56 protein-coding genes and 4 pseudogenes (1 of these 60 cut by a window edge) are annotated in these 55501 nt (G+C 69.1%); 27 read left to right on the plus strand and 33 right to left on the minus strand.

Going from position 1 to position 55501, the window contains the following annotated elements:
* Positions 1-876 precede the first annotated feature (876 nt).
* Complete coding sequence (locus ACZ5VD_RS40350) at positions 877-1482, minus strand: transposase family protein (RefSeq protein ID WP_468685424.1); 606 nt, start codon at positions 1480-1482, stop codon at positions 877-879.
* Positions 1483-1914: 432 nt separating this feature from the next.
* Between ACZ5VD_RS40350 and ACZ5VD_RS40355 the strand changes: the two genes are divergently transcribed.
* The gene (locus ACZ5VD_RS40355; RefSeq protein ID WP_468554881.1) at positions 1915-2382 is read left to right on the plus strand and encodes a GNAT family N-acetyltransferase; all 468 of its coding nucleotides are present in this window, start codon (positions 1915-1917) and stop codon (positions 2380-2382) included.
* Here ACZ5VD_RS40355 and ACZ5VD_RS40360 read toward each other — a convergent pair.
* From ACZ5VD_RS40360 to ACZ5VD_RS40375, 4 genes and pseudogenes are all read right to left on the minus strand, one after another.
* Positions 2383-3504: pseudogene (locus ACZ5VD_RS40360) on the minus strand (IS630 family transposase).
* Positions 3505-3587: 83 nt separating this feature from the next.
* Complete coding sequence (locus tag ACZ5VD_RS40365) at positions 3588-4046, minus strand: hypothetical protein (RefSeq protein WP_468554878.1); 459 nt, start codon at positions 4044-4046, stop codon at positions 3588-3590.
* 239 nt (positions 4047-4285) lie between these two features.
* Complete coding sequence (locus tag ACZ5VD_RS40370; RefSeq protein ID WP_468685512.1) at positions 4286-5035, minus strand: class I SAM-dependent methyltransferase; 750 nt, start codon at positions 5033-5035, stop codon at positions 4286-4288.
* Positions 5036-5089: 54 nt separating this feature from the next.
* The gene (locus tag ACZ5VD_RS40375; protein WP_468685426.1) at positions 5090-5338 is read right to left on the minus strand and encodes a transposase; all 249 of its coding nucleotides are present in this window, start codon (positions 5336-5338) and stop codon (positions 5090-5092) included.
* Positions 5339-6193: 855 nt separating this feature from the next.
* Between ACZ5VD_RS40375 and ACZ5VD_RS40380 the strand changes: the two genes are divergently transcribed.
* Positions 6194-6982: an NAD-dependent epimerase/dehydratase family protein gene (locus tag ACZ5VD_RS40380; protein WP_468685427.1), complete on the plus strand. Its 789-nt coding sequence runs from the start codon at positions 6194-6196 to the stop codon at positions 6980-6982.
* A gap of 41 nt (positions 6983-7023) precedes the next feature.
* Here ACZ5VD_RS40380 and ACZ5VD_RS40385 read toward each other — a convergent pair whose 3' ends face one another.
* Both ACZ5VD_RS40385 and ACZ5VD_RS40390 read right to left on the minus strand, forming a co-directional pair.
* Positions 7024-8526 carry a hypothetical protein gene (locus tag ACZ5VD_RS40385; protein ID WP_468685429.1) on the minus strand — a complete coding sequence of 501 codons (1503 nt, stop codon included), beginning with the start codon at positions 8524-8526 and terminating at the stop codon, positions 7024-7026.
* Positions 8523-9764 carry a hypothetical protein gene (locus ACZ5VD_RS40390; protein ID WP_468685430.1) on the minus strand — a complete coding sequence of 414 codons (1242 nt, stop codon included), beginning with the start codon at positions 9762-9764 and terminating at the stop codon, positions 8523-8525. Before ACZ5VD_RS40390 ends, ACZ5VD_RS40385 begins: the two co-directional genes overlap by 4 nt.
* 580 nt (positions 9765-10344) lie before the next feature.
* Here ACZ5VD_RS40390 and ACZ5VD_RS40395 point away from each other — a divergent pair.
* On the plus strand, positions 10345-10530 hold the full coding sequence (locus ACZ5VD_RS40395) for a glycine zipper family protein (RefSeq protein WP_468685431.1): 186 nt from the start codon (positions 10345-10347) through the stop codon (positions 10528-10530).
* A 137-nt stretch (positions 10531-10667) separates the two neighbouring features.
* Complete coding sequence (locus ACZ5VD_RS40400) at positions 10668-11279, plus strand: hypothetical protein (protein WP_468685433.1); 612 nt, start codon at positions 10668-10670, stop codon at positions 11277-11279.
* 175 nt (positions 11280-11454) lie between these two features.
* Here the strand turns inward: ACZ5VD_RS40400 and ACZ5VD_RS40405 are convergent, their stop codons facing one another.
* From ACZ5VD_RS40405 to ACZ5VD_RS40420, 4 genes and pseudogenes are all read right to left on the minus strand, one after another.
* Positions 11455-11580, minus strand: coding sequence for a hypothetical protein (locus tag ACZ5VD_RS40405; RefSeq protein WP_468685435.1), 126 nt, complete (start codon positions 11578-11580; stop codon positions 11455-11457).
* Between the two features lie 213 nt (positions 11581-11793).
* The gene (locus tag ACZ5VD_RS40410; protein WP_468685437.1) at positions 11794-12441 is read right to left on the minus strand and encodes a LysE family translocator; all 648 of its coding nucleotides are present in this window, start codon (positions 12439-12441) and stop codon (positions 11794-11796) included.
* 62 nt (positions 12442-12503) lie between these two features.
* Positions 12504-13293, minus strand: a pseudogene (locus ACZ5VD_RS40415) (IS5 family transposase).
* A gap of 138 nt (positions 13294-13431) precedes the next feature.
* Positions 13432-14667 (minus strand): IS701 family transposase, encoded by a 1236-nt coding sequence (locus ACZ5VD_RS40420; RefSeq protein ID WP_468685514.1) that lies wholly within the window; start codon positions 14665-14667, stop codon positions 13432-13434.
* Between the two features lie 128 nt (positions 14668-14795).
* On the opposite strand from ACZ5VD_RS40420, the gene ACZ5VD_RS40425 reads away from it, so the two are divergent.
* The 5 genes from ACZ5VD_RS40425 to ACZ5VD_RS40445 all read left to right on the plus strand — a co-directional run bounded on the left by ACZ5VD_RS40425 (position 14796) and on the right by ACZ5VD_RS40445 (position 20189).
* The gene (locus ACZ5VD_RS40425; RefSeq protein ID WP_468685438.1) at positions 14796-15197 is read left to right on the plus strand and encodes a hypothetical protein; all 402 of its coding nucleotides are present in this window, start codon (positions 14796-14798) and stop codon (positions 15195-15197) included.
* A gap of 1608 nt (positions 15198-16805) precedes the next feature.
* Complete coding sequence (locus ACZ5VD_RS40430; RefSeq protein WP_468685440.1) at positions 16806-17534, plus strand: SDR family oxidoreductase; 729 nt, start codon at positions 16806-16808, stop codon at positions 17532-17534.
* Positions 17531-18088, plus strand: a complete 558-nt coding sequence (locus ACZ5VD_RS40435) for an integrase (RefSeq protein ID WP_468685442.1) — start codon at positions 17531-17533, stop codon at positions 18086-18088. Before ACZ5VD_RS40430 ends, ACZ5VD_RS40435 begins: the two co-directional genes overlap by 4 nt.
* A 926-nt stretch (positions 18089-19014) precedes the next feature.
* Complete coding sequence (locus tag ACZ5VD_RS40440; protein ID WP_468685443.1) at positions 19015-19953, plus strand: hypothetical protein; 939 nt, start codon at positions 19015-19017, stop codon at positions 19951-19953.
* Complete coding sequence (locus tag ACZ5VD_RS40445; RefSeq protein WP_468685446.1) at positions 19950-20189, plus strand: hypothetical protein; 240 nt, start codon at positions 19950-19952, stop codon at positions 20187-20189. The genes ACZ5VD_RS40440 and ACZ5VD_RS40445 overlap by 4 nt, the downstream gene beginning before the upstream one ends.
* A 178-nt stretch (positions 20190-20367) precedes the next feature.
* Here ACZ5VD_RS40445 and ACZ5VD_RS40450 read toward each other — a convergent pair whose 3' ends face one another.
* Positions 20368-20550, minus strand: coding sequence for a hypothetical protein (locus tag ACZ5VD_RS40450; protein WP_468685448.1), 183 nt, complete (start codon positions 20548-20550; stop codon positions 20368-20370).
* Positions 20551-21028: 478 nt separating this feature from the next.
* On the opposite strand from ACZ5VD_RS40450, the gene ACZ5VD_RS40455 reads away from it, so the two are divergent.
* The gene (locus tag ACZ5VD_RS40455; protein WP_468685449.1) at positions 21029-22009 is read left to right on the plus strand and encodes a hypothetical protein; all 981 of its coding nucleotides are present in this window, start codon (positions 21029-21031) and stop codon (positions 22007-22009) included.
* A 208-nt stretch (positions 22010-22217) separates the two neighbouring features.
* Here the strand turns inward: ACZ5VD_RS40455 and ACZ5VD_RS40460 are convergent, their stop codons facing one another.
* The 9 genes and pseudogenes from ACZ5VD_RS40460 to ACZ5VD_RS40500 form a co-directional block, all read right to left on the minus strand.
* Positions 22218-22571, minus strand: coding sequence for a hypothetical protein (locus ACZ5VD_RS40460; RefSeq protein ID WP_468685451.1), 354 nt, complete (start codon positions 22569-22571; stop codon positions 22218-22220).
* Positions 22558-22914, minus strand: a pseudogene (locus ACZ5VD_RS40465) (CoA transferase subunit A); the annotation flags it as partial. The gene ACZ5VD_RS40460 and the pseudogene ACZ5VD_RS40465, both read right to left, overlap by 14 nt.
* Before the next feature lie 51 nt (positions 22915-22965).
* Positions 22966-23703, minus strand: coding sequence for an SDR family NAD(P)-dependent oxidoreductase (locus tag ACZ5VD_RS40470; protein WP_468554865.1), 738 nt, complete (start codon positions 23701-23703; stop codon positions 22966-22968).
* On the minus strand, positions 23700-24668 hold the full coding sequence (locus ACZ5VD_RS40475; RefSeq protein WP_468554864.1) for a fumarylacetoacetate hydrolase family protein: 969 nt from the start codon (positions 24666-24668) through the stop codon (positions 23700-23702). Before ACZ5VD_RS40475 ends, ACZ5VD_RS40470 begins: the two co-directional genes overlap by 4 nt.
* An 87-nt stretch (positions 24669-24755) precedes the next feature.
* Positions 24756-25706, minus strand: a complete 951-nt coding sequence (locus ACZ5VD_RS40480; protein ID WP_468685452.1) for a VOC family protein — start codon at positions 25704-25706, stop codon at positions 24756-24758.
* Positions 25707-25717: 11 nt separating this feature from the next.
* The gene (locus tag ACZ5VD_RS40485) at positions 25718-26752 is read right to left on the minus strand and encodes an amidohydrolase family protein (protein ID WP_468685454.1); all 1035 of its coding nucleotides are present in this window, start codon (positions 26750-26752) and stop codon (positions 25718-25720) included.
* Positions 26749-27897, minus strand: coding sequence for an FAD-dependent oxidoreductase (locus ACZ5VD_RS40490; RefSeq protein WP_468554861.1), 1149 nt, complete (start codon positions 27895-27897; stop codon positions 26749-26751). The genes ACZ5VD_RS40485 and ACZ5VD_RS40490 overlap by 4 nt, the downstream gene beginning before the upstream one ends.
* Positions 27898-28001: 104 nt before the next feature.
* On the minus strand, positions 28002-28979 hold the full coding sequence (locus tag ACZ5VD_RS40495; RefSeq protein ID WP_468685455.1) for a cyclase family protein: 978 nt from the start codon (positions 28977-28979) through the stop codon (positions 28002-28004).
* A complete protein-coding gene (locus ACZ5VD_RS40500; RefSeq protein ID WP_468554880.1) occupies positions 28976-29980 on the minus strand; it encodes a fumarylacetoacetate hydrolase family protein in 1005 nt (334 codons plus the stop codon). The genes ACZ5VD_RS40495 and ACZ5VD_RS40500 overlap by 4 nt, the downstream gene beginning before the upstream one ends.
* Positions 29981-30109: 129 nt before the next feature.
* Here ACZ5VD_RS40500 and ACZ5VD_RS40505 point away from each other — a divergent pair, with 129 nt between their 5' ends.
* A complete protein-coding gene (locus ACZ5VD_RS40505; protein ID WP_468685457.1) occupies positions 30110-31054 on the plus strand; it encodes a LysR family transcriptional regulator in 945 nt (314 codons plus the stop codon).
* Positions 31055-31172: 118 nt separating this feature from the next.
* Positions 31173-32462 carry an MFS transporter gene (locus tag ACZ5VD_RS40510; protein ID WP_468554859.1) on the plus strand — a complete coding sequence of 430 codons (1290 nt, stop codon included), beginning with the start codon at positions 31173-31175 and terminating at the stop codon, positions 32460-32462.
* 322 nt (positions 32463-32784) lie between these two features.
* On the opposite strand, the gene ACZ5VD_RS40515 is transcribed toward ACZ5VD_RS40510, so the two are convergent.
* Positions 32785-33045 carry a hypothetical protein gene (locus ACZ5VD_RS40515; RefSeq protein ID WP_468685458.1) on the minus strand — a complete coding sequence of 87 codons (261 nt, stop codon included), beginning with the start codon at positions 33043-33045 and terminating at the stop codon, positions 32785-32787.
* A 266-nt stretch (positions 33046-33311) separates the two neighbouring features.
* On the minus strand, positions 33312-33758 hold the full coding sequence (locus ACZ5VD_RS40520) for a hypothetical protein (RefSeq protein WP_468685459.1): 447 nt from the start codon (positions 33756-33758) through the stop codon (positions 33312-33314).
* A 180-nt stretch (positions 33759-33938) separates the two neighbouring features.
* Between ACZ5VD_RS40520 and ACZ5VD_RS40525 the strand changes: the two genes are divergently transcribed.
* From ACZ5VD_RS40525 to ACZ5VD_RS40535, 3 genes are all read left to right on the plus strand, one after another.
* Positions 33939-34502, plus strand: coding sequence for a cysteine hydrolase family protein (locus ACZ5VD_RS40525; RefSeq protein WP_468685461.1), 564 nt, complete (start codon positions 33939-33941; stop codon positions 34500-34502).
* A 353-nt stretch (positions 34503-34855) separates the two neighbouring features.
* On the plus strand, positions 34856-35647 hold the full coding sequence (locus ACZ5VD_RS40530) for a hypothetical protein (protein ID WP_468685462.1): 792 nt from the start codon (positions 34856-34858) through the stop codon (positions 35645-35647).
* A gap of 133 nt (positions 35648-35780) precedes the next feature.
* Complete coding sequence (locus tag ACZ5VD_RS40535) at positions 35781-36428, plus strand: hypothetical protein (protein WP_468685464.1); 648 nt, start codon at positions 35781-35783, stop codon at positions 36426-36428.
* Between the two features lie 101 nt (positions 36429-36529).
* Here the strand turns inward: ACZ5VD_RS40535 and ACZ5VD_RS40540 are convergent, their stop codons facing one another.
* Positions 36530-37702, minus strand: a complete 1173-nt coding sequence (locus ACZ5VD_RS40540) for an RNA-guided endonuclease InsQ/TnpB family protein (RefSeq protein ID WP_468554854.1) — start codon at positions 37700-37702, stop codon at positions 36530-36532.
* A gap of 282 nt (positions 37703-37984) precedes the next feature.
* Here ACZ5VD_RS40540 and ACZ5VD_RS40545 point away from each other — a divergent pair, with 282 nt between their 5' ends.
* Entirely contained in the window at positions 37985-39253 is a 1269-nt protein-coding gene (locus ACZ5VD_RS40545) for an MFS transporter (RefSeq protein ID WP_468685466.1), read from the plus strand.
* 5 nt (positions 39254-39258) lie between these two features.
* Here the strand turns inward: ACZ5VD_RS40545 and ACZ5VD_RS40550 are convergent, their stop codons facing one another.
* The 4 genes from ACZ5VD_RS40550 to ACZ5VD_RS40565 form a co-directional block, all read right to left on the minus strand.
* Positions 39259-39840, minus strand: coding sequence for a 2OG-Fe(II) oxygenase family protein (locus ACZ5VD_RS40550; RefSeq protein WP_468685467.1), 582 nt, complete (start codon positions 39838-39840; stop codon positions 39259-39261).
* Positions 39837-40442, minus strand: coding sequence for a TIGR02466 family protein (locus tag ACZ5VD_RS40555; RefSeq protein ID WP_468685469.1), 606 nt, complete (start codon positions 40440-40442; stop codon positions 39837-39839). The genes ACZ5VD_RS40550 and ACZ5VD_RS40555 overlap by 4 nt, the downstream gene beginning before the upstream one ends.
* Complete coding sequence (locus tag ACZ5VD_RS40560) at positions 40439-41194, minus strand: class I SAM-dependent DNA methyltransferase (RefSeq protein ID WP_468554850.1); 756 nt, start codon at positions 41192-41194, stop codon at positions 40439-40441. Before ACZ5VD_RS40560 ends, ACZ5VD_RS40555 begins: the two co-directional genes overlap by 4 nt.
* A 90-nt stretch (positions 41195-41284) precedes the next feature.
* Positions 41285-41614, minus strand: coding sequence for a hypothetical protein (locus tag ACZ5VD_RS40565; protein WP_468554849.1), 330 nt, complete (start codon positions 41612-41614; stop codon positions 41285-41287).
* A gap of 221 nt (positions 41615-41835) precedes the next feature.
* Here ACZ5VD_RS40565 and ACZ5VD_RS40570 point away from each other — a divergent pair, with 221 nt between their 5' ends.
* From ACZ5VD_RS40570 to ACZ5VD_RS40595, 6 genes are read left to right on the plus strand one after another with little or no spacing between them, the layout of a single operon-like run.
* Positions 41836-42618, plus strand: coding sequence for a hypothetical protein (locus tag ACZ5VD_RS40570; RefSeq protein WP_468554848.1), 783 nt, complete (start codon positions 41836-41838; stop codon positions 42616-42618).
* Positions 42591-43820, plus strand: a complete 1230-nt coding sequence (locus tag ACZ5VD_RS40575; RefSeq protein WP_468554847.1) for a YcaO-like family protein — start codon at positions 42591-42593, stop codon at positions 43818-43820. Before ACZ5VD_RS40570 ends, ACZ5VD_RS40575 begins: the two co-directional genes overlap by 28 nt.
* Positions 43817-44569, plus strand: coding sequence for a TfuA-like protein (locus tag ACZ5VD_RS40580; RefSeq protein ID WP_468554846.1), 753 nt, complete (start codon positions 43817-43819; stop codon positions 44567-44569). The genes ACZ5VD_RS40575 and ACZ5VD_RS40580 overlap by 4 nt, the downstream gene beginning before the upstream one ends.
* Positions 44476-45249: an aKG-HExxH-type peptide beta-hydroxylase gene (locus tag ACZ5VD_RS40585; RefSeq protein WP_468685470.1), complete on the plus strand. Its 774-nt coding sequence runs from the start codon at positions 44476-44478 to the stop codon at positions 45247-45249. The genes ACZ5VD_RS40580 and ACZ5VD_RS40585 overlap by 94 nt, the downstream gene beginning before the upstream one ends.
* A complete protein-coding gene (locus ACZ5VD_RS40590) occupies positions 45246-45869 on the plus strand; it encodes a 2OG-Fe(II) oxygenase family protein (protein ID WP_468554844.1) in 624 nt (207 codons plus the stop codon). Before ACZ5VD_RS40585 ends, ACZ5VD_RS40590 begins: the two co-directional genes overlap by 4 nt.
* 26 nt (positions 45870-45895) lie before the next feature.
* Positions 45896-46342 carry a hypothetical protein gene (locus ACZ5VD_RS40595; protein ID WP_468554843.1) on the plus strand — a complete coding sequence of 149 codons (447 nt, stop codon included), beginning with the start codon at positions 45896-45898 and terminating at the stop codon, positions 46340-46342.
* Positions 46343-46368: 26 nt separating this feature from the next.
* Here ACZ5VD_RS40595 and ACZ5VD_RS40600 read toward each other — a convergent pair whose 3' ends face one another.
* From ACZ5VD_RS40600 to ACZ5VD_RS40610, 3 genes are all read right to left on the minus strand, one after another.
* Entirely contained in the window at positions 46369-47181 is an 813-nt protein-coding gene (locus ACZ5VD_RS40600) for a Scr1 family TA system antitoxin-like transcriptional regulator (protein WP_468685471.1), read from the minus strand.
* A 198-nt stretch (positions 47182-47379) separates the two neighbouring features.
* On the minus strand, positions 47380-48570 hold the full coding sequence (locus ACZ5VD_RS40605; protein ID WP_468554841.1) for a M20 family metallopeptidase: 1191 nt from the start codon (positions 48568-48570) through the stop codon (positions 47380-47382).
* 16 nt (positions 48571-48586) lie between these two features.
* The gene (locus ACZ5VD_RS40610) at positions 48587-49360 is read right to left on the minus strand and encodes a helix-turn-helix domain-containing protein (protein WP_468554840.1); all 774 of its coding nucleotides are present in this window, start codon (positions 49358-49360) and stop codon (positions 48587-48589) included.
* Positions 49361-49840: 480 nt separating this feature from the next.
* Here ACZ5VD_RS40610 and ACZ5VD_RS40615 point away from each other — a divergent pair, with 480 nt between their 5' ends.
* Positions 49841-50221, plus strand: coding sequence for a hypothetical protein (locus ACZ5VD_RS40615; RefSeq protein WP_468685473.1), 381 nt, complete (start codon positions 49841-49843; stop codon positions 50219-50221).
* Between the two features lie 142 nt (positions 50222-50363).
* On the opposite strand, the gene ACZ5VD_RS40620 is transcribed toward ACZ5VD_RS40615, so the two are convergent.
* Together ACZ5VD_RS40620 and ACZ5VD_RS40625 are read right to left on the minus strand one after the other, a co-directional pair.
* Positions 50364-50936: a transcriptional regulator gene (locus tag ACZ5VD_RS40620; protein ID WP_468555339.1), complete on the minus strand. Its 573-nt coding sequence runs from the start codon at positions 50934-50936 to the stop codon at positions 50364-50366.
* A 98-nt stretch (positions 50937-51034) separates the two neighbouring features.
* Positions 51035-51139 (minus strand): annotated as a pseudogene (locus ACZ5VD_RS40625) (acyltransferase); the annotation flags it as partial.
* Between the two features lie 438 nt (positions 51140-51577).
* Here ACZ5VD_RS40625 and ACZ5VD_RS40630 point away from each other — a divergent pair.
* The 4 genes from ACZ5VD_RS40630 to ACZ5VD_RS40645 form a co-directional block, all read left to right on the plus strand.
* On the plus strand, positions 51578-51760 hold the full coding sequence (locus ACZ5VD_RS40630) for a hypothetical protein (protein ID WP_189845655.1): 183 nt from the start codon (positions 51578-51580) through the stop codon (positions 51758-51760).
* A gap of 54 nt (positions 51761-51814) precedes the next feature.
* Entirely contained in the window at positions 51815-52933 is a 1119-nt protein-coding gene (locus ACZ5VD_RS40635; RefSeq protein WP_468685474.1) for a hypothetical protein, read from the plus strand.
* A 100-nt stretch (positions 52934-53033) separates the two neighbouring features.
* Positions 53034-53435 (plus strand): hypothetical protein, encoded by a 402-nt coding sequence (locus tag ACZ5VD_RS40640; protein ID WP_225890818.1) that lies wholly within the window; start codon positions 53034-53036, stop codon positions 53433-53435.
* A 1040-nt stretch (positions 53436-54475) separates the two neighbouring features.
* Positions 54476-55501, plus strand: partial view of an ISAs1 family transposase gene (locus ACZ5VD_RS40645; protein WP_468685475.1) — the 5' portion only. Its footprint extends 276 nt past the window's final position; 1026 of the gene's 1302 nt are visible here — the first part of the coding sequence; its start codon is at positions 54476-54478; its stop codon lies off the right edge, out of view.

Genomic DNA, 55501 nt, shown 5'->3' on the forward strand with positions numbered 1-55501 from the left:
TGAACACAGAACTCGAACGGTTCCGGCAGCGATAGTGCTCACCTGCTGGCGGCTACGGAACCGAGCATTCCCCGATTCCGTAGCTCCCATTAGGCCGCGGGCGAAGCCCGTCAGCCCGGGCAGGTCATCGCGGACGACGGCCACGATCCAGGCGGGGAGCCGGCCGCCGAGGATCTCTCCGAAGTCACGGATGTGCTGGTGGGTGGCTTCCAATTCTGGGCATCGGGCCAGGATCATCCTGAGGCGTTGGTGTTCCTCTTCGCCGAGCGTGCCGGGGCGTCGGGTGAGCCAGCCGGTGACCCGGCGGCGCTTGGCACTGCGTCCGGCGGAAGGCCGCGAGGTAGTCGCGGACGGAGGCGTATCCGTCGAGGTAGCCTCGTTCGGCGATCTCGCGGTGCAGGGCCAAGGCGTTCGTGCACCCCTGTGACCAGCGGTGTTGCAGGTAGGGCTTGAAGGGGTCGAGTTTGCTCGGCCGCCGGGGCATCCCGGTGACCATGTCTTGCCAGCGGGCGTCGTGCGCGTACCGCATCACCGTTCTGCGGCCCCAGCCGCGGTGCCGGGCGATAGCCCGGAGACTGTGCCCCTGGGCGGTCAGTCCGTGGACCTGCGCGTGAGCCGCCCGCATGCGCTCTGCCCGCAGCCCGGTGGGGTCCGTCGCGGCCGCCGGTTCGGTGTGGTCCGCCGGGGCCGGTTGCGGGGCAGGTTCTGGCAAGCAGGCGCGGCGTGCTGCGACGGTCTTCCCGACCGCCCGGCCCAGGCCCTGCCAGAGGGGGAAGCGGTCGGCGACCTGGACCGCGTCCGGGGCGCCGAGCCGCGAGCCCTCCGCGTAGGCCCCGGCCCGGTCCCGGCAGATCACCTCCACCCCCGGATGCGTAGTCAGCCAGCCAGAGGGCCTGCCTCGCGGCCCGGCAGCACGTCGATGACCTGGTGAGTCTGGCCACTGGTGATCACCGTCACGTACGTGGCACCGCGCCGGGTGGCGAAGTCATCGACACCAAGAACCCGCGGGACCCCTCTTTCGGGATCAGGCAGGTTCAGTACGCGCCGCAGGAACGTCATACGGCCCCCCATGACGCCCAGCGAGGTCGCGAGCCGGGCCCCGGCCCGGCCGGCGAGAGCCAGCCCTATCATCTCCAGCCACGAGCCCAGACGCCGATTCCACCGAGCGCACGGGACGGTCGGCAGTGCGAACCGCTCGGCGAATGTCCGCCGCCCACAACCCGTGTTATCGCAGATGAACCGGCATACCAGCAACGTGATCACCACAGGCCGGCCGCCCAGCGGGAGGTCGTACACCCGCCGGCGACAACAGTCGTGGACACGGCCACTCCACCGCCCGCAGTCCGGGCACTCCGCATTCCTCGCCCGGCCCCACCCCATGACGCACACCAACCCCAGGAACGACCGGGCCGCTCTGATGACGATTTCGCCGTCGAGGCCGGCGAACACGAGCCAGGCCCAGCAGGATTCTTCGAAGTCCATGCCCGACCGTCCGCGCGCACACCTCCATCCATCACGATCCGAGCCCGCACCTGATGGAGCGTCACTGACTAGCACTCCAGTGGTAGTTCATGCTCTTCGTGAGTGGGGGGTGCCTGGCGGGCGACGGTGACTGCGGCGGACGCGGGCATGGCGGCGTCGTCGCCGGGTGGTTCAGCTCGAAGGCACGCAGGTCGTCGCGGACTTGATCGGCATCCGCCTGGTGCTCTGACCGGGAAGGTTCACCGGGGCGCAGGTAGGGACGAGTGGATGGGGCGCGATCTGGTCGGGGCATGCATCAGCCACTGTGGAAACAGTTGGACACGTCCTGGACTCTCTACGACGATTCGAGCTGTGACAGACAAAGTCGAGCGCCGGACCCCGGCACCCACGAGCCCGAAGTCCGTGCGATTTGTTGAGTTGTCGAGCACGACCATGAGGGCCTTGCTGAAGGACGACCTGGCTCGCGCGAGTGCCGAAGCAGGTGTCGCTCTCACCGAGTACTTCGTCACCGACACGGCAAAGTGGGTGTGGCAGTATCGGGTCAATCAGCTGACCTCGGACCCGGGTTACACGGGGTGGCTCACTGAGATTGTGGTGGCCGAGCCGGAAGGTGCCGTCGTGGGGTATGCCGGGTTCCATGGGCCGCCGGATGAGGCGGGGATGGTGGAGCTCGGTTACTCGGTGGTCCCCGTCTACCGTCGTCAGGGCTACGCCAGGGCGATGCTGACCGCGTTGGTGCATCGGGCCGTTGCCGAAGCCCGAGTCGGGACCGTGCGGGTGACGATCAGTCCTGACAACGCCGCATCCCTGGCCACGATTTCGGGGTTTGGCTTTGTGAAGGTCGGAGAGCAATGGGACGAGGAAGACGGCCTCGAAGTCATATTTGAAGTTCCTGTCTGATCAAGCTGCTGCTGGAAGAGGTCGGCCTCCCCAGCGGATGCCTCTCTCGCTTCGGATGCGGGCGCGTTCCTTGCGCTGGGCGGCGAGCACGTCGGGGTGGCGGGCGTTGGCGTTGCGCCAGCGCAGGTAGGCGTGCAGGGCGCGGGTCTGCACGGTGTGGTTGTGGTGGTTCGAGTTGGCGATGGTGAACTGCCTCAGCGGTCCAAAGTGTGCCTCGATCGGGTTTGCCCACGAGGCGTAGGCCGGGGTGAAGCACAACTCGACCTTGTGCTTCTTCGCTCAGCGCCGGATGTCGGCGCGCTTGTGGGCGGACAGGTTGTCCATGATCGCGTAGATCGGGGCGCCGTCGGGCCGTGCGGCGCGGATCGATTTCAGCGCGGCGAGAGTGTTCGCGGCGCCCTTCTTGCGGCGGTTGACGCCCCACAAGCGGTCGTCGCCGACCGAGTAGCAGCCGTGGAAGTACCGGACTCCGTGGGTGCGATGGTAGGTGGCGGGCAACCGGTCGGGACGCCGTTGCTCGGCCCAGCCAGAGCCCGCAATGGGGCGGATGCCGAGCGGGCCGAACTCGTCGAAGGCAAAGACGCGGTCCGGGAAGCGGTCCAGGACGTGCTCGATGCGGTCGAGTTTGGTGTCGCGCTCGGGGTCTGGTGATTCCTTCCAGGTCTTGGTGCGCTGGAAGGTGATGCCGCGGCGGGCGAGCAGGCAGCGTAATGCTTCGCGGCCGATGCGGATGATCCGGCCGTGGATTTTACGCAGGTAGGCGGCGAGTTTGCGGATCGACCAGCGGGTGAAGGGCTGGCCGAGCTCGGCGGGTCGGGTGGTGGCCGTTTGGATGACGAAGTCCTCGTCGTCAGGGCTGAGTTGGCGGGGACGGCCTCCCGCCCATTGAGGGTCCAGGCAGGCCAGGCCGATCTCGTTGAACCGGTGGATCACGTCCCGGACGGTGTCCTCGTCGGCCTGCACCAGTTGCGCGATCACCGGCACGCGGTTCCCGCCGGCCGAGGCCAGCAGCATCATCGCGCGCCGGTATCGCACCGAACTCGTGCTGCCACGACGCACGATCTGCTGCAGCCGCTGACCTTCCTGGTCGGTCAGTCTGCGCACACGGACAGGCTCAGCCACCGCGTCTCCAGCGGTCGGATCGGACGTCACCGCACATCCAACCGCCACGACCACCAACCCGGCGAACCTACGCGGTCACAGCACTAGCGATCGACGGAGGTCTCCCTGCTCGGGCGCCACCGCAACCAGAGGTCTCCCCCGTCCGGCCGGTAGCGGTCTCCATCGTCCAACCGCACCTCGCCCATAAGCCGCCGAGCACCGTCCGGTGCCCGACGGCACGGCGCGAGCAGCACGTTCAGTTCGTCGTAGCGGGCATCGACCCCTCCGTTCGCCGGGTGTTCCTCCCTCCCGGCGTCAGAGACCTCGTACCTGACGTAGATTGCCCACTGCTCGCGCTCCATCGCCACTGCCGCCTCGCTCGCGGGCCAGACGACGTACTCGTTGGCCGTGTTGGCCGGGTGATAGTCCCAACCCTCAAAGTAGTGCGGGACACCATTGATGACCGCGAGTCCGTGACGCGGCCCGTCGTACCACTCCAGGACCGAGTACGCCCGCTCGAAGCCGTCCGCGATCAGTTGCTGCTCATCCCAGGGTTCAGCCACATGGGCAGGCTACCGGCCGACGACCTCCGCATCCATGATCACGATCTACGGCTGGAGTACCAGTGGGCGGGCGCATCATCGTGACCATTTACCCCGGCGCACGGCGCCCGACTCGAACACGGTCATAACTTCTCCGCGACCGCTCCCCAAGGTCTGTGCCAGACCCCAACCGGGGTCTGGCACAGACCTTGGGGAGCGGTCGCGGAGGGGGACCCCGGACCTTCCCGGAGGCGAGGCGGTCAGGTGGTGTGGAGCCTGAAGTGCAGCAGGCCGGTGGCATCAGCTGGGGCGGGCTTGCCCTCCGGATCGGTGACCGCGGTCACGGCCAGGCCGGCGGTCGTGGCCAGCTTCTCGAAGTGCTCCCGGGTGTACCAATGCATAATCCACGGGCGCTCTTCGATGGTGCTGTCCAAGCCGTGGTGCCGTTCGTAGCGTAGAAGCGTCGTCTGTGTCCGGGCTGCCTCGTCGCGTTGCTCGGCGACGACGGATACCCGCAGCTCGGCGCCGTCGGGTGCGGTGGCCGTGCGCACCCGGCCGATCTGTTCGGCGGGGGTCGGTGCGGGGGTGAACAGGGGCACCAGGGCGGTGCCGCCCTCTGCCAGGTGAGCGCGGATGCCGCGTAGGGCGGCCAGCGCGGTGGCGTCGTCGGGAAGCAGGGTGAAGGTCGGCCCGGCGAGGAAGATCGCCTCGTAGCGGCGGGGTAGGTTCAAAGCCTCCATGCGCTGGTGGAACACGGTGGCACGGATGCCTTGTTGGTCTGCCCTGCGTCGGAGCCGCTCGAGCATGTCGGCGGAGGAGTCGACGCCGTCGACGTCCAGGCCGCGTCGGAGCAGTTCGAGCAGGGGATCACCGTCTCCGCACCCCAGCTCCAGTGCCGGCACGCCGGCTTGCTCAATGAAGGCTGCGTAGGGTTCGGGGTCCTGGGAGAAGGACTTCAGCGGTCCGTAGAGGTCTGCAACGATGCCGGTGTAGAAGTCAGCTGGGTCCACGCACGTCACCCTACGCAGCCCCTTTTGTACGTTCACCCGAATATCGCGGGTGGGTCACTGCAACAGGATCATCTTGCGGAGCAGTTCGAATCCCGCCCGTCCGTAGAGCTGCCTCTTGATCTTCTTGATGCGGTTCACGGCACCTTCGGTGCCGCCGGAGCTCCAGAGCAGGGTGAGGCCGGCCGTCACCGCGTCGAGGTCCCGGAGCAGGCGGAGTACGAAGCCGGTGAGGCCCGGCAGCTGATTGCCCTCAACAGCGTCGATCCAGACAGGGAGCGCGGGACCGAGGCGATGGGCCATCATCTCGCCGAAGCCGCGGACGCGCCCTGCGGCGGCGTCCAGCTCGGGGGCAGCGGGCCAGGATGCCCTTCAGCACGGCGCCATCTTCCTCCCTCAGGGCTGTGGGATGGCGGGTGAGCCAGCCGGTCACCCGCCGCACCGTCGGCGGTGGAGGCGGCGCCTGTGGCGGGGTGGCTCGCAGGGTGGCGATGCAGGCGCGGACCATCTGACAGGTGACGGGGACGTTTCCGGCGAGGAGTTCGCGGTGCAGGAGGGTGACGTTCGAGCAGCCCGCGGCGAACCGCTCTTCCAGGTAGGGCTTGCAGGGGGCCAGCCTGCTGGATGCCGGGCGGTTCTCGCGGAGAGTGTCCTGCCAGTGCGCGGCGCGCGCGTAGCGCAACACGGTGCTGAGGCCCCAGCCCAGGTGGCGGGCGATCGCCCGGCGAGAGTGGCCCCGGGCGAGCAACTCGTGGACCAGGGCGTGCGCGGCCTTCTTGCGCTGAGCCCGCCTGCCGACCGGCTCCCGGTCAGCAGGCCTCGAGCCGTCCGGCGGACTGCCGGCACTCGTCGTCTTGAGCGGTACCGGTGCCCGCAAGCACTCCCGGTGAGCGGCGACGCAGGTCTCCACAGCCCGGCCCAGGCCCTGCCACAGGTGGAACCGGCCGGCGGCCTGGAGGGCAACGGGGGCGCTGGTTTCGTTCGTGAGGACGGACACCACTTGTCGACGGGTTTGAGCACCACGTGTCGATCACAGGGCAGCGAAATATCAATGAGAACTGACACCACTCCGGGACGGCGCACTGGGACGAGGAATGGATGGGGTGGCTGGCAGATTCGGGGCATTGTCGAGCCTGTGGGGGCGTAGTGGGTCTGGGAACGGTGGCGGTCACCGGAGCAGCGGGCAACATCGGGTCCGTGGTCCGGGCGGCTCTGAGAGGCGATGCGGATCGGCTGGTCCTGTTGGACCGTGTTCCGCTCCGGGCGGAGACGGCAACGGAAGAGGTGCGCATCGTCGACCTGCGGGATGCGGCAGCTGTGGAGTCGGCGCTGGCCGGTGTGGATTCGGTGCTTCACCTGGGCGGAGTGCCGGATGAGGCGCCTCTTGCCGATCTCCTGCAGGCGAATGTGTTGGGCACCCACCATGTGCTGGAAGCAGCGCGGCGTGTGGGAAGCGGGCGGGTGGTGCTGGCCAGCAGTAATCGCATCACGGGCTTCTATCCCACGGCTCATTGCACACGTCCGCTGGAGCCTGCGCGGCCTGACGGCCTGTACGGCGTGAGCAAGGTAGCCGTTGAGGCCCTGGGTCAGCTGTATGCGGATAAGTTCGGCCTCTCGGTCATATGCCTGCGCATCGGCAGCTTCGAGGAAACGCCCACAGAACCTCGGCACCTGGCGACCTGGCTCAGCCCGCGTGACACCGTGGGGTATATCCGGGCAGCACTCACCGCCCCGCAGTCCACTCGCTTCGCCACGGCGTATGCGGTCTCCGCCAACACCCGACGGTTCTGGGAACTCCCTGACGAGTCAGTCCTGGCCTACACACCTGTCGACAACGCCGAGGCGTATGCCTCGCGCGTAACCGACGCCGAGGTTCCTGCCGATCCCTCGGCGCCTCAGGCCGGACCATATGCGACGCCTGAATTCACTCTGCAGCACATCTGGCCCTGACTCTGGCCGGCCCGACGGCGACCATGGCATACCGTCAACGGTTACTGGAGCCCTGGGCGGCGGCTCAGGCCCGGGCTATGGCGAGGCGGCAGGAGGCCTTCGCCCGGCCACAGGGGCTGCTCGGCCACGAGGGCGGTGAGGAACAGACCGACCTTGTCCAGGACTTCGGCGCGGTCGTTCATCCCGTAGACGACGGGCTCGCCCGTCACGGCGTCCACGGCCCGCACCTGGCTGCCCGGACCCGTGCACAGCAGGGCGCGGGCCATGACGGGAAGGGTGAGGCTCAAGGCATCGCACTCCCCCTCGCCAACGAGCTGCAGCAGGCCGGCGGTGACACGTTCGAAGTCGCCGACGGCCGGCCAGCCGGCGCCGCCGTTCAGTTCGTGGGTGAGGGCGGCCAGCGGAACGATCTCGCCCGGCTGCCGTCCTTGGGTGAGCAGGCCGTGGATCCGGGCGCCGTCAGGCTGGTGCACCTGCGGATGGAGCAGGGAGCCGGCGGCCACCACGGTGGTATTGACCTCCCGTGTTCCGGGGCCGGGCCAGTACGGCTCGTGCGCGAAGAGCAGGTACACGTCCTGGGTGCGGACCGGGCCGGAGTCCGGCTGGGTACGGACCGGGCCGGGGTCGGGCTGGGGCATGGGGAGGGTTCCTTTCAGGAGCGATGTGCCGGACGTGGGGTGAGGTGCCGGGGGTGCCGTCGGCCGGGCGTCGCGCGGGCGGGGGCCCCGTGGCCGCCCGGGCCTGCGGTTGTGGTCCGTGCCGGCCGTGCCGTCCTCGGCAGTGCGCTGGAGGATGTGGGCGACTTGGCCGACGAGCTGGAGCAGCAGCCGTTCACGGGCGATGAGGGCGGCTGAGGCCGGGCGGGTGTCCTGGGTCTGGAGCAGGCCGGCGGCATCCCACAGCAGGTGGTGGCCGATCTCGGCCGGGCGGCGCAGTTCGTGGCGGTCGCTTCCGGCAGCGGCCTGGACCAGTGAGGTGTGCAGGGCGGCCAGGCGCTGCAGGCAGCGGCACGGACTCTCGCCCCCGACGCTGCGGACCTGTGCGCGGGCACGGGCATCGAGCCGGCCGGGCAGGTGCCCGGCGAGCAGCGGGGCGAGCAGCATCGCCGGCAGCGCGACGTCGCCGGGCAGGCCCTGGCTCATGGCGAACACTGCGGCGGCCAGGCCGATCAGAGCGACGACGACGGCGGACAGCCCCAGGGATCCAGGGACAAGGGGAGCCAGAGCGATGCGGTGGGCGGGACGCCGTGTCAGCCACCGAAGGGCCAGGCGCTGCAGACCGGTCGCGGCCGGAGTGAGGACCCCGATCTGATAAGGGATCTCGGGCAGGCTGCCGTCGCCGGGAACAGTCCAGGCGAGGTAGCCCCACCGGGTGCGTTCGTGCACGAGCACCAGCTCGCACTCCGCCGAGCAGGTGTGATCGCGGACATGACCGGTACGCAGGGCACGGGAACGTTCCCTCTCCCACCGGCCCCGGTCACAGGTGAAGGGGCGCTGATGGTGCGCGGCCGCGGCGGGCTGCGGTGTGCGGGGCGTGTCCCTCACGGACTGCTTCCTTCCAGGCGGCCGATGAAGACGCAGGCACACGTGGCGCAACGGCCGTCACCATCGGGGTCGGCGCGCCGGGGCGTGGGCCCCGGGCAGGTACGGCACAGCGGCCAGCCAAGACAGGCCGGGCAGAGATCCACGCCCGGGACGGCTACGGGCACACCGCAGCCGGCGCATTCGATAGGGGCGCGGTAGGTCAGGGCCTGGCCCACCGTGCGCACGGCCGCAGAGCCGGCCGATCGCGGCGCCGAGCCATCCCCCACGGGCGTGCCGTGCTGACCGGCCAGGGTGACGGGCGGCGGGCAAGCCCCGGCAGCACGGAGCCGGGCAGCGATGACCGCACCGACGATGGCGCGGATGGAGTGCGGCAGAGAACGGCCGCCGACGACGTACTCGAGCTGCGCGCGCGTCCAGCCGGCATCCAGCATCGCGGTGAGAATCCGGCCCAGCCCGGAAAAGACCCAGCCACACAACAGCAGCACGGAGTACCGTGCACCGAACACCAGCAGCAGACACACTCCCGATCCGAGGACCCCGGCCGCCAGTGGATTCCGCACCGCCCGTGGAACTGCGGGTGGATTCGGCACCGTCCATGGAACTGCCGCTGCTTTGCGGCGCGGCAGACCTGCGCGGGCGCCGGGCAGGAGGGCTCTGGTGTCCTGCTGAGCAGTCTTCTGAACGATGGTGTTCTTAACGGGCCCACCGGCCAACGTAGGCTCAGCCACTGGTAAAAAACCCGACCCCGACAGTGACCAGGCGTTCTGCAGAGCGGACAGGGCCGGCAGATCGGTGATCAGGCAGAGAGCCGCGCCGAAAGCGCCGTCCCGCTCACGCTCGCGGACCAGGAAGCCGCCCTTCCCCGGCTCCTTCAACCCGCCCTTGACGGCTGACACACCATCACAGCCGCGTCGGGCGATGCCGGCGACAGACACCCGCCAGCCCTCCCGGTACATGGAAAGCAGCCCGAACAGCCCCCTGGCCCTCAACGATAACTGCCGCTCCCGCAACAGCGCATTGGCCACCCGGGCGAACTGACCGGACGCCACCACACCCCGACGAACCCCCGCCGCGAAGGGGCTCACCGCCGTGCCTCCGGCGCCGGCCGCACGCCATGACCACGACAGCACGCCAGGCACGCCGGGCACACCGGGCACACCGGGCACACCGAGGAAGGCCGGGCACGCCGAGGAGGGTCGGCCGACGGTCCGGGGCGTGCAAGCGCGCGTGTGTTCCATGCCCTCAGCACACCCGCCACCCCCGACCAGCCTGACGGCCACCAACCCCGACCACCGGTCACAATCGGACAACAAGCGCGCCGACCTGCCGTGGTCAGGGACGTGGTCGGGCCGACCACAGACCTCCCCGGCATTCCGGACCGCTGCGCAATCGCGGTAGCGCAACGGCAGCAGCACCCGCTGCACAGCCGTCTGCGGCACTCAACGCGCAACGGCAGCGGCACCCGTTACGCAGCGGCACTCGTTGCGCAGACGGCTGCGCAACAAGTCCCCTCATGCGCAGCCGGCATGCGCAACCCACTGCACAACACGGGACACCGCGGCCCCCGGACCTGCGCACCTGACCCGGCCACGCCCAACCGGCCGCACCACGGGGCACCGCAGGCCCCAGGTCTGCGCACCCGGCCCGGCCATGCACAACCGGCCTGCCACAACCCGCACCTGAAAAGGCCGCCCGCCCGCTCCGCCGCCCGCCTTCCCCTCCCCTACCCCCTGGGCCCGGATTCCCGTTCCCCCCGCCTCCACGGTACTGACCGGGCCGGGCCCACCCGGTCAGTACCGGTACCCCACGGCCGGGACTATGGCCGGACCCGTGGTCGGGCCCGTGGCCGGGCCGGGCCTGCCCGGTCAGTGCCGATACCCCACGACCGGGACTGTGGTCGGGGCTGTGGTCGGGGCTGTGGTCGGGGCTGTGGTCGGGGCTGTGGTCGGGGCTGTGGTCGGGCCGACCATGGGCCCGACCACAGGCTTTGTATCCCCTTCGTGACCATGGCCGGCCTCCCATGGCCGGAGGCCGGGCCGAGGCCGGCGGGCTTCCTCAAGGTCCGTAGGCACACGTTCCGACCTGGGAGTCCGACCATGTCCCCCGGTAAGCAGGCCTCAGCGAGCAACGCCCCTGCGCCGATGGCCACAGGCACCGAACTGAACAGAATGAAACGCCGCGTCCGCCCCACCCGCCTGGCCCTGTTCACCACGATCGCAGCCGGTCCCCTCCCCCTGGGCATCGCGGTGACATCCGGCCCGGCCACGGCCACAGCCACCCTCTCGGACAAACCCGCCATTGTGCACACCACAGACGCCGCAGCCCACCCGGCCGCCGCAGCCGACCCGGCGGGCCATGCGCAGCTGTTCGTCGGTGCATGGCTGCGCAGCAGCGCCGACGGTGCGCAGGCGCGGCTTGCGCAGTCCCTCGCACCGGACACCGACCTGCCGCACCCGGCCGCCGGCGCGCAGCCGCAGCTGGCATCCGTGACAGCAGTACGCAGTGCGCGGCGCGGCGCGAGCCAGTGGACGGTGACCGTCGCTGCGCAGTATGCCGACGCATCGGTGCGCTACTTCGTCATCCCCGTCACCGCCACCACCACCGGCAGCTCATTCACCGCGTATCGTTTGCCGGATCACCGTATCCATGGTTCGGGCTGGGAGGCTGCGGTGTCGTGGCTGGAGAACTGGACCGGCACGAGGCTGCTGCGCGCGATCGGATCGCCGCACTGCGCGGGGAGATCGCGAAGTTGATCGCCTGCTGGTTGAACAGGCAGGAGCATCCCGGATCCGGGCAAGCAGCCCGGCCGGAATCTGGTCTCTCCGGGTCTGCGGCCATACGTTTGATTCTGGTCGATCGCTGCGCCCCGGTCCCAGCCCGAGAGCTGCACCCCGGACCGGGCCTCACCTCACCCTCTATCGATGGGCACTACTTCCACGCTCGCTCCACGGTGACGGAGTTGGACACTGTCTCGACGCCTGCCGGAAGTTTGAAGGCGCACTCGTCTTGCAGGTTGGCCATCAGCTCCTGCTCCTGCTCGTTGGTGACCTTCAAGTAGTACATTACGCGCTTGGAGTGGAGCTCGGATTTCTGGATGTCCCGTGTCGTGGTGTAGGTCCTTGCCGCCTGTCCCGGCTTGATCGGATCCTTCGGGCAGTAGATGGTGTGCTCGGTACCGGGGTCTCCGGGTGACCCTGCGAAGGAGCACCGGCGGTACTGACGCCATGGCGTACAGGCTGGCCGACGGGACGATGACAGCGGATGGCTCTATGGGCTTTCGATTGCGAGCTTGCTGGCAAACGCGATCATGGCAACCCCGCCGCTGGCTTTGAGAACCCGGATACGGCGTGTTTTCCCCAGAAACCAGGTCCGCATAGATCCGGCTGCGCAGACCCAGATGGTTTCGATGAGTACTTGGACCACGCCTCCAGCGAGGCCGAGGACCAGCATCTGGACGAAGGGGTTTCCACGCGAGTGGTCAACGAATTGGGGCAGGACGGCCACCAGCGACACGATGCTCTTTGGGTTGGCGACACCGACGACAAGGCCCTGTCGTACCGATCGAGCCCACGACGTCCCGTGCGGGGCATCGGTTGTGGCGGAGGGCTCACTCACGGAGTTGGACCGGGCGGAGCGCAGGGCACTGACGCCCAGCCAGAATAGGTAGCACGCACCGACGACCTTGATTGCAAGGAAGAGTTGGGCCGATGCCTCGACGATTGCTCCAAGGCCAGCGAGCACGAACGCTAGGAGTGCAAGACCGCCCAGAGCGTTCCCCAGCACGATCCACATCGCCGATCGACGCCCCACAGTGATGGCACGGCTGGTCTCGAGCAAGACAGATGGCCCCGGGATCATCGACAGCACGGCCGACAGAAGAAGGAAACCGACGACCAGGCTCAGGTTCACGGGCATAAGGACGGACGATAACCGAGAGCGGATTCGTCCGGAAAGAGCAGTGCCCAGTTTAAGATGTCCTAACAAAGGCGCTGTACGTGCCGGTGGGTGATGAGGCAGGTGGCGAGGCCGAGGAAGGCTTCGTGGATGTCGTCGCGTCGTTCCCAGCGGATCCGTAGGCGGCGGAAGCCGTGCAGCCAGGCGATCGTTCTCTCGACGGCATAGCGGAAGATGCCCAGGCCGGAGCCGTGTGGTGGCCTCGTTCGGCGATGACTGGGCGGATGCCGCGGGCCCAGAGCAGGCGGCGGTACTTGTCGTGGTCGTAGCCGCGGTCGGCCAGGAGCGCGTCGGGCCGGTGTCTGGGCCGGCCGACGACGCCGGCCACGGCCGGAACCTTGTCCAGCAGGGGCAGCAACTGCGTGACGTCGTTGCGGTTCCCGCTGGTCAGCGACACCGCGAGCGGGATGCCCTGGCCGTCGGTGAGGACGTGGTGCTTGCTGCCCGGCCTTGCGCGGTCGACCGGGCTGGGCCCGCTTTTGGGCCGCGCCGAGCAGCCCGCACGTGCGAGGAGTCGATCACCGCCCGCGACCAGTCCAGTTTCTTCGCGGCCCGCAGCTTCTTCAGCAGCACCAGGTGCAACTTGTCCCACACGCCGGCTTCGTTCCATGCGGCGAGGCGCCGCCAGCACGTCATGCCGGAGCCGAAGCCCAGCTCCTGGGGCAGGTACTCCCACTGAATGCCGGTGTGCAGCACGAACAGGATCCCGCACAACGCCTGCCGGTCCGGGACCCGTGGCCGGCCCTCCACCAGCTTCGGACCCGGCTGGGGCAGCAATGGCTCGACCAGCGACCACAGTTCGTCCGAGACGATCCACGGACGCGACTCCCTCTTTCCCACGACAACACCAACGACCGACCAGACCGACAGTCACATGATCATCGGCTTCTGTTAGGGCTTCTAAGTCACGGTCCCAAGCGGCCCTAATACTCCAGCTGTAGATCGTGATCTTCATGCTTGATTTGCGGCTTGTCGCCGGTAATGGCTGGTGCGGGACCGGGCTTGATGGCGGCGTCGCCAGTCGGACCAGTTGAGCTGGTGGACTGCGTCGTGGACCGGCCGGACGACAAGCGTGATGAACAGGCGCTGGATCTCGTTGCAGGACAGCGGTACCAAGTCGGTCGGTCCGGGATCGCGGGCTTCGTCAGCGCGGACGACGGCGAGGAAGGCGTGGGCGAGCATGGCGAGGGTGACCCAGCGGACCCAGGAGGCATAGCGGCGGACCTGGTGCTCATCCAGTCCGGCCAGGCCCTTTCCTGTTTGGAAGGTCTCCTCCACCCGCCATCTTGATCCGGCGACCCGCACCAGCGTGGTCAGGGGCACCTGGGCAGGCGACCAGCAGCGGAAGTAGGCGAGTTCTCCGGTGGTGCGGTTGCGGCGGATGAGCAGTTGGTGAGCGCCGGGCCGGGGTTCGGCCAGGCCGATGATGGCCCAGTCGTAGAAGCGGTGGCCCTTGGCGCCGGCCCCTGCCGACAACTTCTGCCAGGCCCGTTTCGGCACCCTCGCAGCCAGGGCGTCCGCGCGGAACTTTCCTGCACCGGTGTCGACTTCGGGTGAACAGGCAATGGCGAGCACGTAGCCGACTCCGTGCTCTTCCAACGCGGTCCGCAGTTTCGGGTTGCCGCCGTAGACCTCGTCTGCCGCGACCCAGTCCACGCGGTGCCCGGCGTCCAGGAACCGGCCGATCATACGAGTGGCCAGTTCCGGCTTGGTCGCGAAGGCGGTGTCCTCACCCAGCCCTGCGGCCCGGCAGCGATCCGGGTCGCACGTCCAGGAGCACGGAATGTACAGCTCGCGGTCCACCGCCGCGTGCCCGCGCAGCCCCGCATATACGAGGTAGACGGCGACCTGGGCGTTTTCGATCCGGCCTGCGGTGCCGGTGTATTGGCGCTGGACACCGACGGTGTGGGTGCCCTTCTTCAAGTCGCCGGTCTCGTCGACTACGAGGACTGCCTGGTCGTCATACAACTGCTCCACCACGTAGTCGCGAACGTCGTCACGCACCGCGTCGGCGTCCCAGGAGGCCCGGCACAGCAGATGCTGCATGCCGTGCGGGGTCGGTTCTCCAGTCCACTCCGCGATGCTCCAGCAGTTCTTGCGCGGCAGGTTCGACAGCAACCCGAGCACCAGCCGCCCGGCTCGGCGCCGGGGCTCAACCCGGGCGAACCGGCTGGCTATGCGCCCCATAAGGGCCTCGAACTCCTCCTGCCAGCGGGCAGGGTCTACGCTGTGACCTGCGGCCACCGCATGATCGTTTGTCTTCACACACCGATGATCAACGGTGGCCGCTCCTTGTTGCGAGCAGGAGGAGCGCCGTGCAGGTCGCCGGAGTCGACATCTACGTGAATCACCCCGTGCTGCACCTGGGAGCGACCGACTGGGTTCCAGTCTCCCTCGCCCTGGAGGCTGCCCCTGCGGCTAGCTGTGACACCCACGTGGCTGTTCGGGTTCGCGCTCAGAGGGGACTGATCAAAGTGCGTCTCTTCACGCAGCCCCAAACGCCGGAGGCCGAAGGGCCCGACCCGGAATTCATCACGGTCTTCGACGGCTCCCTCCTGCTGCCTGACGGCCGCATCGCAGTCGGCGATGTCGAGCAACTGACACGCTTCGTGCATCGAGTGGGCGACCGCGGCGAGTTCAACGTGCGCGTCGCAGTGGACTCGCCGGGGCCAGACGCCGGCGCCATCGACGTCACTGTCACCCGCCTCAGCAAGTGATCTGCCGAGATAGCCACCTCAGCGCATGCAGGGCGCTCGGCAGCTGGCCCGTTCGCGAGCAAGATCACGATCTATAGCTGGAGTACTAACCCAGCGATCAGGGCGGACGTCGCTGTCCATCCGGCAACGCGCTCGCCGACCCGGCGAACCTTTCCGGCCACAGCACTATCTGGCCTGGCCAGATTGACGAGTTGACCAGGCGCCTCGCCGAGTGGGAGGACGCGTCGTCCCGGCTGCAGATCACGCGGGAGACGATGACCGACATCTTCTTCGACGACGCGACGGTCTCGGTCGCCGGGGCGGAAGCGGACCCAGGCGAGACAGAAATGGAGGACAACCCGTTGCCGGCGGGATCGCCGGTCGGGGTGCGGCTGGTGCCGCACTGGACACCCGAGCCGGCCATGGGGGTGCTGCCGGGTTCGCACCGGGACATCGTCGAGGCCCTCCAGGACACGGAACATCCGATGCGGGCGCACCACCTGTGCACCGCGCCGGATTTACCGACGGACACGAGCCAGGAGGAAGGCTTCCGGTCGAAGCTGAAACGGCAAGTGGGAGTTGATCCGTCCAGGAGCCCCGTCGGGGACCCACACGACAACGCCCTCACGGAGAACCACCCGACGCCCCTCACAACCGAGGGCCTCCGCCATACCGCACCCTCACCCCGAAGGCCGAGGCCAATCCCCGCACCTCGAACACATCAACAACCCCTACAGCTCCCCCGCAACCAGGAACACCCCGGCACCCCAGCCCGACCGAGCCCGAGGAAAAACACCACACCCAGCAGACAACAGCCGAACACACAAACCTCAACACCCGCCAAACCCAGCCGACCAGCGACTCCCGCAGGACGCGGAAACCTCACCCTGGTGCTCTACGCGGCCCCGCAAGTCACGTGCGACACCACTTGTCACCGAGTTCGGGCAGCATGTGATGATCACAGGGTCGGCGCATGCCGATGAGAACTGACACCGCTCAGGTGGTCCCGTCCTCGGTGCCGTCGTGATGGTCGGCATCAAAGAGTGTCAGGAATCAGCGCAGTAGGCTCCTGCCCATGGGAGCGTTCTTACCGTTTCTGATCTTGGCTGCGATCCTCGCAGCGGTCCTGGGCTTCTTCGCGTGGCTGGCATCACGTATTCGCCGCCGGGGCCTGGCAGGCGGGGCCATGAGTGCAGCCTTGGCCTCATATGAAGAGGCGTTCCGTATCACGGCTCACGCATCTCACGTTGAGATCCGAGCCCAGACGGAGCGCAAGGCGCCGATCCTGTCACCTGACGATCACTGGGGGCGAAGCCCTGGCGGAACCGGCCCTGCGGGGGCACAGGACCACCGGCCGCTTCAGCCGCGTTCTCGCCGGTCACGACGTGGCCCTGGCCGCTGGATCGATCGACTGAGGCGCGGTCGCTGAGCAGTGGACACCGTGCAGGTCGCGGCGGGAGCAGTAGTTGCGCTGGGCGCCATTGTGTTCCCGGCGGATCGTGCTCTGCCAGCAACGGAGACACGGCGATGGATCCACTGGCGCAAGATTAAAGGGCTGCCGTCCACCGGTGTCGATGTCAGCCGCCGCACTTCACCCCAACATCCGATCCACGAAGCAGGAGCGACGACATGAGATTCGACGACCACCGCGTGGTCATCACGGCCGCTGGCCGTGATTTCGGCCGCACCCTGGCCATCCGTCTCGCAGACCTCGGCGCCGAGGTCTTCCTCTCCGCCCGGAACCTCGCCGCCGCTGAGCGTGTCCGCGACGAAATTCGCGACCGAGGACACCAGCAAGTCCACGCCTTCTCCTGCAACTTGACGGACCCCGCCTCGATCCGCGGCTTCGCTGCCGATGTCGCCCGGCACACCGACCGCATCGACGTGCTGATCAACAACGGCTCCCGCTACCTCGAAGGCCCAGACCTCCAATCCGCCTCCGACGCCGACATCGTCGACACCATCGCATCCGGCGCCACCGGCACCGTCCTGACCGTGAAGAACTTCCTCCCTCTCCTGCTCAACTCGGATAAGCCGGACGTGGTGACCATGGTCTCCGCTTGCGGAACGGCCGGGCATCACCGCTCGGACGCGCACGACGCTTTCTACGCGGCCAAGAGCGCCCAAACAGGGTTCGCCGAGATCCTCTCCAAGCGCCTGCGGCCCCAGGGAGTCCGGGTGATCTCCCTCTACCCGCCCGACTTCGCCAACCCTGACCCGCTCTCCGAGGAATGGGAGACCACACCGCGCGAGGCCAAGGACGCACTCACCGCACAGTCACTCGTGGAGTGCATCCTCTTCGCCGTCGCCCAGCCCCGCGACTGCTTCATCAAGGCGTTCCACTTCGAACAGGTATGACCGATTCCTGGCACCTCCACACAAGGCGGCTGACACCGGGGTCCGGGGCGTCACACGGGCCCCGGGCCGGGGTATTCAGACAGTTCCAATACCCGACTCCACCATTAGCCATCCACACGGCAGACGCCATCGAAGCCCACCGCGCGTTCATCGCCCGTCGCCGATCACTCCGTCCCAGCGAGGAATATCGAACCCCGACGAACGAGGAGTGGGACGCCTTCCTCTCCCACTTCGAGAAGCGCAAACTCTCCTTGGGAACCTGCGCTCGGGCCTTCGGAACTGCGTGCATCCACGAGCACGCGTGCGTCCGATGTTCACTCCTCCGCGCCGAGCCGTCCCAGCAAGGTCGCCTGCTCGAGATCCGCGACAACCTGCTCGATCGGATCGCCGAAGCTCAGCGCGAAGGCTGGCATGGGGAGGTCGAGGGCTTGGAGATCAGCCTGGCTGGTGCCGAGGAGAAGCTGACCCAGCTCGATGCCGCACTCAAACCCTCGGTGATCCACCTGGGCCTGCCCACCTTCGGTCAGATCGCCGGGCGCTCCAACAACCTCTGATCGTCCGTCTCGGTGGCGGGGAATCCTGACCGAGATCCGAGCAAGGGCTGTTCGTCCTCGTCGCGCGCACGGCGCGCCGCCAGGAGTCCTGACTGCTCGACTTACCCAGTGACAGCGCTGGAGTCCGGCGGAGGCTCGCGATCCTTCGGTTCGTGCGCAGTGCTCGGGATGCTGCCCGGTGCCCAGCCGAGAACCTCCTCGAAACGGCGGGCTGCGAAGAGAACGGGCGGGCGTCCGCGATCACTCTCGTGAAGCCTGATGGTCGCCTGGCTCAACTGTGTGCGACGTGCAAGCTCCCTCACGGAGATGCCCTCGGCTTCCCGGAACTCGATGAGAGCTTTCGCCAGCCGCTCGGATTCGCTCATGGCCAGAGCATTCCGCATCACGCACGCTCGGTCAGCATCCCGGCCTGATCCGCCCGCAATTTGCGCTTCCCGCCGCTCCATCGGGAGTCGAATCCGTTCTCGGCCGAACCGGTGGTTCGGAGAAGTGACCAGGCCGAACGAGATGGCACCGCTCCAAATAGTCCGGGGCATGGCAAACCTCCAGTACGCCCCGAGCCCCCAGCCTAAAAGCACCACCGACACCCGGCACCCGAGCAGCAGCCCGCCACCGGTGTCAGGGTCCGCCAGCACGCCGACCAGCCCTGGCCGGGCCTGAGTGCTCCGGCTCGTGGGCTTGCTGCGGCTGCTTGATCGTCCGTTACCCGGCGCAGAGCGGCGTCGCCCTCAGGAAGGAGCTCCCGGCCGACGTACGCGGCCTCTCGAGGCGACCTGTCGTGCCGTCATGACGCCGGGGCGATCTGAGGCTGCGCGCACCCTGATTGCATGATGCAGCTCACACGGAGATCTGTGGAGGCGTTGTCGGATCGGGCCCGTGTGGGGCCCAAGGGGAGAAGGATTTTCCAGCGACGCAAGGAGACACCCATGGCCACCGAGGACCAGGCGCCCAGCTACTACATGGTCGAGGACAACGGCTCCATCGACACCCACGTGGCAGAGCGGATTGGCGAGTTCAACTGGGACCCGGGGGCCGCAGGGGCGGTCATGGCCTTGTTCCCGGCCGACTGGACCGAGAGCGGAGGCGAGCTCGTGACCCTTCGCGAGGACGGGACCGTCGCCCTCGACACCGACGGTACGTTCGACCTACCCGAGCCGTTCAATCGCGGCACTCCTCCCACGATGATCACCACCACCACCGGCATGGCGGTGCTCAAGCCCGACCACCCGGCCAACCAGACGATCGAGTCCGGCTTCCAGGCAGCCGGCATCCCCGTGCCCGACGTGGTCCGGGCACTGAACGCCCGCGAGGCCGCCCTCGCCGGGGACCAGGCCGCGATCCGCGCCTACACCTCGGAGGCGCTGGGAAAGTGGAGTGGGTGGAGCGAACCGATCTCCACCGCCCTGCTCGGCAACTGGGCAGACCCGCTCTACAACGAAGGCCGGCTTTCCCCCGGCGCCCTGGACCTGTTCCTGTCCGAAGCCAAGGTCATCAACAAGCAGCTCAAGCCGATCTGGGACCGCAAGGCCAACAAGGACTACGTGCGCCTGCTCGACACCCCGCTCGGCCACGGAATGACCCTGTACGACGTGCTCTCCGGACAGCCAGCTACCGACCACACCTTCGAGGGCTTCGAGGACTCGCGCCTGATCGCCATCCTTGAAACCCTCTCCCCGGAAGAGCTGGCAGTGGCTACGTGGCGCAGCCGCCGCGGAATCGCCAACTGGCCCGAGGCTGCTATGGCCGCCGGTCTTCCAGAGCCGAAGGCTGTCGCCGAGCGGCTCCGCCGGAAGATGAAGCGGCTTGCCGCCCACACCACTAGTAGCTCTCTGAAGGCCGGGACGGGTACGGAGAACGGCCGATGAGCGCTCCCTCTCCGGCCCTCTCGCGCCCGCACGTACGCCGGGAGATCGTGCTGCAGATCACCCCTCCGGACCTGCCGGCCTGCACCGCAATACTCGGCACCAGCAGCCTCGGTGCGCTCCTGGTCCACGGCGCTGTCCCGGCAAGATCCCCGCTCGTGTGGCCGCTTGTGGTTCTCGCGCTCGGCGCGATGGCGTACGACGTCGCGCTCCGGGCGGTGCGCCGCCGCGAGGGCTGACGACCGCCCTCCCTGATGACGTGGGCTGGTGCGGCCCGGGGGAACACCCCCCGGGCCGCGCCGTATCAGCGTTGCCGGGGGTCGGAAGGGGGATGGCCTTGCAGCCCTCCTCCAGGATCGAGTTGTTCTCCACACTCGTGAACAACTGCTGCAGCGTCAGGCGCCGTCGGCGGGGTGGTCAGCAGGAGCTGGGACAGGCTGAGGCGTCCTCCAGCTCGTGGATCGCGGCCGTGGTGATGGGGATGATCTCGCCCCTCACCGGGTTCGGGGTGGGCTGGATTCCGGCGTGGCGCGAGGCGACGGCGGGCTTCGGCCGGCGGTGCGACCGGCCGCCGTCCATCACGAACACCATCGCGGTCACGTCGGGCCGCCACTGCAACGTCGGCAATGGGCTGCGACTCGGCCCCGATCGCAAAGACTGCGGCTCAGGCGTGCTCGAGGAGGCAGTCGATGAGCTCCGTCCCGAAGTTTCGGATTGCGCTCGCTTTCCACCAGGCGCGTAGCTGCGCGAACGGCCGGTCAGTCTGCTTGGGCGGGCGAGGCGTCTTCACCGCCATCTGGTTCAGCTTGGCGCGGGGCCCCTCTCGGAGAGCACGGACAGGAAGCGGAGTTTTCCGTCGTCGTCGGCGGCGGTGACGTATTCCGTCCCCAGCTCGGTGAGGCAGGCCGCGATCTGCTCGCCACGGCGAGTAGTTCAGCCGATCAGCTCTTGCGGCACCCGGAAATCTCCATGACCGGTCGGCGCCGATGGGCACAAGTGTGGGTGACCTTCCTGGGAGACTCGTCGCTATGGATCGTCAGACTGCAGTCGTCGCGCTACCAGGCGAAGAGGTTCCGGCGTGAACGAGTCGAGCGGTACTCAGCCGACACACCTGAACTTTCCACCCGTCGAGAACGGCGTCGACTACCTGCGCAGCGTGGTCGACCACCTCACCGCCGCCGACCCGCCTGGCCCGCGGGATCTGAAGTACGCGGTGCTGCACCTCCAGGCCGCGGCCGAGGTTCTGCTCAAAACCCGTCTGCTGCGCGAGCATTGGAGCCTGGTCTTCAAAGATCCCGGGAGCGCCACCCGGAAGAAGTTCGATGCTTGGGACTTCGAGAGTTGCACCACCCAGAACGCTGTAAACCGGCTGCGCAACGTCGTCGGCGTCGACGTGGACGACCGACACATGGCCGCCTTGACGGCGTTGTCCAAGTCCCGCAACTCTCTGCAGCACTACGCCCTGACCGCCCCGGCCCGCGCCGTCGAGGCCCGCGCCGCTGAGGTCCTGGACTTCCTCATGGGTTTCGTCCACGCCGAGCTGGTACCCGCGGCGACAGCTGACGTCGGCGTGCCGGAGAATGACCAGGTCGAGGAGGGACTGGCCTATGTTCGCGCGAAACTCGGCACCATCCAGTCCTTCCTCAAACGACGCTACGACCAGCTACGCCCCGAACTGGACGAGGTGCTCGACACCACAGTTCAGTGCCCGTCCTGCACCCAATGGGCCGTCGTCCTCGGCGACGGGAATGGGCCTTTGTCCTGTCGCTTTTGCCATCACGGCTGGGAGAGTGCCGAGTTGGCGGCCGTGGACGGAGGATTCATCCACGCCGATTGGTGCGACGTGGTCGACTGCCCGGACTGCGGCCAAACCGCGGTCCTGGTTGCCCTGGCCAGCGTGGCCTCCGCCCCAGGCCACCAGCACTCTGTCTGCTACGCCTGCGGTACCGGCTTCGACAACCTGCGGCGCTGCGAGAGCTGTGAACGGCGGTATGTCCCCGAGGGCAACGACATGGGCCTGTGCCCAGGCTGCCTGGCCTCACGTATCGACCGCTTCTGACCCCGCCGCCCAAGCGCATTCCTTTCACCAGCCTGGCTGTTGGGCCTCAGCTCGTGAAGCGGACGACTTCCTGACACTCCAGTGGCGAATACTGGGGCGAAGGATCGAGTGTTGGTGATGCACAGCTTCTTCCGCACCCATAGGTGAACGCCACCTCGCGCACATCCTGTCCGTCGACCAGGACGCCACCGCGCTGGACATGGTGTCCTCAGGCGCTGCGTGAGCGGAGTGCTGCCGTCTTCTTCGTGGCCTTCTGCGCTGTCGTCTTCTTGGCCGGCTGCTTCTTCGCGGTCTTCTTGGCCGGCTGCTTCTTCGCGGTCTTCTTGGCCGGCTGCTTCTTCGCGGTCTTCTTGGCCAGCATGTCGTGGACGTCGGCGTCCTCGCCGCGAGCGGCCCTGGCCTGCTGGACGGACTCGGTCAGGGCGGCCATGAGATCCAGCACCTTGCCCGGCTCCGGGACGTCGGGCAGGGGCTTCTCCTCCCGCTTCGCTTCGATGATCTTCGCCAGGGCGTCGGTATAGGCATCGGTGAACTCCGGGCCCTCAAGGTCCTCGTGGGTCATGCGGTTGATGAGCGCCAGCGCCCCCTCGCTCGGCGAGGGTGCCCTGCGGGACGAGTTCGACCTCCAGTTCACCGCTGAGGTACTGGCGGGCGAACCCTTTGTTCTCCCCGACGTAGCTGCCCGTCACGCGGCTGACGCGGCCCTCGGCGAGGAGAACGCTCAGCCCCTGGCCGTCGATGCCGCAGTTGTTGGAGACGACCTTCAGGCCGGTGGCACCCTGGGCGTGCAGGGCGTCGATGAGGGTGGCCGGTATGCCGGACAGGCCGAAGCCGCCGACTGCCAGCGAGGCCCCGTCGGGGATGTCGGCGACCGCCGCGGCGGCGCTCGCGCTGACCTTGTTCACGTATGGGTCTTTTCAGTCGGAGGTCAGGCAGAGGCAGAGGTCAGGCAGAGGTCAGTCGGAGGCCGGCCGCAGGGCGTCGGAGATGGACTTGGCGCCGCCGTGTGCGGTGAAGCCGCCGTCGACGGGGATCTCGGTGCCGGTGATGAAGGACGCGTCGTCGGAGAGGAGGAAGACCACCAGCGGGGTGATCTCGTCGACGGTGCCGGTGCGGGCCAGCGGCGTCTCGCGGATGTTCGCCTCGCGGAAGGCGGGTGCGGCGGAGGCGGTCATCTCGGTCTCGATGAAGCCGGGATGGACGGTGTTCACGCGGATGCCCCGCGGGCCCAGCTCGACACAGGCCGCCTTCGACAGGCCGCGCAGCGCCCACTTGCTGGCCGTGTACGCGACCGGGTAGTGCCCGGTGAGCCCGGCGGCCGAGCCGACGTTGACGATCGAGGAACCCGGCGGCATCAACGGCGCCAGGTGCTGGATGCCCAGCAGCGGGCCGGTGACGTTGACCGCGTGGACGCGGGCGAAGTCCTCGGCCGTGACCTCGTGGAGCCGCGCGCGCCAGGTGATGCCGGCGTTGTTGACCAGGCCGTGGACCTCTCCGTACTGGCGTCGCAGCCCTTCGGCGAGCGCCGCCCACTCCGCCGCCTCGGTGACGTCCAGGCGCAGACAGCCGGGAGCCTCGGTCACATCGGTGGCGACGACCACTGCCCCCGCCCGCGCCAGCGCCTCGGCCTCGGCCGCGCCCTGCCCGCGCGCGGCTCCGGTGACGACGACGACCTTGCCGTCCAGCCCGTTCACGGGCGCGACCGCGGGCGCTTGCGGGCCCTGGGGAGGACCGGTACCGGTCCGGAGCCGGGCACGACGGTGTTGGAGACGGTGCCGATGCCCTCGACGGTGAGGGTGACGGTGTCGCCGGGCTTCAGCGGCGGCGGATCCTGTCGGCCTCGTATGCCCCACAGCTCGGCCAGGCACCCGCCGTTGCCGCAGGTACCGGAGCCGAGGACATCGCCAGGGCGGACGTATGTGCCGCGCGAGGCGTAGGCGACCATCTCCTCGAAGGTCCAGCTCATGTTGGACAGCAGGTCCTTGCCGACCACCTCGCCGTTCACCGAGGCGGTCAGCGCCAGCCGCAGGAAACCGTCCGTGTCCCGGTACGGCTCCAGCTCGTCGGCGGTGACCAGGTACGGGCCGAGGGTGGCGGCGGTGTCCTTGCCCTTGCAGGGGCCCAGCCCGACCCTCATCTCGGCGGATTGGAGGTCGCGGGCGGACCAGTCGTTGAAGATCGTGTAGCCGATGATGTGGTCGCGGGCCTGCTCGGGCGTCAGGTCGCGGCCCTCGACACCTATGACGGCGGCGACTTCGAGTTCGAAGTCCAGGGCCGAGGAGCCGGGCGGCACGGGCACGTCGTCGTGCGCGCCGATGACGGCGTAAGGATTGGTGAAGTAGAAGGTCGGCGCGTCGTACCAGGCGTCGGGAACCCCGGCCGCGTTGTCGATGCTGCGCCGCATGCCCTCGACGTGCTCCTCGAAGGTGACGAAGTCCCGTACGGACGGAGGCTGCAGAGGCGGCAGCAGCCGCACCTGCGAGACATGTGGGCCGTCCGGCACGTCCGGCGTGGCGTTGCCCGCCTCGCGCAGGGCCGCGGGGCCCGCCCGGAGCAGGTCGAGCAGCGAGGCGGGGGCGAGGACGGGGCGGAGGGTGCAGTCGTCGTCGACGGTGGCCACTCTGTGGAGGCCCTGGTGTTCGTACGTGGCGAAGCGCATGGCGGTCCTGGGGTGTGGCGTAGGAGGGGACCGGGGGTGCGGGGGGAGTCAGGCATGGACTTTCCGCGCCCCCGGAGCAGAGGGGGATCAGACCGGCGGGGCGACGAAGACGCCGCGGTCGACGTCGTTGAAGGACTCCTTGACGATCAGCTCGTTCATCGCATTCGCCGTGCCCCACTGGTCGGTGACCTCGGGCTGGGAGAAGTCGTAGACGTGCGGATGCCAGGTGTCCTCGTCGAGTTCCTCCAACTCCGTTGTGTACTCGATGGTGTTGCCGTGCGGGTCGAGGAAGTACGTGAAGGTGTTGTCGCCGGCCATGTGCCGGCCCGGGCCCCAGATCTTGCGGGCGCCGGAGCGCATCACGCGGCCCGAGCCGCGCATGTACTCGTCCAGGCCGCGCATCTCGAACGAGACGTGGTGCAGGGAGGTGTGCGGGCCCTTGGCGATGGCCATCGAGTGGTGCTGGTTGCTGATCCGCATGAAGTGCATGACGTCGCCCATGTGCGGATGGCCGAGCGTGTCGGACAGCCGGAAGCCGAGGTGGCGCTCGTACCAGGCGCGGGTGGCGTCCAGGTCGGGGGAGTTGAGGACGACGTGCGAGAGGCGGACCGGGATGGCCTCCTTCTCCTCGATGCGCCGGTGCTGCCGGGCCCCGACCTCCGCCGAGACCTCGATGGTGCGGCCGTCGCCGTCGAAGAAGCGGAAGCCGTAGCCGCCGCCGGGGGTGTCGACCTTGCCCGGCTGCGAGATCAACCGCACGCCGTCCGTGAGGAGTTGCTCGGCGAGCGTGTCCACGTCGGCGGCCGAGGCGGCGCCGTAGGACACGAGGTCGAGCCGTTTCTCGTCGGCCTTGCGCAGCCGTACGACGTACTGTTCGGGGCTGCCTTCCGCGGCCAGGAAGGAGATGCCCGAGTCCTCGGCGACCTTGGTCAGGCCCCAGACGCCGGCGTAGAAGTCGAGCTGCTTGTCGTAGTCGGGCACGGCGAGGTCGACGTGCCGCAGGTGGGTGAGCAGGCGGTCGGGGAGGGCGTCGGTCATGTCGTGGCTCCTCAGGAGAGGCGCAGCAGCGCTGCCGCGTTGCCGCCGCGTACGGCGTGGAAGTGGGTGTCGGGCAGGTCCGTGGCGGCGCGCAGCGCACCGACGGGGTCCTCGGTGCCCATGTCGAAGGGGAAGTCCGAGCCGAGCAGGACCCGGTCGGGGCCGGCCACCCGGATCAGTTCGCGCAGGACGTGCGGGTCGTGGACGAGCGAGTCGAAGTACAGCCGCTTGAGGTAGCTGCTCGGCTCGGACGCGCAGCCCCGCGTGTCCGGTCTGGTCCGCCAGGCGTGGTCGGAGCGGCCGATGTGGGTGGGCAGGTAGCCGCCGCCGTGCGCGGCGATCACCTTCAGGCCGGGGTGGCGGTCCAGCACGCCGGAGAAGACGAGGTGGGAGAGCGCGACGGCGTTCTCGGTGGGCTGGCCGACCGTGTTGGACAGGTACCAGCGGTCCAGGCGCTCGTCGAGCGTGCAGCCGAAGGGGTGCAGGAAGAGCACCGCCCCGGTCGTCTCGGCGAGTGCCCAGAACGTGTCGTATGCCGGGTCCGAGAGTTCGCGCCCGGGTGCGTGGCTGGATATCTCCACTCCGCGCAGGCCCAGGGCCAGGGCGTGGTCGAGGGCCTGGACGGCGAGGTCCGGGTGCTGGAGCGGGACGAGGCCCAGTCCGTGCAGCCGGTCGGGGGCCTGGGCGACGTGGGCGGCGGTGCCGGTGTTGGCCAGTTCCCACACTGTGCGGGCGAGGTCCTCGTCGGCCCAGTAGTGGTAGTGCGACGGGGACGGCGAGACCAGTTGGACGTCGACGCCGGAGGCGTCCATCGCGGTGAGCCGGGCCTTGACGTCGGTCAGCAGAGAGATGCGGTCGCGGACCATCGGGCCGCTGACGGCGAGCGCGTCGGGGCCGTTGCGGCGGGCGTCGAGACTTCGGGCGGCGGCCAGTCCGGGCTGTCCGGCGACGGCGTTCTCGACCTCCGGAAGCAGGACGTGCGCGTGGACGTCGATGGTGGGGGTGGCTGCGGTCTCTGGGGTCGCCAGGGGGTCCGGGGTCGTCACGGGGTCTCCTTCAGGACGGACATCGTGCGGCCGATGAGGCCGGGCACGTCGGCGTCACGGACACCGTCCAGCTGCCACTGGCCGAGCTGCATCGAGGCCTCGACGATCATGCGGACACGGTCGATGCGGCGCTGGTGGTAGCGGGTCAGCAGGTCGTCGAGGGAGCTGAGGGAGTCCCATGACTCCTCCGCGCTCAGCAGTTCGGCCAGTACGGAGGCGTCCTCCAGCGACATGGCCGCGCCCTGCGCGAGGGTGGGCGGGCAGGCGTGGGCGGCGTCGCCGACCAGTACGACCCGGCCGCGGTGCCAGGGCCCCTCGACGAGCAGCCGGTCGAACCAGGTGTAGTTGACCTCTGCCGGGTCGGTGATGCTCGCGGCGATCTCGGGCCAGGCGCCGCCGTACGGGGCTGCCAGGCGCCGCATCTCGTCGGCGAACGAGGCCGGGTCGATCGAGGCGCGGTCGCGGTTGGCCTCGACGAGATAGGCGTAGATGGTGTTCTCGCTGGTGGGGCAGTAGCCGGCGATGTAGCAGGGTCCGCCGTAGGCCAGGTCCGTGCGTGCCACGCTCGCCGGGCGGGGTGCGGCGACGCGCCAGATGGCCATGCCGGTCGGCTCGGGTTTGTCGCCGATGCCGATCATCGCGCGGGTCCGGGAGCTGAGGCCGTCGGCGGCGATGACGAGGTCGTAGCGGCCCTCGGTGCCGTCGCTGAAGCGGGCGGTGACGCCCGCCTCGTCCTGGACCAGCTCGTCGGCGGTGGTGCCGAGGCGGACCGTCGCACCACTGACCAGGACCGCCTCGCACAGGATCTCCTGGAGCCGGGGCCGTTGCATGCCGATGGTCGCGGGCAGGTCCTCGCCGCCGGTACGGATGTCCTGCTGGACGTGGAACACGTGGCCGTCGGGCGTGGCCAGGCCCACGGAGTCGAAGGCGTAGCCGCTCTCCTGGACCTTGTCCCACACGCCCAGCTCGCGCAGTACGCGCAGCGCGTTGCCCTGGAGGGTGATGCCGGAGCCGAGGACGTTCCAGTCGGGCTTGGCCTCGATCAGGTCCACGGTGATGCCCGCTCGCCGCAGCAGCACGGTCACGGCGTTGCCGGAGGCGCCGCCGCCTATGACGAGGACGGTGCGGGGGCGGGGGTCGGTCATGGGGTCTCCCTGCGGTGGGGCCGCGCGACTTCGAGCGGCAGGGGTGGTGGTGCGAGCCGGATGGGTGTGGCTGTCGGGGCGGCCCACGCGGCCGGTCCTGGCCGTTACTTGACGGCGATCGGGTTCACGGGGGAGCCGACGGCTCCGGTGATGGGCAGCGGAGCGGCGGTGAGCCAGAACTCGTAGCGCCCGTCGGCCGCGCAGTGCTCGGCCAGGGCGTCGAGGTCCCACATCTCGCCTATGAGCAGGCCCATGTTGGGGATGGCGACCTGGTGCAGCGGCTGGAAGGCGTTCTCGAACTCGTTGGGCCGGACCTCGAAACCCCAGGTGTCGGTGGCGATCCCGGCGATCTCGCTGCCGTGCAGCCAGCCGGCGGTGGTGAAGCTCAGCCCGGGCGAGGGACCGCCCGCGTACTCGCCCCAGCCGTCGCGCCTGGCGCGGGCCAGCCGTCCGGTGCGGACGAGGACGAGGTCGCCGCGGCCGACGGTGACGCCGTGCGCCTCGGCAGTGGCGGTCAGGTGCTCCTCGGTGATGGCGAAGCCGTCGGGCAGTTCGCCGCCCTGGCCGACGATCAGGCCCACGTCGAGGAGGACGCCCCGCCCGGCCACGTACGGCGCCATGTGCTCGATGCCGGTGACGAGGTCGCCGTCGGAGGTGACGACCTTCTCGGCTGCCCGCCCGTTCCATGCCTTGCCGTGGTCGAAGATGTGGCCGAGGCCGTCCCACTGGGTGGAACACTGCAGCGGCATCGCGATCACGTCGTCCGCACCGCCGATGCCGTGCGGGAAGCCCTGGTTGCCCAGGGCCGCGTCGGTGCCGGTGTCGAGCATGGTGTGCACCGGATTCGTACGCCGCCGCCAGCCCTTCTGCGGGCCGTTCATGTCGAAGCGCTGGGAGAGCGAGAAGCTGACGCCGTCGCGGACCAGGGCCGCGCCCTCGCGGCGCTTCCCGGCGTCCAGGAAGTTGAGCGTGCCAAGGACGTCGTCCTCGCCCCAACGGCCCCAGTTGGAGTAAGCCTTGGCGGCCTCGGCGATCGCGCCCTCGGCGTCTTTCGCGTCAGGCACAGTGGCGCGGTCGCTCACGATGTCTCCCCCGCGACGCAGTGGGTGCGCTGGGCGCCGAGCCCGGTGACGGATCCGTCCATCACGTCGCCGTCGCGCAGCAGCCGGCCCCAGTGCATGCCGTTGCCGGCCGGACTGCCGGTCAACACCAGGTCGCCGGGCAGGAGTTGGGCGGTCTGGGAGATGTACGAGACCATCCGCGCCACGCCGAAGATCATGTCCTTGGTGGACTCGTCCTGCATGGTGTCGCCGTTGAGCTTCAGGGTGACCCGCAGGTCGGACGGGTCGGCGATGGACCCGGCCGGGACGATCCAGGGGCCGAGCGGGGTGAAGCCGGGAGCGTTCTTGCAGCGCAGCCAGTCGGTGCCGATGGCGGGCATGTCGCGACGGAAGACGGTGGCCCGGTCGGTGAGGTCGTTGGCGATGGTGTAGCCCGCGACGTGTTCAAGGGCCTCTTCGACCGTGACCCGGTAGGCGGGGCGGGAGATCACCGCGGCCAGCTCCAGCTCCCAGTCGGGCTTCTTGGCCCAGGAGGGCAGTACGACGTCGTCGTAGGGGCCCGCGATCGTGGTCGGCAGGCCGATGAAGACATACGGAAGGTCCTCGGCGGCCCGCTTGTCCATAATCGCCGCGATCTCGGCGCGGGCCTCCTCGACGGTGCGCGGGTCGTCCTGGGCGCGGTGCGCGACCTCCAGGTCGATCACATGCTGCCGGTAGTTGGCGCCGGACTGGAAGATCTGCCGGGGCTCGAGGGGCGCATGCACGGACAGGCCGTCCAGCGGCAGCCAATCACCGGCCGGATCGCCCGCAAGGCCGTGCAGGCGCGGCAGTTCCGCCTCCCAGCACTCCAGGAGGGAGAGGACGGTCAGGGCGGGGTCGTCCAGCGCCGTACGCAGGTCGAGCACGCGGCCGTCCGGCACCACGAGGCCGGGGAACGCGGCCCCGCCCGGAGCGGAGAGAGTGCCGATGGCCAAGGGGCCGGCGAAGAGGGGCGCCGACGAGGCTGCGAATTTCACGGAGATGTCCTCCCGATTGCGGTGTCACTAATCTGGCGCGTAAATTGCGATCGGGGAAATCGATTCTCTGGATGCCATGTATCCAGAAGACGAATACCCAGACCCGCAGCCTCCTCCTCCGCACCGGGATGTCGCGTGAACCTGGCCAGCCTGGACCTCAACCTCGTCGTCGCCCTGCGCGCCCTCCTTGAGGAGCGCAACGTGACCGTCGCGGGCCGACGCATCGGGCTCAGCCAGCCCGCCATGAGCGCCGCCCTGGCCCGGCTGCGCCGCCACTTCGACGACGACCTGCTCTCCCGGGTCGGCGGACACTACGAACTGACCGCCCTCGGCCTGGCCCTCCTCGACCGCACCGCCACCGCCTGCGACCTGCTCGAACGCGTCTTCACCAGCCAGGCAGTGTTCGATCCCGCCCATGAGGAGCACGAGTTCACCCTGCTCGCCTCCGACTACGCGGTGGCCGTCTTCGGCGCCGAACTCGCCCGCGTCGTCCACACCGAGGCGCCGGGGATCCGGCTGCGCTTCAGGCAGTCCCCGACGGACATCACCGAGAACACGGGGGCGCTGCTGAGCACCGCCGACGGGCTGTTGCTGCCGCACGGCATCATCGGCGACTTTCCCGCCGTGGAGCTCTACCGGGACCGCTGGGTCTATCTCGTCGCGGACGACAACCCCGAGGTCGGCGAGCAGCTCACCCTCGACGACCTGGCCCGGCTGCCGTGGGTGACGTACCAGCGCACGTACGACGCGCCCGCCGCCCGCCAGATCGGCATGCTCGGGATCGAGCCGCGCGTCGAGGTCTCCGTCGACAGCTTCCAGCTGATGCCCCTCCTGGTCGCGGGCACCCGCCGGGTCGCCCTGATCCAGGGGCATCTCGCCGACCGGCTGGACGGACTCGTTCCCGTACGGGTCATGGAACCGCCCTACGACGCCGTGCCACTCCGGGAAGCCCTGTGGTGGCACCCGGTCCACACGCACGACGCGGCGCACATCTGGCTGCGGGAGACGGCGGCGCGGGTCGCGGAGACCATCCACGGCAAGGATGATCGCGATCCGGCAGATCGATCGGACAGAGACTAGGCAGGGCTGGGCCGCTCGCTCATAGTCGACCCCAGTTCCTCCGCACGCTCCTCTGCCCGGGGTGTCTGTTCCCCGGTGGCGTGCCGTCCTCCCCAACCTCGCCACCTGGAGTTCCCGCATGCCCGCTTCCGTGCCTGTGCCCCCGCCCGCTGACGTGGAACCGGTGCCGCCACCCGGTGCGATCCTTCCGACGTCCGGTGCCGCACACCGGCTGCGCGTCGCTCTCCTCATGGCCGGCAGCTGTCTGCCGATCCTCGGGGCCGTCCTCATCGCCCCCGTGCTGCCCAAGATGCAGGACCACTTCGCCGACGTGCCCGGTGCGACCGCCCTGGTCCCGATGGCTCTCACCGTCCCGGCCCTGGCGCTGGGCCTGCTGGCACCCTTCGCGGGCGTCATCGTCGACCGGCTCGGCCGCAAGCGTCTGCTGATCGTTGCGACCGTTCTGTACGCGGTCTTCGGCACTGCCCCGCTGTGGCTGGAGTCGCTGGGCGCCATCGTGGCCAGCCGCGCCCTGGTCGGTATCGCCGAGGCCGCCATCATGACCTGCTGCACCACGATGATCGGCGACTACTACAGCGGCCGGGTGCGGGACCGCTACCTCGCCCTCCAGACCATGTGCGCCTCCGCCTCCGCGACCGCGTTCTTCGTCATCGGCGGCGCGGCGGGGTCGGCCGGCTGGCGGACCCCGTTCTGGATCTACGCCGTCAGCCTGCTCATCGCCCCTCTCATGGCCATCGGGCTGCCGAAGCCGACCGCGGCCACCGGTGCCGCCGTCGAGGACGGGGATGGAGCCGGAGAGAGTACGGACACCGCGGTCGCGCCGAAGCGCTCCTTCCCCTTCCGGCAGCTGGCCGGGATCTGCGGACTCACCGTGTTCGGGGCCCTCGTCTTCTACACCGTCCCGGTGGAGATGTCCTACCTGCTGGACGACCTCGGCGTGACGGCGACCAGCGTGATCGGGCTGGCCACAGCGATCGCCAGCGCCGCCACCGTGGCCGGCGCGATCACCTTCGCCAAGCTGCGCGGGGCCCCGGGGCCCCGGCTGCCATTCGTCTTCGCCCTGTGCGCGGCCGGGTTCGCGGTGATGTGGCTCGCCAACAGCGCGCCGCTGCTGATCGCCGGCGCCGTACTCAACTGCCTCGGCACCGGTCTCCTGCTGCCTTCCCTGCTCACCATCGCCATGTCCAGGCTGGACTTCGCCGACCGCGGCCGTGGCACCGGCCTGTGGACCGCGTCGTTCTTCATCGGCCAGTTCATCTGCCCGCTGGCGCTGATCGCGGCCGAGTCCGCCCTCGGCACCCTGGCCTCCGCCGTCGGCCTGCTCGGCCTGGCCGCGGCCGTCGTCGCGGTAGGCCTCTTCCTGACCGCCCGGCGCGGGGCCGCGGCCGTCGCACCATTGTCCGAATAGCAGGAGGCCGCCCTCGACGGGCGAGTAGGGGCAGCGCTGTCCGATACGGACCAAGTCCAGGTGGTGAGGCCGGTTTGCAGAACAGGGGGGCCGACCTGATGCGCGGCTTCCATGGGATCGCCGAGACAAGCCAAAAAGGGGCCATACGACGATCTTGAAGCCCTGACGCTTCCGTCGAGCGGCGGCGTCACGCTCGGCGACATGCTGGGCGACCGCGTCGACGCCGGGGCGTGCGTACCGTTCCAGGGACCGCACGGCGGGAGCGGGCCAGCAGCATCGGGGTAGAGGTGCCGCTCTCCGCGTCGTGCATGAGTGCGGAGTGTCACAGTCGGTGCAGGGTCCAGCCGTTCAGGTCCTCGATGTCCTCGGGTGAGGCGAGCGGGTTGGCCAGCAGCCGGGCGTTCTCCTCGAAGAGCGCCTCGGCGCGGCGGCAGGAGAGCCGGGCCCGGCCGGTCTCGGGCAGACGTCGAGCGTCGGTGTTCCGGCCGGGGTCTTGCGGTCGGTGAGGAACAGCGGGCCGCGGGTGCGGCGGGCGATGAGGCGGGGCAGAAGCTGGGCGGTGCCGGACTGCCAGTGAATCCACTTCAACCAGGCCGCAGAATGGTCGGACGAAACGAGGACACTTCAGGAATTCCGAAGTTACGTCACAGGCTGGCCGAGCACGCCAACGAGGGAGAAACCCCAGGCCAGGGACTCTGGGCCGCAGCAGGAGTCACGGGAAACTCGCGGGATGTCGCACACTTGTGACGACGTTCACCAGCACGTCCGTGCACAGCACTGCGTCCATCAGCTCGAAGATCGAGTGACCAACCCACCCTTGATGATCAAGCCCGACGTTAAGGAACAAGCTCAACTGCCGCCGGTGCGTTCCAGCAGTTGTGCTTCCAACTGGACGATACGGCGGTCCTGGAACCTGTTGTTCGTCCGGGCCGCCTGCAGCCGCTCCTCCATCTGCCGCTGGTCCTGGGACAGTTGCTGAACCCGCTGCTTGAGTTGCGCGTTTTGCTCGACCAGGCGCGTCACCGATTCGTCCGACCAGCGGGCCTCCAGATCGCGGATCTGACCGAGCAACTGGCCCATGCGGGAGCGCTGTCTTCTGATCTCCACGTGTGCGCTCTTGAGCCCGTCTTCGGCGTTGAGCGCGCGTTCACGCCAGGCCGTATCGGCCTCGCTGCCGTGATGCCGCTCTGGTCGGCCGGCTCCTTCGCCCCGCTCCCGTACGGTCTCGATCAGGTTCCTGGCCTCGGGGTTTTCGTAGAGGAAGGTGCGGGTGGCTTCGTAACTGACGGGCGACACCGCTTATCACTGAGTTTGGACAGCATTTGGTGATCACAGGGCAAGAAAATGTCGATGAGAACTGACACCGGTCATGGGCGCACTGCGGCGCGAGCTGATGAGGATCTCCGAAACTTCCACGGTGGCTCGGTTGATCCACCAGACTTGCTCTTGTTTCCCCACGGAGAAGGGACGGCAAGCATGGCGAACAGCGCACTTCTGGTGATGGACGTCCAGCGGGACGTCGTGGCCATCGCCGACGACGGTTCCGGATATCTGCCGCGCTTGCGCAGAGCGATCGACGGTGCCCGGGCTGCCGGCATCCCCGTGATCTACGTGGTGATGGGGTTACGGCCGGGCGATCCGGAAGTCAGCCCTCGCAACAGGGTGATGACAAACGCCGTGCGGGCCGGCCTGTTCACCGAGGGCGCCCCTGGCACCGCGATTCATGACGACGTTGTGCCCCAGCAGGGCGACGTGGTTGTCACCAAGAGGCGGGGGAGCGCGTTCTCGGGCAGCGACCTCGACTTGGTACTCAGGGCTCGCGATATCGACAGCCTTGTTCTCACCGGCATCGCCACCAGCGCTGTAGTGCTGTCCACCCTGTGGCACGCCATCGACCTGGACTTCGGCCTCACCGTCCTGGCGGATGCCTGCCTCGACACCGACCCCGAGGTGCACACGATGCTCACCGAAAAGCTGTTCCCGCAGTGGGCAGATGTCCTCGCCGTCGAGGACTGGCTCAAAGCCATCGCACCGCAATAGCGGGAGGCAGTCCGGACCCTCGCGTGCGGGGCAAGACGCCATCGCCTCCCGCCGGCCGGGTGAGGTCAGCCGGCGGCGTTCTGTGCTGCTGCCCGGGCCTGGGGTTTCCTCAAGGTCCGTAGATACACGTCCTGCCCCGGGAGTCCGACCATGTCCCCCGGCAAGCGGGCCTCAGCGAGCGACACTCCTGCGCCGATGGCCGCAGGCACCGAACTGGACAGGATGAAACGCCGCGTCCGCCTCACCCGCCTGGCCCTGTTCACCACGATCGCGGCCGGCCCCCTCGCCCTGGGCATCACGGTGACGTCCGGCCCGGCCACGGCCACCGCCACCTCTCGGACAAACCCGCCATTGTGCGCACTGCGCCCGCCGCAGCCGACCCGGCGGGCTATGCGCAGCTGTTCATCGGTGCATGGCTGCGCAACAGCGCCGGCGACGCCGACAGTGCGCAGGCGCGGCTTGCACAGTCCCTCGCACCGGACATCGACCTGCCGCACCCGGCCGCCGGCGCGCAGCCGCAGCTGGCATCGGTGACAGGGGTGCGCAGTGCGCAGCGCGGCGCGAGCCAGTGGACGGTGACCGTCGCTGCGCAGAACGCCGACGCATCGGTGCGCTACTTCGTCATCCCCGTCACCGGCACCACCAGCGGCAGCTCGTTCGCAGTCGGCCAGTTCCCCGGCGCATACCTGACGGGGACCGGCGAGGTGGACCGCTATCTCACACCCGGAGTGAGAGTGCCCCCGCTCGACGAGGACGAGTTCCCGGCCGAGATCCAGCAGAACCTTGCCTTCCTCCGCCAACGCCTGAGCGGGAGAAGCGATGTCGCCGTCCACGTCGGCCAGGACGACAAGGGCAGGTACGTGCTGGTCATGGCCTCCACGACGGCAACCGTGCACATGGTCTTCGAGCCCGAGTGGCGACACGGCCGCAAGGGCGCCAACCTCACCGATACCGACCCGATCCGCGTGATGACCGCGGACGGCAGGGATCTCACCGAAGAGGCTAACGGCAAGCTGAAGCGGGCCCTGAGTCATCTGCTCGCCACGCCTCCGGGATCAGGAGGCGGCGAAGCCGACGCGGGCAGCGCCCAGGAAGGGCAGGCAGGCGGGCCGTCGTCCCGTAAGGGCACCGTCCTGCGGCTGTAGCGGCCCCGCCGTACGGCTGTAGGTAGCAGCCTGCCGCACGACGTGATCGAGCGACACGGCGCGCCAAGAAGCGGAGCCTGCGTCTGCCCGTGATTCCGGGCCTACGCAGTCAGAACCTCGATACGGTGACGTGATGCGGATGGACCGTGAGTACGCCGCGTGCAGGTTCGTCGTAGTGGGCCTGGAACTCGCCCGCCAGACGGGGCAGTTCGACGTGACCGCTGTTGCCGCGCTGGCCGTGCAGGGCGAGAACTGGGCACCGCAGTGGCGTGTGCACGCCCGCGTCGGCCCGGCGCCCGAGGGACCGCCGGGCGCAGCGGAGGAGAGCCACTCGGTGGTGTGGGCGGAGTCGGCGGCGGACGCGCTCGCGGCCGTGGAGCGGAAGCTGACAAGTGATCCGCATGTGGTCGTCGCCCGCCTCGGCACGGTCGAGGCGGGGATCTTCCGGGCTCAACGGGCGTCCTGTCCCCGGCTGGCGTCACAGGTGGTCTGGGACGCGCTGCGCCTCGCGCAGATCGCCTGCCCCTCCGTGACGGAACCCGCGGAGTCCACGCTGGCCGCCGCCCTGGGCGTGGACCTCCCGGGCCGGCGGGCGCCGCTCACCCAGGCGGTGTGGGCCACGTCCGAGATCTGCCGACGGGCCGTGGTTCAAGGGGTGGCAGCAGGACGGTGGGGCACGTTGCGCCAAATCGACGATCTTGTGGGCAAGCGGCCGCCTCCGGTCGAGCCCGAGTACCTGCCCACCGGCCCCGTACAGGAGTCGCTGTTTGAAGGCCAGTGACTGAGGAGGGACGCTCTCCTTTGGATCAACGATCCGGGATCGAACCGGATTTGCAGCTCATGACCATCACTGGCGGTGGTGGATCCGGCCGCGTCCAGAACTCACGCGATGAGCGTGAGTTTAGGGGCCGTTGATTGGGCCCCGCAGACCCACGCTATCCACCCGCGGTGGGCGATGTTGTGGGACGAGTTGTGGTCCGCGTGATCAACGAATCCGCAGGACCGGCAGGCGAACCGGGCTTGTGAGAGCCCGTTGCCGCGTTCGGTGTGGTGGCAGTGAGAGCATTCCTGGCTGGTGTACGCAGGATCGACGTGCACCACCGGAACTCCGGCCTTCTTTGCCTTGTAGGCAATGAAGGTGGCGAGTTGCGCAAAGGTCCAGGAGTGGAGCGTGGTGCGTTGGGGCTTTCTCAGCCGGGCCCGTTCGCGAATCCCCGTGAGTTTCTCCAGGGCGATCCCGCGACCGGTGCGTTGAGCCTCCGCCACGATCCGTTTCGAAATCTTGTGGTTGATGTCCTTGTTCCGGCGGGCCTCCCGGCCCGCAGACCTCCTCGCCCGCCGCTTTGCGGACTTCGTCGCCTTCTCCTGCAGCTTTCGCCGCAGCTTCCGATCCTGCTCCCTTTTCCGCTTAATCCGGCGCCCGCAGTGGCGTTCACCGTCAGAGGTAGCAGCGATATTTACGATGCCAAGGTCCACGCCGAGGAAGGCGACTGGGTGGGTGTTCAGCGAGGCTTCGGGGATCTCGCAAGTTGCGATCAAGTACCACTTCCCGCCTTGGCGGAGCAGGTCGGACTCGCCCTGGCGGTGCCGTGCCAGGACCTCTAGTTGTTCAGCCTGTCCGGTGAAGGCAAGGGCTTTCATACGACCCGCCGTGGTCCAGATCGACACGGTGCGAGCTTCGTACTGCCAGGACAACATCCGGTCGTCGTAGGGCTGAGCGGCCTCCGGGCGAAAGACGACCGGCTTACCCGAAGCGCGGGTATGGCGGTTCGATCCCGGCCTGCCGTACCGGCCGGCCCGCAAATTGGCCCTCAGGGTTGTGTAGGCATCGCAAGACTTCTTGATCGCCTGCTGGGCGGCCTGCGCCCCCAGCCCCCATTGGGCCTTAATGTCCTGGTACGTCAGCTTGCGCAGGGCCAGGTTCTTGTGCGCGCCCATCTTGAAGGCTACGAACGCGGCCCAGGTGGCGGCCTCGTTGCAGGCGGTCAGTGTCGCCTCAAGTGCCGCCGCCTGCTCAGGCGTCGGCAGCAGCTTGACGCGCACCACCAGTTTCATGACGCCGACCCTAACCCCCTGGGCATGCACTCCGTCCGGGAAAATGCTCACCTCGGTCGAGCAATCGATCGATCGATGATCGCGCACACGTGCCCCTCTCCTTCTTCAGCTCCGCCGGACCGCGACACAGGCGCTCCGCACCCGAAGAAGCTGCTGTGACGCTCCGCGTCACAGCCACGGGACGCGGTCGCACAGGGTGCGAAGGCCCCGTTCCTCGCTAGATCAGGCTGAATGCAGGTCATTCCGCAGCGGTGGGAGGGGGCGCGTGGATAGGGTCTCTGGGTGCTCTCAGGTACCAGTTCTGTACTCCTGTCCCAGCCGCGTTTCCGGTTGCTGGCGTCGGCTCGTTTCGTCTCGGTTCTCGGTTCGGCTTTCGGCCCGATCGCGCTGAGCTTCGGTGTCCTGGGGCTGCCCGGCGCATCGCCGGCGGACTTGTCGCTGGTCCTGGCCTGCCAGGCCCTGCCCCAGTTGGCGTTCGTGCTGTGGGGCGGTGTGCTCGGCGACCGCGTCCGCAGCCGGTTCCGTCTGGTCTGCGTGACCGAGACGGCCGCCGCGGTCATCTGGGCCGCGCTGGCCGTGCTCTTCGCGCAGGGCGGACCGGTCGGGTGGATCGCGGTCCTCGCGGCACTCGGCGGGGTGACGCGGGGTCTGTTCTCCCCGGCGCTCGAGGGCGTCGTCGTGGACGTGGTACCGGAACAGGATCAGCGGCAGCAGGCCAACGCAATGCTGAAGGTGTCGGTCAACACCGCCCGACTGATGGGCATGATGCTCGCCGGCGTCGTGGTCAGCATGGTCGGACCGGCCCTCGCCCTCGCCCTGGACGCGGCCTCGTTCGCCGCCTGCGCCGTCCTGTTCGGCGTCCTCGGCCGGTCCATCCCGGACCGGCCGGTGCGCTACAAGGCCTCGGCTGTGCGCGATCTGCGCGAAGGCTGGCGCGAGTTCGTGCGCCACGAGTGGCTGTGGGTGACCACCGGCCAGCTCACCATCGTGATCGCGGTGGTCAACTCGGTGGCGGGCCTGCTCGGCCCCATGCTCGCCCACTACTACCTGGGAGGGGCCTGGGCGTGGTCGCTGATCATGGTGGCGCAGATCGCGGGGCAAATCGGCGGGGCAGGATGGGCAGGCCGACTACGTCCGGCGCGCCCGATGCTGGTGGCGACGCTGTGCACGGCGGGCGCGGCGCTGCCGGCGCTCCTGCTGTCGCTACGGGCGCCGCTGCCGGTGGTGCTGGTGGGCGCGGCCGTGTACGGGGTCATGTGGGACGTGACGATGGTGATGTGGAGGACCTGCCTGCAGCGTGAGGTCCCGGACGACATGATCTCCCGCGTGTCCAGCATCGATCTGCTGGGCTGTCTTGCGGTGGCACCCGTTGCTCTCGCCGCGGCGGGCCCTCTGGCGTCGGCGTTCGGTCCGGCCTGGGTGGCGCTCGCCAGCGCGCTGCTCGTGCTGGTGGCCGTGGCCTGTGCTCTGGCCTCCCGAGACATCCGCACACTCGCCGGTGATCCACGCCCTCAGCCGGAGACCACCCCGGTCGCCGCCGGCGCCGCCTGATCCCTTCACCCCGGTTCGCCGAAGGCAGACTTCCCGGCGGCTTGGGCCATGAGGGCGGCGAGGGTATGACCAGCACTCACAGGAAGTACGGAGTGTGCGAGCCAGCCGGGGGCGAGCACAGTGAGCCCCGCCTGGGCCTTGAGCGTGAGGGCCCGGCCCCAGGGAAGGCCCGGCACGCTGGCGGCGTCGCAACCGGCCCGCGGGTCGTGCAGACACACGGCGCCGGACCGGTCGTGGGGAGCATGGCCGTCGACGGCCAGGTAGCACCACGCGGTCCAGGCGGTGTGTCCATAGGCGAGCGGGACGCGGTGGTCCGCGCCCCAGATCTGAGCGGACAGCCGGACCTCGTCGGCGCCAGCCTGGAGGGCGGTCTGCGCGAGCGTGCCGAACGCCGCCCGGGCCTGGCCGACGTCGACGATATCTCCGGGGTCGATGTCCTGGGCGCCGTGGGTGGTCCGGAGCATCTGAGCGCGCACCAGGTCGTGATCGAGGACAGGTTGGATCGTGCCGAGCCAGACGGGTGTGGTCCAGAGGTCATCGAGAGTGGCCTGCCCGGCGGGGACGGGCAGCGCGCTCAGGGTGGTCATGGCGCCTCCGCGGTGACGTTGAAGGCGATGCACAGCCGTGGGGTGTCGGCGGTGTGGGGGGCGACTGCGTGGCGCAGCCAGGAGGGGAACGCGATCAGCAGGCCCGGGTGCGGGTGGACGGTGCGCGGCTCGGATGCGTCGTGGGGGGTGGTGGCGAGTCGGGCGGGGCGAGGGTCGAAGAGTTCCAGAGCGCCGCTCGCACGGGCGGAGGTCTGCAGGTAGTAGACGCCGGAGACAGCGCTGTCATGGTGGGCGTGCACCTCGTGGAATCCGCCCTGTCCGTAGTGCACCGCCCAACCCGCCAGGGTCAGGGGGGTGTCGGGGCCGGCGTCGGTGACCGCGAGGGCCGCTTCCCGGATCCAGGAGTGGAGCGCGGCGATGGCCGGGAGATCCCAGGCGAGGATGTCGGGCGCGGACTTGCGGGCGCCCTCCACGCCCAGGGACAGCGAGGTGTCGGCGTGCTCTCGGTCGAGGATCTGCCGGGCGAGCATGTCGGTGTCCGGGCTGGTGGGCGTGGTGCGCTGGTAGATCCGGGTGGGCCACATCTGCTGGGTCGCACCGCGTACGTGCCAGGTTCCGGGCGGCGCGGCGAGCGTGCTCATTGGGGTGCTCCGGCGTGGGTGTAGACGGAGATGTGCTGGGTGGAGGTGGCGGTGAGCGGGGTGCGGTGCCAGTCGGCGTACCGGTCGGTGAGGGTGAGTCCGGCGGCTGCGGCGAGCAGGTCGAGTTCGGAGAGGTGGACGTAGCGCAGGGTGACCGGGAGGAGCCGGGTGCCGCTGTGGTCGAAGCGGATCTCCTGGAAGCGGATGATCTGCTCGATGGGGTCGTGGGTGTGGCCGGACAGGGCCAGGTGGGTGTCGGCGAGGTCGCGGATGGCGAGTTGTTGACGGCCGGCGAGGAGTCCGGGGGCACGGGGGACGGTCGCCTCGATGACGAACCGTCCGCCGGGTGCCAGGGTCTGTGCGACGCGGGTGAGGCAGGCTTGCTGACGGGCCTGGGTCATGAGGAAGAAGAAGCTGGAGAAGGCGACATAGACAAGCCCGAACTGCTGGCCGTCCGTGTCGAGTTCGGCCATGTCGCCGACCCGTGTCTCCACGGCCCGGTCGCTGCGGTGGCGGTGGAGTTCCTCCAGCATCGCGGGGGAGGTGTCGAGGCCGACGACCTTGACGCCACGGTCCGCCACGGCGAGTGCGATGCGGCCGGTGCCGACCGCGAGTTCCAGCGCCGGGCCGCCGTAGGCCACCGACGCGAGGAAGTCGGCGGCTGGGCCTGGGTCGCGGTCCTGGTGTTCGGCGTTGTAGTGGGGCGCCCACTCGTCCCACATCTCCTGCTGTTGTGCTCGGTGGTCGGTCACACAAGTCTCCCGGAGGGTGATCGTCGTCGAAGCGGGGCGTGCTGCCCGGGCTGGGCGATCCCCGGCCCGGGCAGCACCGGCCACGGGTTGTCAGCCGTCGGTCTTCGGGGCGAGCGCGGGGTCGAGGAAGGTCTTGCGGGCACGGATCGTCCCGCCGACCTCCTCGGTGCCGACGAGTTCGCCGACCTTGCCGTCCTCGTCGGCGATCCCGCCGCGGGTCAGCGTCACGGTCACCTTGGCCGTGAGCGCCATGTCCTCCTGGACGGCGCCCTCGTGCATCGCGGCCGCGCCGACGAGACCCTTGCCCACCAGGTCTATGACGTGCTCGACGTCGCCGGCGTCAAGCACGATCCCCGAGATGTTCCGCCGCTCCTCCTCGGTGGTGTAGCGGGTCACCGCCTGCTGCTCCGGTTCGTCCATGCCTGTCTCCCTCTGCTCAGTGGGGGTGGATGCCGTGACCGTAGAGCCGCGGCCCGACCCGAGCACAGGCGCAATTCGCCACGCTAGGCGGTTGTTTGGGCACGTTTGCCGGGCGGACGTGCAATTGCGTCTGCTGCGGTGGACCTCCGTCCCGGGCCCTGGACGGGTGATGCTCAGTGGGTGCCCGGCCCGCGCGCGGCCGGCGAGACGGAGGCGTGCCCATGGCGGCGACCCGCACCCCGCAACGGCCCCTGCTACCGGATGAGCAAGCGGTTCAGCACCTGCTCAGCGCCTTCTACCGCACCCCTCGCGCCGGCGGGCTCGACCGTCTCGCGGGCGGCGGCGGCCCGTTCGGATTCGACGTGACCACGGCCCTCCAGATCCACGCGCTGATCAGCCACTACGAGTGCGACGGTCTCCTGGAGAGCGGCTGCCACCTCGGCGACACCACGGAATACCTCGCCCGCGCCTACCCCCACCTGCCGGTCCGCACCTGCGACCTCGATGCCGGGCGGGCGGCCTTCACCCGACGCCGCCTGGCGGAGTTTTCCAACGTCGAGGTCGGCTGCGGCGACTCCGCCGGCCTGCTGCCCCAGATGCTGTCCGGTCTGCAGCGCCCGCTGGTGTTCCTGGACGCCCACTGGGGGCCCGACTGGCCGCTCGCGGCCGAACTCACCGCCCTGCGCACTGCGGTGGCCGTCATCGACGACTTCGATATCGGACACCCGCGATTCGGCTACGACACGTACAACGGCCAGGCCTGCGGCCCGAAGCTGGTCGCCGACGTGCTGCCGGACCTGGAGCGGATGTTCGTGGGCCATGTGGAGGCCGACTACCCGCTGCCGTGCCTGCAAACCGGCCGGCGCAGCGGCACCGGAGTCATCGTCTTCGGCCTCGACGACAACGGCCACAGCCCTCTCGCCATGCATCCCTGGTTCGCCGAAGTCCCGCTCCAGCCCCGCCCCTTCCTGCCGTCGTGGAGCAGCGCGGAGGTATCGCGGTGAACGGGACGGTGGTGCTCAGCAGCAGTGTCCGCGAAACCGCAGCGGCCGAGACGTGCGAGCGGGCCTGGCCGGTCGCCCGGCGCCTGGGCGTGACCCGGGTCGCCGAGACCACGTGGCTGGACCGGGTCGGCATCCCCGTGTTCAGCGCGGTGCGCCCGGACGCCGCGCTCGTGGTGGTGACCGCCGGCAAGGGCCGTCACCCGCACGAGGCACGGGCCGGCGCGCTGCTGGAGGCCGTCGAGCAGGCCGTCGCCGAGTTCTGCGCGCCGTCCGCACCGCTGCGGTGGGCCTCGCCGCGGACCATCGCGGCCGAAGACGGGGTGAAGCTCGGCGCCTGGTGCCCCCGTCTGGATCCGCCCGTTGACGTCGACGAGCCGCTCGCGTGGATCACCGTGACCTCCGCCAACGGACAGCGGGAGTTCACCGCCCCTGCCGAACTCGTCCTCACGCCGTGCCCTCCGGAGGCAACGAACGGCCGGTTCGGTTCCACGACCACCGGGCTCGCCTCGGGCAACACCCGCTCCGAGGCGGTCCTGCACGGCCTGTGCGAGGTCCTCGAACGCGATCTCACCTCGCTGATGAGCGTCGCCGACACCACCCGCCTCATCGCCGCAGACAGCCTGCCGCCAGGCCCCGCCGAACTGTATGACCGGATCCGGCGGGCGGGCCTGGGCGTGTGGCTGCGGTGGCTTCCCGCGTACGGCGGGCACTACATGGCCTGCCTGATCGACGACCCGGACCGAGCCCACCCCTTGTACTGCAACGGGGGCTACGGCTTCCACCCTGTCCCCGAGATCGCCGCCGTGCGGGCCCTGTCCGAAGCCGCGCAGTCCCGCCTCACCTACATCCAGGGCTCCCGGCACGACCTGACCGACAGCTACGCCACCTACGCGGCCATGACCGCCGGCGAACGAGCCCGCTGCCGGGCTCAGTTGCTTGAGCGCTATGCCCGCCCCGAGGCGACCGCCTCGTTTCCCGCCCCTGACGCCACCCTCGTCGGCCGGTCACCGCTGGAGCTACTGGAGCACCTTCTCGCCACGACAGAGGCAACTGGTCTCGGACCGGTCGGCGTCCATGACTTCGCGCCGCTCGCGGCTCCCTTCCACGTGGTGCGCGTCGTGGTCGCCCACGCCGAGCACTTCACGCCCCTCACCCGCCGTTTCGGCAGCCGCCTCGCCGAGCACGCCAGGAAGCACCGATGACCCCGCCACCAGTCGATGCCCTGGTGGAGCTGTTCGTCGGGCCCACCGCTCACGGTCTGCCCACGGAGTTGGTGCACCAGGACGGCGTACGGGTGCGGCCACCGGCCCGCCGCGGTCACATCGACGTGCTGGTCACCCGTGAGCCGCCGGGGCACATCGCCCTGGTCGACGGGCGCTACGACGATGTCCCCGCGGTCGGGCACCGCGAGCTCCTGGACGCCCTGGCCGCCGGGTGGACCGTCACGGGACTCGGCTCGATCGGGGCACTGCGCGCCGCTGAACTCCTCCCCCACGGCATGACCGGCTACGGGCAGGTCTTCGCCCATCTGCTGGCCACCGAGGCCCCCGACGACGAGGTCGCGCTCCTGCACGGCCCCGCTCCCGACTACCAGCCCATCAGCGAAGCCCTGGTCGACCTGCGCGCGTTCGCCGAACACCTCATCGGGGCGGGCCTCGTCGATCACGACCAAGCTGCCGCAGCCATCGGACTCCTGGCGGGCCGATGGTTCGGCGACCGGTCGCAGCCAGCGTTCATAGACGCCATCCGTACCACCGCCGGAGACACCGCGGCAGACGCGGCCCGTGCACACCTGCCGCGCCTGCCCGACCTGCGCGTGAAAACCCGAGACCTGCGCGACTACCTCACGGAGCGCCCATGGACACAGCCACCGACACTGTCCCGTTCGTGCCCGCCCATTGCGGAGGCTGGCCCTTCCTCGACGACGGCCACGCCCCGAAGAAACTACTGACGGCCGTGGCCTGCGTCCGGCTCGCGCGACGCGATGGCCCCCGCCCCTCCCCCAGCCCCGAAGAACTCTCGGCCGTCCTCGAACCCGGCGAGGCCCTGCGGATCCGCTCCCTCGACCTGAACCTCCCCCTGCCCACCGGCACCCTCACCGCCCGGCAGCGCGCGGCCATCCCGACGACGGTGGAACTCATCGCCCGCCTCATACCGCCGTGGGCCCCTCTCCTGCGGGCGCTGCCGCTCACCTACCTGCCGATGCCGGCCGGCCGCAGCAGCATCAGCGCCTCCTGCTTCGCCTGGCCCCAGCACATCCTGCTCGCCGACGCCGCCTTCGACGACCCGGCCGTCCTCGCCGAGCAGACCCTGCACGAGACCTTCCACCAATGGCTCTACCTGTGCGAGGAGCTCACCCCGCTCCAGCAGCCCGGCTGCACCCGGCGGGTCACGCTGCCCTCCGGCACCAGCGGCCGAAGCCCCGCCGAGCTCCTCGGCGCCGCCCACGTCACCAGTGGACTCGCCCGCCTGTGGCCGCTCCTCGACGTCCCCACCCACGTCCGCGACCGACGCCTCGCCCACCTCACCGCCTACATCCGCGGCTGCCACGGCCTCATCACCGCCAACCGGCCCTACTTCACCGCTGACGGACACGCCCTCGCCGACCGGATCCTGGAGGCCACCCCGTGACCCTCGCCGCCCCCACCCCGACCGTGCCGTTGACCGGCGACTTCTGGCACACCCCCCTGTACACCCGCACCGTCGACGACGGCCCGGCCGTCAACGATGATCTGCGTGCCCTCGTCCTCGACTGCACCCGCAGCGCACCGACCTCCACGGTCGGCGTGCGCAATGCCGACAAGACTTCCTCCGACGTCCTGCGCTGGGAACACCCCGCCATCGAGCGGCTCCGCGGCTGGATCACCGACGCGGCCTGGGCACTCAACGACCACGTGGGCGCCGGCCGCGACCCGTCCGGCCGGGAAGCGGAGATGATCGCCGAGGCCTGGGCTGTCGTCTACCGTCCCGACGGCATCCACCAGCTCCACAGTCACCACGATGCTGCCTGGTCCGGCGTCTACTACGTTTCCACCGGGCGCATGCAACAAGGCACCGGACTCCTGCAGTTCGTCGACCCGCGTCCCGCCGCTGCCGCTCGCGAACCCGACCGCCCCCCGCTGCACACCATCGGCCCGGAGCCTGGGCTACTCGTTGCCTTCCCCGCGTGGCTGCGGCACTGGGTCACCCCATATCAGGGCGACGCGGAACGCGTGGTCATCGCCTTCAACGTCGGCTTCCGCCGCAGCTGATCACCTCCCGCGACGAAGGAGAGACCATGTCCGTCACCACGTTGTGGTCCACGCCCGTACACACCACCCGGATCGCCGGCGGCGACGTGGCCCAACTCGCTGCCGATCCCGACTCGCTCACCGGCTATCTGCCGCCCGGCCATTCCGGCCGTGACCTGCCGTGGAGCTCGCGAACCGAGAAGTGGGACGGAGGTTTCCACGCTGCCCTGCGCCATGGCACCGGAGAGTGGCTCGCCTTGGTCGTCCTCGACGCGCTCGCCGGCGACACGTCCGAGGCGTCGGGCGCGGTGATCCTCCACGACCCGCGGGTCGGCGCCGCCAACGTCGCCCTGCCCGGCCTTCCCTGGGGCCGGCCGATCACTGTGCCCACCGTTCCCGGAACGCTCGTGCTCGTACCGGGCTGGCTGGCCTGGCAGATCGCCCCTGTGCACGTCGGCGAGCACCGTACGGTCCTCACCGCGGACTCGGCATGAGGTCTGCCTGCCACTCGGATGGGCTGCTACGCAGCCAGTTCGATGGTTCTGGCGGCGGACCCGTGCCATAGCTGTTCGAACCGGGCTGTGGCCCGGCCTGCGCGGTCCGGGACTAACCGCGGGCTCCCGGCGCCGTCCTCCGTGGCGGTCATGGTGAGGCCGCTCTCGCCGAGGACGGCGAGAGCGAACGCGCCCGCAGGAGCGATCAGGGCGGTCACCGGCGAGGGCAGCACGCGAATTTCCACACCCAGGCCGTCGGCTTCCCGTAACCGCGCGGCCTGCTCACGCATCACCTCGAGACCGCCGATCCGGCTGGTGAGGGCCCCCTCGCCCAGCAGGACGCGTACGGGCGGGCCGCCGCGCCAGGCAAAGTGCTGCTGGCGGAGGGCCAGCAGCCACAGGCGCCGCTCGCCCTCCGCCTGGCTCACCTCAGCGAGCAGTTCGCGCGCATACCGGCGGGTCTGCAGCACCGCCGGGATCACGCTCGGCGTGTACACCGCGCGCACCGCCCAGGGTTCCACGTCGAGGTAGTCGCGAAGAGCGGCATCGGTGACGTCGCCGAACGAGTGGTAGACGCTGCGGTCCTGGGCCCGAGCGGCCCACTTCCGTAACTGGCCGCGCAGGGCGCCGGGAGTTTCATAGAGGTCGATCAGCCGCTGAATGTCCGCCGGGGCTGCCCGGTGGCGGCCGCACTCGATCCGCGACAGCTTCGACACGCTCAAGTAGGTTGCCCTGGCTACCGTCTGGAGCGTGAGACGACGCGCGGCGCGTAGCTGGTGCAGCTGGTCGCCGAGCAGAAGGCGCGCGATCGTCGCGCTCGGCCGGGTGTCATGGACCAAGGACAAGGAGACCCCTCCGTACATCGGCCGCCATCCACCGAGAGCGGTCAGGCCGACGTGTGACCGGCCTGACCGCCTTCGGTGGAATTGGAGGTGGTGCTGTCTCTATGTCACCGCCGTCGAGGGCCCTTTCCCAGAGACGGAGTTGGGCACTTGCTGGGAGCGGATCTGGGAAAAACCTGGGACGCGACTGGGACCTCAGCCGCCGAGCAGGCCGAGCACCGCCCGCTGGTAGACGGCATACACCGTGGGGAGTTCGGCGAGGTGGGCTCGTTCGTCGATGCCGTGCAGCCCTTCGTACGGCACTCCGAAGCCGGCTGTTGCCGGGATGCCCTCTCCGGCCAGCAGATTGCCGATGTTCGAGGGCCCTGCGGTCTTCGGCCGGACCGTGAGGCCTGCTTCGGCGGCTGCGTTCAGCAGAGCTGCTCCGGGCTGCTCGGTGTCGGTGAGCTGGAACGGGGGCCACGTGGCCACCAGGTTGATCTCGGTCGGGCTCTGGATGGGCAACTCGGCGTCGAGTTCGGCGATCGCTTTGCGGACGAGAGTCTCGGCATCGTGGGCATCGAATCCGGGCGTCGTGCGTACGTCCACGTTCAGGTCGCATCGGTCGGGAGTGACGGAGAATCCCTGGCCGCCGTGGCAGGCGGTGACCGACAGTTTCGGCGGAAGCGGGAACTCCGCGCCGTCCTCTACTCCAGGGAGTTCGGCTGCATCGAGCAGATGAACCAGGTGCGCGGCGCGGGAGATCGCACCGACCACGGTCCTACTGGATCCGGAATGCCCGGAGGGCGCGTGCACGGTGAGAACTGCCCGCCACAGGCCCCGCCCGCCGACGACCACCTCCTCCATACCGGGGTACCCGATCATCACCCCGGCGGGGCGGACCGCGGCCCCGTCGGCGAGGCAGGCCCGCGCGCCGCCGAAGTTGCCCGTGTGCTCGTCGACGTCCAGGAGCACAGCGAGCCCGCCGCCCAGCTCCGCGACCCGGGGGACGAGGTCCTCGGCGATGTGGCAGAACATCGCCGCGGCGAGCTTGGAATCAGCCGCCCCTCGTCCCAGCAGCCATCCAGCCTCGATGTCGCCGGAAGCCGGCGGGAACGACCATGCGGACTCGTCGCCGTAGGGGGCCGTGTCTACGCAGGCATCCAGCGTCCACCACTTCCCCGGCCGCCCGCCGGGGATTTCAACCAACAACCCCACCAGGGCATTCGAATCACCGTGCAGGCGCCGGTGCGGAAGACCACGGGTGGTAAGCCAGTCCTCCAGCACACCAAGGACCGGGCCATAATCATCGAACCCGGCTCGGCTCGGCCGCCGGATCAGTTCCTGGGCCAACTCGACGACGGACGCGACACGGGCCTTGTCGGGCTGCTGAAGATTCTCACTCACGCCTCTCCCCACCACTTCAGTTGTGCCGTACCGGCAGCGCCCGCACAGCCTCGATCGTCTCCACCGGCCGCGCGGACGCGCACGCCTCACGTCCATGGTGGACCAGGCCCACCGCCGCCTCCCTGCTAAGCAGGACTCCGCAGTCGAACCCGTCCGCTCCGTGAAAAGACGGCAGCGGCACCACCGCGGCGGACTCCGAGGCGACGAAGAACCGTTCCAACGCCTCGGTCGGCTCCACCAGCCCGATGTGGAGCGTCTTGACGCCGTTGCGGCGGGCCAACGGATCACGCAGCTCCAGCAGCCGCAACAGGTGATCGGCGAGCGCCCGGTGTCTGGGCGGCCCGTATAACACGCGGTAGTGGACCAGGTCCGGGTGCTGGGCCACGGCAGTCTCGATCGCCGCCAGATAGGCCTTCTCCCGCGACCTGGACCCGGTGACGACCAGTTGCTCGCGTGCCCCGGCGGCAACGTCAGCCATCGCCGCTACCAAGTCAGTCCAGCGGGTAAGTACCTTGACCACCACGGCCGTTCCAGAGGTCTCAAGCACGCTGGCAGCCGCCCCGTCCTGATGGGCGAACAGCGCCTCCGGACGCTCCCGATACACCTGGCACAAGCCCGCACGGTTCCGTTTGCCCGTCCGCCGCCGCCCGGACTCCCACGCGCTCATCAAGCTCGCGTCCGCAGCTCCGCCGGTGATCGCGTTCAACGCGTCCGCTGCCTCTTCCAACGTCATGTTCAGCGCGAGTCGGGCTCGTTTGAGCGTCGAGTCCGTACCTGTGGCCGCAGCCACGGACACCCCCCTCCCTCTCAATTTCGCGACGGTACGCATGCGTCGTGTCCGCAGTATTCCCAGTAATCCTGGAACGGCTCCTGCGCTTCGCCCACAGAGTTGGGCGACGCCGCTTCCGAAACCGTGACGGTCACGCTCGTCACCTCGTGGTGCGCTGCCTCACGATCGACGTCCAGCGCTGGCTCGACGGCAAGTACACCGATCCAGTCGGGCGCGAACTGTTCGCCGCAACGAGCCAGTTGATCCAGCTCATTGGGTGGATCGCCGTGACGAAGGCCTCGTCGGCCTGGGCCACGTCCAGCACAGCGTGGGAACGCCGCGGAGGCACTGCGGACTTGGATGGAGGCTGAGGATCCAGCTGAGGGGGAAGCCACCGGCCCGGCGGAACTGGCCCTGGAGTGACACGCTGGCTGACGAGGACTCACGTCGTGCGGTGATGGTAGCTCTGCGGTGACCGGCCGCTCAAAGCAGCACTTGGTCGTGGAGCTCAAGCGACCCAGAACGGTGCTGTCTGAAACAGAAGTCGCCCAGATCAACAGCTACGCCTACGCCGTCACCCAGGACGAGCGCTACCGCCACGATGAGGAAACACGCTGGGAGTTCTGGCTGGTCGGCAACTCCATCCACGAGGTGGTGCAGTGGCAGTACCCCGATGGCTACATCAAGAACGACGGCCGGGTGAGTATCCGCATCATCACCTGGGGAGAAATCATCGACGTGTGTGAGGAGCGGCTGCGCACGCAGCGAGAACGACTGGATTACGCCTCCGACCCGGCACACAGTATCGAGTACGTCCAACGCGTTCACGCGGACGCTGACGTCGTTTCCCTCCTCACCCCCCGTGAAGACGACAGCGCTTGAACCCTCTGTGTTGTACGGATGCGATGTCGTCCGGGCAGGGAGTTCTGCGGGCTTCGAGGTGCCGAGGCGTTCGTGGGGATGGGCAGCTGGGAGCCCCGTGATCGACAGCTGCAGCTCATGAAGCCCCTACAAGCCAGCGTTGCTACGCAGCGAAGCCGACGTTGGTGACGTATTCGTACTGGCCCCACTGCGAGCCGAAGTCGACGACCTGGTCCACCCACGCCTCGTCCAGCGCCCGCTCGTTCCCGGCCGCCCATGCGCCGACAATGCGGTCCCAGCGGCGCACGTTCATCGTGCGGAACTCCACCGCGCGTTGGCGGGGCCGGTCGACCTGAGACTGGTTGAGCGGATGGATTTCCACGCGGGTGCCGCGGCCGTCGCGGTTGAGGCGGGCTGTGAGGTAGCGGGCGACATTCTCGCGCCGCACGGTGCGGTAGGCCTGCTCGATCGCGGCGAGGTTGCGGCGGGAGGGTGTGCGGGTGCCGGCCGTCCAGGCGCGCAGGGTGCGGTCAGTGACGGTCAGTCCGGCGGCCCGGGCGGCCTGGCGGGCGTGGTCGCTGCGGGTGAGGTAGTGCAGGCGGGCGAGCAGGCCTCGGCGGGCGGTGATCGGGGTGGCGATGTAGCCGGCGAGCGCGTCCAGCTGGCGGGCGACGGCTTCGTGGCCCTTGATGCCGTGGGCGCCGTACTTGCCGAACTCGATGTTCCGCTCAGGCATGGTCTCTTCCGAATCCCTCGGGTTGGTGGATCACTGTACGGGGCCGTGAGCGCCGTTCTCCCGCCCCGGCGAGGGCCTGCCGGGGCGGGAGAACGGCGCTAGGAGGCGCCCTCAGGAGGCTCGTTGGCGGTGTCAGGGCCGGTGCCGACGGTGTAGACGTCCTTGACCTTCACTTCGGTGACGCCGCGGCCTTCGGGGAACACTAGGAACAGCCACCCCCACGACAGCCAACCCGCCCCGCCCCAGCCACTAAACGGCAGCCACTTGGTCACCTCATGACAGCAGACCAGCCCACGCCCACAGCGCATGACCAGGCAATCAACAACCGAACACGGCTGACGCACAACCGCTGCCACCAACACGCCCACTCACACCGTCGGCCGTCCGGGGCGGGCATTTCCACCCTGACATCTGTCAGGTACCCGCCCGGCAACGCCCCCTGGTAGGCATGCAACATGTCAAACAGAGCCAGGGCTGGAACGGCTGGACCCCCTACCCACCCGGTGGCGGATCGAATCTCCCGCCGAGGACTTTCGGGGTACGCCGAAACCGATTGTCGCCGGAACGCGGCCCAGGTGAGTCTTCTCGGCAGGCCCGGCCCACCCGGCCGGACCACCACCGACAGAGGCGGGGAACTCACCATGCGCACCTCGCGTTCACTGCGGTTGCTCGGCGCGGCGGCTGGCGGCCTGTCGCCCATCGCACCGGACGCGGCCCACCCGGCCGCCGTGGGCCACGGCACCGGCGACAATCCCGACGGGCGGATGTCCCGCGCTGCGCCGGTGTGCGGCGGCAACGTCCTCGACCGTACGAAGCGGTACTGAGCCATGTTCCGATGGAGCAGATGGCGTTCGGTAGCAGTGCTGTGTGCCGTGGTCATGGCCGTGATGACCGCCCTGCTCAGCCCTTCGGCCACCGCGGCAACGAACGCGGCGACGGACGCGGCGTCGTCCGCGCCACGTGACGCGGCCGGTGTCACCGTGCCGGCCGGTGTGACGGCGGGAGTCGCCGTCTTCGACCGGCAGACCGGCACCTTCACCGAGCAGCTGAACCCGAACATGCAGTTCCGGTCGGCCTCCGTGGTCAAACTGCTGATCGCGCTGGACTACCTCTGGAACCGCGGCCCGGACTACCAGATCCCGTCCGGTGACCAGGCCAAGTGGAACTCCATGCTGCGCAGCAGCGACGACGACGCGGCCAGCGAATTCTGGGTGCGCAACGGCGGGGGCTCGATCGTCACCCGGATGGCCCGTGAGCTGTCTCTCTCCAGCAACACGACCCCGCCGCCGGCCAACCAGGACGGCATGTGGGGCTACACAGCCTTGACGGCCGCGGACACGGTGAAGATCTACCGTTACCTGCTGGACACGGCGCCCGCCCGCGTCCGCGAACTGATCATGGGCAATCTGAAACAGTCCACACGCTGCTCCGCCACCGATCACTTCGACCAGCGCTTCGGTATCGCGGGCGCCTTCAACAAGCCGTGGGCCGTGAAACAGGGCTGGTCGGGTTTCGGCGACATCGAGCAAGGTACGTGCCGCCCCGCCACGTCGGCCCTCAACGGCAAGGCAGCGTCCGTCGACCTGACGAAACCGGCGCTGCACACGACCGGGACGGTGGGTTCCGGTGACCGCTCCATCGTGGCCGCGTACACCCTGCACGACGTCGGCACCTCGTACGGCAAGGCGTACACCGACCTGGGCAGGCTGACCCGTTCGCTGAACGTTCCCGGTGGCGTACGACCGGCGGGCACGTGGTTCGGCACCTGGAGCTCCGGTGTCAACGTCCGCCCCGAGCCCAACACCACCCGCGACCCGCTCCTCCAGCTCCCCGCCGGGGTCGAGGTGCTGGTCGGCTGCCAGACGCGAGGGGAGACCGTCTCGGTCCCGCCCTACACCAACGAGTGGTGGGCCTACCTGCCTCAGTACGGGGGCTATGTCAGCAACATCTACATGAGCAGTCCGGACAACCAACTGCCCGGCGTCGCGCAGTGCTGAGCAGTGCATCACGGTGCTGCGAAGGGCCTGCGGGAAGAGCCGGGCAGGCACCCGGCACCTTTCGGTCGAACTCGAAAACCAGTGAGAAAAGGACAGGTGGATGACCAGGACCAGGAAGTATCTCTCCCTCTGGATGGCAGCCCTCGCCCTGACGGCGGGCGGTGTGATCGCCGCCCCTTCGGCCAGTGCCGCTGCCAGCGCCGAGTGCGGAGTTCGGGCGAGCGACGGCCGGCTGTGGTGCGGGAACGGAGCCCCCGCCATTCTGCGCTCGGGCGCCTACCACGAAGCGAACATAACGGGGCAGCTCTATTCCACCTTCAGCTGGTTCGACTGCTGGACCTATGGTGGACTGCACGGCGGCGGCAACACCACCTGGTACCACACCAAGGGTGACTGGACCGCTCCTGGCTACGACGGGTGGGGCTACGTCCCGGCGGACTGGGTCAACACACCGTCCTCGTTCGACGCCGATCCGAGCGCGCGCGGTCTGCGGCACTGCTGAGAGCAGCACTGCCGAGAGCGGCACTGCCGAGCTCGCCGGACCACTCCTTGATGTCGTCGGTCTCGTCCACGAGACCGGCGGCATCGTCGTCGTGGCGTCCCATAGCCAACCGTGCGCTCCATCAACTGCGGATCCGCAGGAAGCTTCGCCATAGGGGGACTATCGCAGATCAGGGCGAGGTACGGCATACGAATAAGGAGCGAGGGCTCAGTAGCCGGCCAGAGCATCGCTTGTCATCGGCAGCAGTCAAGGGCGTCATTCGGGCCGAGGCGGGCAGATGTGTCTCGGCCAGCGCCACACCGTGCGCTCCGAAACACCCAGCACCTCAGCGACCGCACGCACATGCCGTGTGGCCAGTTCCCCCGCCTGCTGCCGCTCCAGCAGACGACGCACCACCAGCCCTCTGGACAGCACAGCCCCACGGCCGGCACCTACCGCTCGATCCACCCCACGATCACACCGACCGAGCAGACCTCACCGCGTAAGAAATCTCGAACCTGAGACAGCATCAACTGACATGCGATAAAGCCCCACGACAGTGATCCCACCCATCAATCTCTCACCCCGCGACAGCGCCAGCCCTACCCTCAAGACCCCACTGACCAGCACCAAAACACCAACCACCAAACCAACACCACCGACCCTCACCACCACCGACCCCACACCGAGAGATCGCAGGTACGCGCGGGGTGAGCGGATCGGGCGGCCGCCGGCCATGATGGAGGACCAGAGTTCGGACTGGAGGTACTGGGGAGGGAGTCGTGAACTTGCTGTCGGCATGTGGCATGCGTACCGGCCCGGTCAGGTCAGGTATCTGCAGGACCGCCCGCTTGCCACGTTCCGGCCGAGACAGTCTGGCTCCAGGGGCCGTGCCGCAACTCGCCGGCCTGGCGTGCCCAGGGCTGTTTCAAAGTCCCAGTGGTAGTGGGAAGTTGCAGGTCACGGTGGTGTGACGCCTGCTGGCCGTCCCGTCTCGTACGCAACGAAGCTCCGGTTGGAGCGGGTGACCTACCAAGTCGCCCTGCCGAACCGGAGCTTCGATGTGCCGTCAGTCTGCCAGCGTCTGTCTGATCAAGTCGCCCTCGCGTCAGCACCGCACCCTTGCGGGACTGCCGCAACGGCTGGCCACGCTGGCTGACCCGCGGCATCGGCGCGGGAAGCGTCACCCGTTCGTGAGCGTGCTGCTCATCGCCTGCTCGGCCGTGCTGGCCGGGGCCCGCTCGTTCGCCGCGATCGGGCAGTGGGCCCGCAACGCCCCACAGGACACCCTCGCCCGTTTCGGCGCCCGCACGACGACCGTGTTCAGCACCCGGATCGCGCCGAGCACGGCGACCATCCGCCGCGTCCTGAACGCCGTCTGCCCCGGCGGACTCGCCGACCTGCTCGGCGCCGACCCGGCCGGAGCAGACACCCTGGCCGTCGATGGCAAGAGCGCCCGCGGCTCACGCACCACCACCAGCCCGGCCGCCCATCTGCTGGCCGCGATGACCGGGACCGGGCAGACCGTCACCCAGCTGCGGGTACCGGACAAGACCAACGAGATCACCTGCTTCGCCGCCCTGCTTCAGCCGTACGACCTGGCGGGCGTGACCGTGACCGCCGACGCCCTGCACACCCAGCGCGAGCACGCCCGGTTCCTCGTGGAGGACAAAAAGGCCCACTACCTGCTGCTAATCAAGGCCAACCAGCCCGGACTGCTCCGGCAGTTGAGGTCGCTGCCCTGGACGCAGGCCACCGCGCGGCGCTACGACCGCGAAACGGGGCACGGCCGCAAGGAGACACGGACGACCAGGGCGCTGACCGTCACCGATCTCGGGCTGGACTTCCCCCACGCGGTGCAGGCCGCGAAGATCCTGCGCCACCGCACCGACCTGCGCTCGGGAAAGGTGACACGGCAGATCGTCTACGCACTCACCGACCTCACCGCCCGCCAGGCATCACCCCAACGGCTCGGGCAACTGGCCCGCGCGCAATGGGTGATCGAGAACCGGCTGCACTTCGTCCGTGACACCACCTTCACCGAGGACGCCTCCAAGATCCGCACCGGCCACGGACCCGACAACATG

Source organism: Streptomyces sp. NPDC032822 (assembly GCF_055578825.1).

Excerpts from the sequence above, each read along its gene's own strand:
- ACZ5VD_RS40350 (WP_468685424.1), bottom strand. The coding sequence starts at position 1,482 with ATGGACTTCGAAGAATCCTGCTGGGCCTGGCTCGTGTTCGCCGGCCTC.
- ACZ5VD_RS40355 (WP_468554881.1), top strand. The coding sequence starts at position 1,915 with ATGAGGGCCTTGCTGAAGGACGACCTGGCTCGCGCGAGTGCCGAAGCA.
- ACZ5VD_RS40375 (WP_468685426.1), bottom strand. The coding sequence starts at position 5,338 with ATGATGGCCCATCGCCTCGGTCCCGCGCTCCCTGTCTGGATCGACGCT.
- ACZ5VD_RS40390 (WP_468685430.1), bottom strand. The coding sequence starts at position 9,764 with ATGGAACACACGCGCGCTTGCACGCCCCGGACCGTCGGCCGACCCTCC.
- ACZ5VD_RS40395 (WP_468685431.1), top strand. The coding sequence starts at position 10,345 with ATGGCCGGACCCGTGGTCGGGCCCGTGGCCGGGCCGGGCCTGCCCGGT.
- ACZ5VD_RS40400 (WP_468685433.1), top strand. The coding sequence starts at position 10,668 with ATGGCCACAGGCACCGAACTGAACAGAATGAAACGCCGCGTCCGCCCC.
- ACZ5VD_RS40410 (WP_468685437.1), bottom strand. The coding sequence starts at position 12,441 with ATGCCCGTGAACCTGAGCCTGGTCGTCGGTTTCCTTCTTCTGTCGGCC.
- ACZ5VD_RS40420 (WP_468685514.1), bottom strand. The coding sequence starts at position 14,667 with ATGGGGCGCATAGCCAGCCGGTTCGCCCGGGTTGAGCCCCGGCGCCGA.
- ACZ5VD_RS40430 (WP_468685440.1), top strand. The coding sequence starts at position 16,806 with ATGAGATTCGACGACCACCGCGTGGTCATCACGGCCGCTGGCCGTGAT.
- ACZ5VD_RS40435 (WP_468685442.1), top strand. The coding sequence starts at position 17,531 with ATGACCGATTCCTGGCACCTCCACACAAGGCGGCTGACACCGGGGTCC.
- ACZ5VD_RS40440 (WP_468685443.1), top strand. The coding sequence starts at position 19,015 with ATGGCCACCGAGGACCAGGCGCCCAGCTACTACATGGTCGAGGACAAC.
- ACZ5VD_RS40445 (WP_468685446.1), top strand. The coding sequence starts at position 19,950 with ATGAGCGCTCCCTCTCCGGCCCTCTCGCGCCCGCACGTACGCCGGGAG.
- ACZ5VD_RS40460 (WP_468685451.1), bottom strand. The coding sequence starts at position 22,571 with ATGACCCACGAGGACCTTGAGGGCCCGGAGTTCACCGATGCCTATACC.
- ACZ5VD_RS40475 (WP_468554864.1), bottom strand. The coding sequence starts at position 24,668 with ATGCGCTTCGCCACGTACGAACACCAGGGCCTCCACAGAGTGGCCACC.
- ACZ5VD_RS40480 (WP_468685452.1), bottom strand. The coding sequence starts at position 25,706 with ATGACCGACGCCCTCCCCGACCGCCTGCTCACCCACCTGCGGCACGTC.
- ACZ5VD_RS40490 (WP_468554861.1), bottom strand. The coding sequence starts at position 27,897 with ATGACCGACCCCCGCCCCCGCACCGTCCTCGTCATAGGCGGCGGCGCC.
- ACZ5VD_RS40510 (WP_468554859.1), top strand. The coding sequence starts at position 31,173 with ATGCCCGCTTCCGTGCCTGTGCCCCCGCCCGCTGACGTGGAACCGGTG.
- ACZ5VD_RS40525 (WP_468685461.1), top strand. The coding sequence starts at position 33,939 with ATGGCGAACAGCGCACTTCTGGTGATGGACGTCCAGCGGGACGTCGTG.
- ACZ5VD_RS40535 (WP_468685464.1), top strand. The coding sequence starts at position 35,781 with ATGCGGATGGACCGTGAGTACGCCGCGTGCAGGTTCGTCGTAGTGGGC.
- ACZ5VD_RS40540 (WP_468554854.1), bottom strand. The coding sequence starts at position 37,702 with ATGAAACTGGTGGTGCGCGTCAAGCTGCTGCCGACGCCTGAGCAGGCG.
- ACZ5VD_RS40550 (WP_468685467.1), bottom strand. The coding sequence starts at position 39,840 with ATGACCACCCTGAGCGCGCTGCCCGTCCCCGCCGGGCAGGCCACTCTC.
- ACZ5VD_RS40555 (WP_468685469.1), bottom strand. The coding sequence starts at position 40,442 with ATGAGCACGCTCGCCGCGCCGCCCGGAACCTGGCACGTACGCGGTGCG.
- ACZ5VD_RS40565 (WP_468554849.1), bottom strand. The coding sequence starts at position 41,614 with ATGGACGAACCGGAGCAGCAGGCGGTGACCCGCTACACCACCGAGGAG.
- ACZ5VD_RS40570 (WP_468554848.1), top strand. The coding sequence starts at position 41,836 with ATGGCGGCGACCCGCACCCCGCAACGGCCCCTGCTACCGGATGAGCAA.
- ACZ5VD_RS40580 (WP_468554846.1), top strand. The coding sequence starts at position 43,817 with ATGACCCCGCCACCAGTCGATGCCCTGGTGGAGCTGTTCGTCGGGCCC.
- ACZ5VD_RS40585 (WP_468685470.1), top strand. The coding sequence starts at position 44,476 with ATGGACACAGCCACCGACACTGTCCCGTTCGTGCCCGCCCATTGCGGA.
- ACZ5VD_RS40595 (WP_468554843.1), top strand. The coding sequence starts at position 45,896 with ATGTCCGTCACCACGTTGTGGTCCACGCCCGTACACACCACCCGGATC.
- ACZ5VD_RS40620 (WP_468555339.1), bottom strand. The coding sequence starts at position 50,936 with ATGCCTGAGCGGAACATCGAGTTCGGCAAGTACGGCGCCCACGGCATC.
- ACZ5VD_RS40630 (WP_189845655.1), top strand. The coding sequence starts at position 51,578 with ATGCGCACCTCGCGTTCACTGCGGTTGCTCGGCGCGGCGGCTGGCGGC.
- ACZ5VD_RS40635 (WP_468685474.1), top strand. The coding sequence starts at position 51,815 with ATGGCCGTGATGACCGCCCTGCTCAGCCCTTCGGCCACCGCGGCAACG.
- ACZ5VD_RS40640 (WP_225890818.1), top strand. The coding sequence starts at position 53,034 with ATGACCAGGACCAGGAAGTATCTCTCCCTCTGGATGGCAGCCCTCGCC.